General features: G+C 43.1%; 47 protein-coding genes and 1 pseudogene (1 of these 48 cut by a window edge). 36 read left to right on the top strand and 12 right to left on the bottom strand.

The features are described from left to right. Positions 1-349: 349 nt before the first annotated feature. From ubiE to ABIS04_RS02200, 11 genes are all read left to right on the top strand, one after another. Complete coding sequence (ubiE, locus tag ABIS04_RS02250; RefSeq protein WP_137223329.1) at positions 350-1,105, top strand: bifunctional demethylmenaquinone methyltransferase/2-methoxy-6-polyprenyl-1,4-benzoquinol methylase UbiE; 756 nt, start codon at positions 350-352, stop codon at positions 1,103-1,105. Beyond that, entirely contained in the window at positions 1,105-1,725 is a 621-nt protein-coding gene (locus tag ABIS04_RS02245) for an SCP2 sterol-binding domain-containing protein (protein WP_350432461.1), read from the top strand. The genes ubiE and ABIS04_RS02245 overlap by 1 nt, the downstream gene beginning before the upstream one ends. Next, on the top strand, positions 1,722-3,371 hold the full coding sequence (ubiB, locus tag ABIS04_RS02240; protein ID WP_350432460.1) for a ubiquinone biosynthesis regulatory protein kinase UbiB: 1,650 nt from the start codon (positions 1,722-1,724) through the stop codon (positions 3,369-3,371). Before ABIS04_RS02245 ends, ubiB begins: the two co-directional genes overlap by 4 nt. Before the next feature lie 109 nt (positions 3,372-3,480). Beyond that, positions 3,481-3,732 (top strand): Sec-independent protein translocase subunit TatA, encoded by a 252-nt coding sequence (gene tatA, locus ABIS04_RS02235; RefSeq protein ID WP_137223335.1) that lies wholly within the window; start codon positions 3,481-3,483, stop codon positions 3,730-3,732. A gap of 6 nt (positions 3,733-3,738) precedes the next feature. Continuing rightward, a complete protein-coding gene (tatB, locus tag ABIS04_RS02230) occupies positions 3,739-4,152 on the top strand; it encodes a Sec-independent protein translocase protein TatB (protein WP_137223337.1) in 414 nt (137 codons plus the stop codon). A 3-nt stretch (positions 4,153-4,155) separates the two neighbouring features. After that, positions 4,156-4,914, top strand: coding sequence for a twin-arginine translocase subunit TatC (gene tatC, locus ABIS04_RS02225; protein WP_140233190.1), 759 nt, complete (start codon positions 4,156-4,158; stop codon positions 4,912-4,914). A gap of 60 nt (positions 4,915-4,974) precedes the next feature. Next, complete coding sequence (locus ABIS04_RS02220) at positions 4,975-5,481, top strand: hypothetical protein (protein ID WP_350432459.1); 507 nt, start codon at positions 4,975-4,977, stop codon at positions 5,479-5,481. 19 nt (positions 5,482-5,500) lie between these two features. Beyond that, entirely contained in the window at positions 5,501-6,319 is an 819-nt protein-coding gene (locus ABIS04_RS02215; protein ID WP_350432458.1) for a TatD family hydrolase, read from the top strand. Then, the gene (locus ABIS04_RS02210) at positions 6,316-8,241 is read left to right on the top strand and encodes a diguanylate cyclase (protein ID WP_350432457.1); all 1,926 of its coding nucleotides are present in this window, start codon (positions 6,316-6,318) and stop codon (positions 8,239-8,241) included. The genes ABIS04_RS02215 and ABIS04_RS02210 overlap by 4 nt, the downstream gene beginning before the upstream one ends. A gap of 14 nt (positions 8,242-8,255) precedes the next feature. Further along, positions 8,256-9,266 (top strand): porphobilinogen synthase, encoded by a 1,011-nt coding sequence (gene hemB / locus ABIS04_RS02205; protein ID WP_350432456.1) that lies wholly within the window; start codon positions 8,256-8,258, stop codon positions 9,264-9,266. 461 nt (positions 9,267-9,727) lie between these two features. Continuing rightward, the gene (locus ABIS04_RS02200) at positions 9,728-10,279 is read left to right on the top strand and encodes a thioredoxin family protein (protein ID WP_350432455.1); all 552 of its coding nucleotides are present in this window, start codon (positions 9,728-9,730) and stop codon (positions 10,277-10,279) included. A 93-nt stretch (positions 10,280-10,372) separates the two neighbouring features. On the opposite strand, the gene ABIS04_RS02195 is transcribed toward ABIS04_RS02200, so the two are convergent. Both ABIS04_RS02195 and rhlB read right to left on the bottom strand, forming a co-directional pair. Next, positions 10,373-11,317, bottom strand: a complete 945-nt coding sequence (locus ABIS04_RS02195; RefSeq protein ID WP_350432454.1) for an exopolyphosphatase — start codon at positions 11,315-11,317, stop codon at positions 10,373-10,375. A gap of 3 nt (positions 11,318-11,320) precedes the next feature. Next, positions 11,321-12,625, bottom strand: a complete 1,305-nt coding sequence (rhlB, locus tag ABIS04_RS02190; protein ID WP_140233183.1) for an ATP-dependent RNA helicase RhlB — start codon at positions 12,623-12,625, stop codon at positions 11,321-11,323. Between the two features lie 153 nt (positions 12,626-12,778). Here rhlB and trxA point away from each other — a divergent pair, with 153 nt between their 5' ends. After that, positions 12,779-13,105, top strand: coding sequence for a thioredoxin TrxA (gene trxA, locus ABIS04_RS02185; protein ID WP_137223355.1), 327 nt, complete (start codon positions 12,779-12,781; stop codon positions 13,103-13,105). A 241-nt stretch (positions 13,106-13,346) separates the two neighbouring features. Next, positions 13,347-14,609 (top strand): transcription termination factor Rho, encoded by a 1,263-nt coding sequence (gene rho / locus ABIS04_RS02180; protein WP_137223357.1) that lies wholly within the window; start codon positions 13,347-13,349, stop codon positions 14,607-14,609. Positions 14,610-14,933: 324 nt separating this feature from the next. On the opposite strand, the gene ABIS04_RS02175 is transcribed toward rho, so the two are convergent. From ABIS04_RS02175 to ABIS04_RS02165, 3 genes are read right to left on the bottom strand one after another with little or no spacing between them, the layout of a single operon-like run. Further along, entirely contained in the window at positions 14,934-15,659 is a 726-nt protein-coding gene (locus ABIS04_RS02175; RefSeq protein ID WP_140233182.1) for a fumarate reductase iron-sulfur subunit, read from the bottom strand. Between the two features lies 1 nt (position 15,660). Next, entirely contained in the window at positions 15,661-17,661 is a 2,001-nt protein-coding gene (locus tag ABIS04_RS02170; protein ID WP_350432453.1) for a fumarate reductase flavoprotein subunit, read from the bottom strand. A gap of 9 nt (positions 17,662-17,670) precedes the next feature. Then, positions 17,671-18,399 carry a fumarate reductase cytochrome b subunit gene (locus ABIS04_RS02165; RefSeq protein WP_167496068.1) on the bottom strand — a complete coding sequence of 243 codons (729 nt, stop codon included), beginning with the start codon at positions 18,397-18,399 and terminating at the stop codon, positions 17,671-17,673. 340 nt (positions 18,400-18,739) lie between these two features. Between ABIS04_RS02165 and prmA the strand changes: the two genes are divergently transcribed. From prmA to ABIS04_RS02135, 6 genes and pseudogenes are all read left to right on the top strand, one after another. Next, a complete protein-coding gene (gene prmA / locus ABIS04_RS02160) occupies positions 18,740-19,621 on the top strand; it encodes a 50S ribosomal protein L11 methyltransferase (protein ID WP_137223365.1) in 882 nt (293 codons plus the stop codon). A 284-nt stretch (positions 19,622-19,905) separates the two neighbouring features. Then, positions 19,906-20,868: a tRNA dihydrouridine synthase DusB gene (gene dusB, locus ABIS04_RS02155; RefSeq protein ID WP_137223367.1), complete on the top strand. Its 963-nt coding sequence runs from the start codon at positions 19,906-19,908 to the stop codon at positions 20,866-20,868. 23 nt (positions 20,869-20,891) lie between these two features. Beyond that, positions 20,892-21,197, top strand: coding sequence for a DNA-binding transcriptional regulator Fis (gene fis / locus ABIS04_RS02150; protein ID WP_011494902.1), 306 nt, complete (start codon positions 20,892-20,894; stop codon positions 21,195-21,197). A 351-nt stretch (positions 21,198-21,548) separates the two neighbouring features. Then, positions 21,549-22,886 carry a kelch repeat-containing protein gene (locus tag ABIS04_RS02145; protein WP_350432452.1) on the top strand — a complete coding sequence of 446 codons (1,338 nt, stop codon included), beginning with the start codon at positions 21,549-21,551 and terminating at the stop codon, positions 22,884-22,886. Positions 22,887-23,022: 136 nt separating this feature from the next. Beyond that, a pseudogene (locus tag ABIS04_RS02140) lies at positions 23,023-23,514 on the top strand (hemerythrin domain-containing protein); the annotation flags it as partial. Positions 23,515-23,635: 121 nt separating this feature from the next. Next, positions 23,636-24,151, top strand: a complete 516-nt coding sequence (locus ABIS04_RS02135; RefSeq protein WP_350432451.1) for an ATP-binding protein — start codon at positions 23,636-23,638, stop codon at positions 24,149-24,151. On the opposite strand, the gene ABIS04_RS02130 is transcribed toward ABIS04_RS02135, so the two are convergent. From ABIS04_RS02130 to ABIS04_RS02105, 6 genes are all read right to left on the bottom strand, one after another. Continuing rightward, entirely contained in the window at positions 24,131-24,865 is a 735-nt protein-coding gene (locus ABIS04_RS02130) for an HAD-IA family hydrolase (RefSeq protein ID WP_350432450.1), read from the bottom strand. The two genes, ABIS04_RS02135 and ABIS04_RS02130, sit on opposite strands and share 21 nt — an antisense overlap. Beyond that, positions 24,865-25,764 (bottom strand): tyrosine recombinase XerC, encoded by a 900-nt coding sequence (xerC, locus tag ABIS04_RS02125; protein WP_350432449.1) that lies wholly within the window; start codon positions 25,762-25,764, stop codon positions 24,865-24,867. The genes ABIS04_RS02130 and xerC overlap by 1 nt, the downstream gene beginning before the upstream one ends. A 227-nt stretch (positions 25,765-25,991) precedes the next feature. Continuing rightward, positions 25,992-26,618, bottom strand: coding sequence for a DUF484 family protein (locus ABIS04_RS02120; protein WP_350433370.1), 627 nt, complete (start codon positions 26,616-26,618; stop codon positions 25,992-25,994). Between the two features lie 122 nt (positions 26,619-26,740). After that, on the bottom strand, positions 26,741-27,568 hold the full coding sequence (dapF, locus tag ABIS04_RS02115; RefSeq protein ID WP_350432448.1) for a diaminopimelate epimerase: 828 nt from the start codon (positions 27,566-27,568) through the stop codon (positions 26,741-26,743). 40 nt (positions 27,569-27,608) lie between these two features. Continuing rightward, a complete protein-coding gene (lysA, locus tag ABIS04_RS02110) occupies positions 27,609-28,853 on the bottom strand; it encodes a diaminopimelate decarboxylase (RefSeq protein WP_350432447.1) in 1,245 nt (414 codons plus the stop codon). A 20-nt stretch (positions 28,854-28,873) separates the two neighbouring features. Beyond that, positions 28,874-29,056 carry a lipoprotein gene (locus ABIS04_RS02105; RefSeq protein WP_371833613.1) on the bottom strand — a complete coding sequence of 61 codons (183 nt, stop codon included), beginning with the start codon at positions 29,054-29,056 and terminating at the stop codon, positions 28,874-28,876. A gap of 79 nt (positions 29,057-29,135) precedes the next feature. On the opposite strand from ABIS04_RS02105, the gene cyaY reads away from it, so the two are divergent. Next, positions 29,136-29,471, top strand: a complete 336-nt coding sequence (cyaY, locus tag ABIS04_RS02100; RefSeq protein WP_350432445.1) for an iron donor protein CyaY — start codon at positions 29,136-29,138, stop codon at positions 29,469-29,471. 120 nt (positions 29,472-29,591) lie between these two features. On the opposite strand, the gene ABIS04_RS02095 is transcribed toward cyaY, so the two are convergent. After that, positions 29,592-32,069, bottom strand: coding sequence for a class I adenylate cyclase (locus ABIS04_RS02095; protein ID WP_350432444.1), 2,478 nt, complete (start codon positions 32,067-32,069; stop codon positions 29,592-29,594). Positions 32,070-32,345: 276 nt separating this feature from the next. On the opposite strand from ABIS04_RS02095, the gene hemC reads away from it, so the two are divergent. From hemC to ABIS04_RS02015, 16 genes are all read left to right on the top strand, one after another. Next, the gene (gene hemC, locus ABIS04_RS02090; protein ID WP_350432443.1) at positions 32,346-33,275 is read left to right on the top strand and encodes a hydroxymethylbilane synthase; all 930 of its coding nucleotides are present in this window, start codon (positions 32,346-32,348) and stop codon (positions 33,273-33,275) included. 25 nt (positions 33,276-33,300) lie between these two features. Beyond that, positions 33,301-34,020, top strand: a complete 720-nt coding sequence (locus ABIS04_RS02085) for a uroporphyrinogen-III synthase (RefSeq protein WP_350432442.1) — start codon at positions 33,301-33,303, stop codon at positions 34,018-34,020. 85 nt (positions 34,021-34,105) lie between these two features. Next, a complete protein-coding gene (locus ABIS04_RS02080; protein ID WP_350432441.1) occupies positions 34,106-35,350 on the top strand; it encodes a uroporphyrinogen-III C-methyltransferase in 1,245 nt (414 codons plus the stop codon). After that, positions 35,347-36,516, top strand: coding sequence for a heme biosynthesis HemY N-terminal domain-containing protein (locus tag ABIS04_RS02075; protein WP_350432440.1), 1,170 nt, complete (start codon positions 35,347-35,349; stop codon positions 36,514-36,516). The genes ABIS04_RS02080 and ABIS04_RS02075 overlap by 4 nt, the downstream gene beginning before the upstream one ends. Before the next feature lie 364 nt (positions 36,517-36,880). Then, a complete protein-coding gene (locus tag ABIS04_RS02070; RefSeq protein WP_350432439.1) occupies positions 36,881-39,226 on the top strand; it encodes a tandem-95 repeat protein in 2,346 nt (781 codons plus the stop codon). Next, complete coding sequence (locus ABIS04_RS02065; RefSeq protein ID WP_350432438.1) at positions 39,223-41,244, top strand: tandem-95 repeat protein; 2,022 nt, start codon at positions 39,223-39,225, stop codon at positions 41,242-41,244. The genes ABIS04_RS02070 and ABIS04_RS02065 overlap by 4 nt, the downstream gene beginning before the upstream one ends. Beyond that, entirely contained in the window at positions 41,210-42,751 is a 1,542-nt protein-coding gene (locus ABIS04_RS02060; protein WP_350432437.1) for a tandem-95 repeat protein, read from the top strand. The genes ABIS04_RS02065 and ABIS04_RS02060 overlap by 35 nt, the downstream gene beginning before the upstream one ends. Further along, positions 42,748-43,227: a cadherin-like domain-containing protein gene (locus ABIS04_RS02055; protein ID WP_350432436.1), complete on the top strand. Its 480-nt coding sequence runs from the start codon at positions 42,748-42,750 to the stop codon at positions 43,225-43,227. The genes ABIS04_RS02060 and ABIS04_RS02055 overlap by 4 nt, the downstream gene beginning before the upstream one ends. A 25-nt stretch (positions 43,228-43,252) precedes the next feature. Further along, positions 43,253-43,774 (top strand): cadherin-like domain-containing protein, encoded by a 522-nt coding sequence (locus ABIS04_RS02050; RefSeq protein ID WP_350433369.1) that lies wholly within the window; start codon positions 43,253-43,255, stop codon positions 43,772-43,774. Beyond that, entirely contained in the window at positions 43,734-44,753 is a 1,020-nt protein-coding gene (locus ABIS04_RS02045; RefSeq protein WP_350432435.1) for a tandem-95 repeat protein, read from the top strand. Before ABIS04_RS02050 ends, ABIS04_RS02045 begins: the two co-directional genes overlap by 41 nt. A 10-nt stretch (positions 44,754-44,763) precedes the next feature. Beyond that, a complete protein-coding gene (locus ABIS04_RS02040) occupies positions 44,764-45,282 on the top strand; it encodes a cadherin-like domain-containing protein (protein WP_350432434.1) in 519 nt (172 codons plus the stop codon). Then, a complete protein-coding gene (locus ABIS04_RS02035; RefSeq protein WP_350432433.1) occupies positions 45,252-46,244 on the top strand; it encodes a tandem-95 repeat protein in 993 nt (330 codons plus the stop codon). The genes ABIS04_RS02040 and ABIS04_RS02035 overlap by 31 nt, the downstream gene beginning before the upstream one ends. Beyond that, complete coding sequence (locus ABIS04_RS02030; RefSeq protein ID WP_350432432.1) at positions 46,237-46,737, top strand: cadherin-like domain-containing protein; 501 nt, start codon at positions 46,237-46,239, stop codon at positions 46,735-46,737. The genes ABIS04_RS02035 and ABIS04_RS02030 overlap by 8 nt, the downstream gene beginning before the upstream one ends. A gap of 11 nt (positions 46,738-46,748) precedes the next feature. After that, entirely contained in the window at positions 46,749-47,732 is a 984-nt protein-coding gene (locus ABIS04_RS02025; RefSeq protein WP_350432431.1) for a tandem-95 repeat protein, read from the top strand. Next, positions 47,729-56,329, top strand: a complete 8,601-nt coding sequence (locus ABIS04_RS02020) for a tandem-95 repeat protein (RefSeq protein ID WP_350432430.1) — start codon at positions 47,729-47,731, stop codon at positions 56,327-56,329. The genes ABIS04_RS02025 and ABIS04_RS02020 overlap by 4 nt, the downstream gene beginning before the upstream one ends. Before the next feature lie 89 nt (positions 56,330-56,418). Beyond that, positions 56,419-57,671: the 5' portion of a type I secretion system permease/ATPase gene (locus tag ABIS04_RS02015; RefSeq protein ID WP_350432429.1), read on the top strand. Its footprint extends 925 nt past the window's final position; only the first 1,253 of its 2,178 coding nucleotides appear in the window; the start codon lies at positions 56,419-56,421; the stop codon falls past the right edge of the window.

The following is a 57,671-nucleotide window of genomic DNA, read 5'->3' as shown; positions in this document are numbered from 1 at the left end:
CGTATATGAACAAGCGGGTTATAGTGATGTAGGCCAATGGCTTAGTGAGTTGATGCATGCTTATATTCAATGGCCATTAACTTGCCTAAAGTAGAATCGATAGCAGCTATTCATTAAAGACTCATTTTGTGCTCTAATGCAGGGAAAATTTTAGCCTTAATAGCTTATGCTTATTGGGGTTAGTCGACGTGAAGAGCATTGCCGTGTTCAAGTTGATGTGAAATCTGTGTCCAGCGTAAGGTAAGACAACTAATTGATTGTTGTCACACTCTAGCACCACGGCATTTCAGCAATCATTCGCAATGGCATACACTTGCTATTAATTATCGCACATTATAGGAATATACCGATGTCTGAAGGCGAACCAAAAAACACTCATTTTGGATATAAAACTGTCGAAGCTGATAAGAAGGCAGACTTAGTCGCTGATGTGTTTCATTCCGTTGCAGCAAAATACGACATAATGAATGACGTAATGTCTTTTGGAGTTCACCGCTTTTGGAAGCGTCACACCATTGAAGTAGCCGCTGCTCGACCGGGCATGAAAGTGCTTGATTTAGCAGGTGGAACGGGCGACTTAACCGCTAAATTTTCAAACTTAGTCGGCGACCGTGGTCAAGTTGTTCTTGCTGATATTAATGATTCGATGCTCAAAGTCGGCCGAACAAAATTACGTGACAAAGGCATTGTCAATAACGTCAGTTATGTTCAAGCTAATGCTGAAGCACTGCCGTTTCCTGATAACCATTTTGACATTATCACCATCGCATTCGGTTTACGTAATGTAACCGATAAAGATGCAGCACTGCGTTCAATGCACCGCGTTTTAAAACCTGGCGGAAAACTATTAGTACTTGAATTTTCAACACCTAAGCATGAATTAATGCGTAAAGTATACGACATGTATAGCTTTAAGGTATTGCCAAAGATGGGCGCATTAATCACTAAAGATGCCGACAGTTACGAATACCTTGCCGAATCTATTCGGATGCATCCTGATCAAGAGACTCTTAAGCAGATGATGATAGATGCAGGGTTTGAACAAGTTGACTACACCAATATGACCGATGGCGTTGTCGCATTGCATAGAGGTTATAAGTTCTAATGCTACCCAATCACTTTGCTTTATTAACCTGTGCTGCGATTGAAACCGCTTTTAACCAATTGCCCAAACAGGCTAAAGATGACTATGCTCGGCAGAAATCATTACACGGCAAAGTATTTTGTATCCAGTTGAGCCAGCTAAGCTGGCCAATCTATTTGGTATTTGCCAAGCAAATTCAAGTGCTCAGCTTTTATGATGCTAACGTTGCCGTAACGGTTAAGGCTGATTTATCGACCTTATATCAGCTCACTGAAGGTGCAAACTTAACGGAACTCATCAAACAAGATAAGCTCAGTCTTCAAGGTGATATTCAATTACTGCAAACCTTGAGTCATTATTTACAGCATATTCATTTTGATTTTGCTGAACCATTATCACACTATATCGGTGATGCTCCGACACATAAATTGGTGACTACGGCGAGACAATTGAGTGATGATGTTAAACAAGTGATACAAAAAACACGCTCGCACATCAGCCAACTGACAACTGAAGAATATCGTTTGGCACCACATAAAATTGAATGGCTGCATTTTCGTGATAATCTAGATGAACTCGTCAGCCAAACCGACGCAGTTGAAACCAAGATAGCCCAATTAAGAGATCAAATAACTCCATGACATTTGCAAGTATCAGGCGTGGTTACCATGTCATTAAAACCATTCTCCATTTTGGCTTAGATGACTTAATTCCTCGACATAAAAAGCCCTGGTATTTTTCAATCCTACGTAACAGCTTATTTTGGATCCGCAATAAACATAAGCAGAAGTCCCATGCCGAACGTTTAAAGTTAGCCATGGAAGATTTAGGTCCTGTGTACATAAAGCTGGGGCAAATGTTATCAACTCGTCGCGATCTACTTGATGACGAGTGGGCTTACCAATTAGCCATGTTACAAGACCAAGTGCCACCATTTGACTCAGCCTTGGCACGCCAAGCAATTGAAGCAGAACTAAAGGCACCGATAGAAACTTATTTTGATGACTTTAATGACACGCCATTAGCCTCCGCCTCTATCTCTCAAGTGCATACCGCCACATTAAAGTCGAACGGTAAAGACGTAGTACTGAAAGTATTGCGCCCAAATGTCGAACAGCAAATATTAGCTGACTTACAGTTAATGACTCAAACTGCCAACATACTAGAAGCTTTATTGGGTGAAGGTAATCGTTTACGTCCCGCCGAAGTGATTGAAGATTACCAAACTACTATTTTAGGTGAACTGAACCTCAAACTCGAAGCACTCAATGCCATAAAACTGCGTAATAACTTTATTGATTCCAATTCATTGTATGTGCCTTTTGTTTACGAGGAACACAGCTATAAACGCCTAATGGTAATGGAACGTATTTACGGTATCCCAGTGTCTGATACAGCAGCGCTGCGGGCCCAAGGCACCAACTTTAAACTGCTTGCGGAACGCGGTGTTGAATTATTTTTCACTCAAGTGTTTCGAGATAACTTTTTCCACGCAGATATGCACCCAGGTAATATCTTTATCAGTCGTGAACATCCCAATGATCCATTTTATATCGGTCTAGACTGCGGGATTATGGGCACCTTAACCGATGTTGATAAGCGTTATCTTGCCGAAAACTTTCTGGCTTTTTTTAATCGTGATTATCGCCGCATTGCACAGTTGTATATTGAATCGGGTTGGGTTTCAGAACACACTGACGTTATTGCTTTCGAGCAAGCGGTTAAAGTGGTATGCGAACCAATGTTTAATAAACCACTCGATGAAATTTCATTTGGACATGTACTACTGGAACTTTTTAAAACAGCACGTCAGTTTGATATTGTGGTGCAACCACAACTGGTATTACTGGAAAAAACCCTATTGTACATAGAAGGGTTAGGTCGCCAGTTATATCCACAACTAGACTTGTGGCAAACAGCGAAACCTTTTTTAGAAGATTGGATGTCAGAACAAGTTGGCCCTAAGGCCATGTATAACAAAGTAAAATCAAATGCACCTTTTTGGGCAGACAAACTCCCTGAGTTTCCTGAATTAATTTACGATAATTTAAAGCTAGGGCGTAAATTACTCGGCACTCAACAGCAAATGTTAGATAAGTATTTGCGTTATCAACAAAAATCACACAAGAGCAATTATCTACTGATCACTTCTGCTGTATTGTTGATCTGCGGCACAATTTTATTTACTCAAATAGCTACACTATGGCTAACGTATAGCTGTATTGGTGCTGGAATATTGATTTGGGCGATAGGATGGAGATCTAGGCCAAAGAATCGCAAATTTTAGCTAGCACTAATTTATTAGACGTTCATAATACTTAAAGAATTGGGTGGTATTATGGATTTTGAAATAATTATTTTACAAAACCATTTTTTATTTAAAGAGGATAATCTTCATGGGCGGCATCAGTATTTGGCAGCTTCTAATCGTAGCGTTAATTGTCATTCTATTATTTGGAACAAAAAAATTGCGTTCTTTAGGCGGTGATTTAGGTGGAGCAGTAAAAGGCTTTAAAAATGCCATGACTCCAGAAGATGAAACCAAACCTGTAGAAGAAAGTAAGTCTATAGAAGACCAAGAAAAAACAGCTGCGACTTCGCAACAGGCTGCAGAAAAGCAACCTGAATCTAAAGATAAACAGGCGTAATTTATTATGTTTGACGGTATCGGCTTTATGGAGCTGCTGCTGATCGGTATTTTGGGGCTAGTGGTACTTGGCCCCGAAAGACTTCCGGTTGCAGTACGTTCAATTACAGGTTGGATCCGCGCGCTTAAGCGCATGGCAAACTCTGTCAAAGATGAACTTGAACAAGAGCTTAAAATTGATCAGCTACATGCCGATTTAAAAAAAGCTGAAAGTAAAGGTTTAGCCAATTTGTCACCAGAGCTACAAGAGTCAATTGATCAGTTGAAGCAAGCTGCTGCGTCAGTAAATCGACCATATAAGGTTGAAGACACGCCACCAGTTACGCCAACAAAGTCACCTGACACCTCGGCCCCTGTCGCTGAAGTTAAGTCACCTGAAGTGGCCAGCGAAAGCAGCTCAACCCCTAAATCTAACGGATAATTCATGTCGCAACAGCTACCGCTTATTAGCCATTTGCTTGAATTACGTAATAAATTGCTTAAAGCCATTGGCAGTGTATTACTGGTATTCATCGCTATTGTGTATTGGGCTAATGATATTTATCACTACATAGCCTTGCCTTTAATGCGTTCGCTTCCAGAAACCGGCAGCATGATTGCAACCGACGTTGCTGCGCCCTTTTTTGCACCGTTTAAATTAACACTGGTGTTAGCATTCTTTATTGCCATTCCCTATGTTCTTTATCAGGTTTGGTCTTTTGTTGCGCCAGGTTTATACAAGCATGAAAAGCGCTTAGTTGTTCCTCTATTAACTAGTAGTACCCTGCTATTTTATCTTGGAATAGCTTTTGCCTACTATATTGTTTTCCCCGTTGTATTTGGTTTTTTTACCAGCGTGGTCCCTGATGGTGTTCAAGTTGCGACCGATATCAGCAGTTATTTGAGTTTTATTCTTAAACTGTTTTTTGCCTTTGGTTTAGCCTTTGAAATCCCTGTCGCCGTGGTTTTACTATGTTGGGCGGGTGTCACTACACCTGATGAATTACGCAAAAAACGTCCTTATATTGTGGTTGGCGCATTTGTTATCGGTATGTTTTTAACTCCTCCAGATATTATTTCTCAGACTATGCTAGCGGTTCCAATGCTGTTATTGTTTGAGGGTGGTCTAATCGCCGCACGCTTTTACAGTAAAAAAGACGATGAATCAGAGAGCGAGCCAGAGAGCGAGCACACTGATAACTAAACTTCAATGGTCTTACTCGGACCATTTAGTTTAGCCAGACAATATAATAAGGAAGAATCAATGCGTTTAAGTTTAATTGCAGTAGGCATCATATTGATGTCGACTAATGTCTATGCCAATTCGAATCTTGGTCAGCAGTTGTCTATATGTGCAGCCAAAACTGATAAGCTCGAGCGTTTAATCTGTTATGACGAATTAGCCGCTAACGCTAAACCTAGCGCACATATAATGGCTCCAGCATCACCTAAAGTTGTTACAGCTAAACCATCAGTAGCAGCCCCTGTTGTTCGAGCTCCTGTAGAGAGTGTAGATACTTTTGGCTTAAAAAAGAAAGTCGTAGAGAAGCAAATCGACAAAATTTATTTTGAAGTATCTGCTGTCAAAAAAGGACCATACGACGAATTAATTATTACTCTCACCAATGGTCAAGTTTGGAAGCAAACCAATCCTGAACGTTACAAAGTCATCAAAGGCCAACGTATCTTTATAAAATCAGGCGCACTAAGCTCATTTTTACTAGGTAACGATGAACGTAAAGCGACGACTCGAGTTAGACGCTTAAAGTAACATTAGTTACTATTATTACATGACTCAATACATCGACATTGCCGTCAATTTGCTTAGCAACAGGCTCAAGCACGATATTGACAATATAATCAATGATGCGGCGACACAATATGTTTCGCCGTTAATTGTTATTGGCAGCGATCTGGATGAAAGTGCTGAAGCAATAACCCTCTGCCAACAATACCCACATAAACTCTACTGCACGACAGGTGTTCATCCACATAATGCCTCTTCTTGGGATCAACACAGCAAAATACGTTTAGCACTACTTGCTCAGCAACAAACTGTCGTTGCTATTGGTGAATGTGGACTTGATTACAATCGTGATTTTTCACCGCGCTCAGCACAACGAAAAACATTTGCTGCACAATTAGAGTTGGCTTGTGAACTAAACATGCCGGTATTAATGCATTGTCGTGAAGCACATAATGATTTTATAGCCATTGTAAATGAGTATCGGGCTCAACTTCCTAATGCTCTATTACATTGTTTTACGGGTAATAAAAACGAACTTATTGAATGCTTAGCAGCGGATTTATATATTGGTATTACTGGTTGGATTTGCGATGAGCGCCGAGGACAAGACCTAGCTCAATTAGTGCCATTAATTCCTAATAATCGCATTATGGCAGAAACCGATAGTCCTTACTTATTACCACGCAATATGCGACCGAAACCTAAGTCGAGCAAAAACTTACCTCAGTATTTACCTTATATCGTTGAACAGATGGCAAATCTCCGTCAACAATTACCACAAACATTAGCACAGGCATGCTACAAAAATAGTTGTGATTTTTTCCAATTACCTGCATCTGAAAACATAAGTTGTCATTCATGAAAAACAATGCAACTTATCGTTCATCCTGCTGTTATCTTTATCATGTAAGCGTGATAATTGGGTTATGTTTGCTGTTCATTGGTCAACACAGTTGGGCGAGTACCTTCTCCCCTATGCCACTTAGACTGACATCAGATTCCATCACCAAAATTGAATTACAAGAATGGGTATATGCCAACCAGAGCAATGATATTGGAACCTTAACCCAGCTACTACAACAACCAGAAAATACTTGGGGGAAAGTCAATGCCACCCAACCATATCGAATAGGCATTAAAAACTATTGGGTAAGTTTTAGTATATTTACCCCCAACGACAACTTGTCACGCATCATTGCGTTAGATAATCCATTGCTAGATAGCGTTAAAATATATCACCTAATTAATGGTAGGCTAATTGGAACTGAAGTCATGGGTGATGGCCTGCCATTTAAACAACGCCCATTACAAAGTAATATATTTTTATACCCTGTCAACTTCGAGCCTGGTGACACCCATACTTTTTATTTTAAAATAGACACTAAAGGCAGTGTTAGCCTGCCATTGGTATTATGGTCTTCAAACGATCTCACCCAACTCACTGAAACTAAGAATTTATTTAATGGTATGCAAATTGGTTTATTGCTTGCCATCTGTTTATTCAGTTTATTCATCGCGCTCGCTTCTGGATCATTTAGCTACAGTTATTACAGTGGTTATGTATTAGGGCTAACATTATTGACCGCTACGATATATGGCGTCTCATTTCGTTATTTATGGCCTCAATGGCCAATTATTCAACAATATATTTTCCTCATTCTTATCCCATTGACATTAGCATTCTCATTATTGTTTACTGAAAAAGTATTACAGCTCAAATACCATAATTTAAAAATGTTACGAATTTGCAGAGTAATGGCAGGACTGTGTTTTGGTTTGACCTTTATTATGCCGTTTATTAACTACAGTACGGCGCTTTATACCCTAGTGTTTGTAGTATTGACCATCAGTATAATATTAATGGCTTTCTCGTTGATCCAAGCCTTTGGTGGTCAACGCAATGCACCTTTGTATGCCATCGGTCGATTTGGATTTATGCTTGGTTGTATCGTTACTGGGTTAATTTATATTGGTATAATTAGCCCCGGTTTTTCTCCACTAATACCCGTTATGATAGGGCTAACTTTTGAAGTGATTACCATGGCTGCGGTACTGGCATCACGCTACAACGACGAACGAAAAGCAAAGTTAAAGATCCAACAACAAGCATTAGAACAAGCCCAGCGGTTACGCGAAACTCGTGAAGAAGCGCTGCGCAGTGAAGCAGAAAATAGCGAAAAACTTGAGAGAATGGTACAAGAGCGTACTTTAGAGTTAGAAGTTACTTTGCGTGAGCTTAATGATGTTAACCAACAACTGACAGAACAAAATACCATTGATAGTCTTACCGGGGTTAAAAACCGCAGTGCATTCGATCGCCGCTTAATTGCTGAGGGGCGGATCAGCCGTCGTCAACAAACACCTATGTCATTATTAATGATTGATATTGATAAATTTAAAAGTATCAATGACCAATTTGGCCACCTCAGCGGTGACTACACCATACAAACGATTGCAAATACGTTAAGCGAATATTTAAAGCGCCCAACAGATCTCGTATCACGTTTTGGTGGCGAAGAGTTTGCTATTATTTTACCTTGCACTGATAAAGACGGTGCTTTACTCGTTGCTGAACAAATTCGTCAGGCAATCAGTGAACTCAACATTGTCCATAACGGCCACACGATGCCTATAACAATAAGTATCGGTGTAAGCACCGCGATTATCGACAGTGATGAGCATCCAATACTATTACTTGAACAAGCAGATAAATCCCTGTATCAAGCTAAACGCAGCGGCCGAAACAAAGTTTGCTACTATCAGCTAGAAACAGACCAGACCTAAACCAGGAGTCGAAATTGAATATTATTACCAGTGCTTTTCCACAGCGCAGAATGCGCCGCATGCGTAAACATGAATTTAGCCGTCGTTTGATGTCTGAAAATACGTTAACGGTTAATGATCTCATTTATCCTATGTTTGTATTAGAAGGTTTTCAACGCTCTGAGAAAATTGCTTCAATGCCTGGAATTGAACGTTTTTCAATTGATCTATTATTAAAAGAAGCCGCTGAACTTGTTGAACTCGGCATTCCGCTTATCGCGTTATTCCCCGTCACACCAGCCGATAAAAAGAGCTTACTTGCCGAAGAGTCTTACAATCCAGATGGGTTAGTACAACGTGCCGTACGCGAGTTAAAGCAAGCATTCCCACAACTCGGCATTATGACTGATGTAGCTTTAGATCCATACACGACTCACGGCCAAGACGGTATCATTGATGACACTGGCTATATTATCAATGACATCACTTCAGAGATATTAGTCAAACAGGCTCTATCGCATGCAGAAGCGGGTGCAGATATTGTCGCACCATCAGATATGATGGACGGTCGCATTGGCGCCATTCGTCAAACCCTTGAAAATGAGGGCTTTGTTAATACCCAAATAATGGCTTATTCAGCGAAATATTCATCAAGCTATTATGGCCCGTTTCGTGACGCAGTCGGATCAGCCAGTAATTTAAAAGGTGGCAATAAGCATAGCTACCAGATGGATCCAGCGAATAGCGATGAAGCTTTGCATGAAGTGGCATTAGACATTCAAGAAGGTGCCGACATGGTCATGGTTAAGCCAGGTATGCCTTATTTAGACATAGTCTATCGTGTTAAAACAGAATTAGCAGTACCGACTTTTGCTTATCAGGTGAGTGGCGAATACGCCATGCACATGGCTGCTATTCAAAACGGTTGGTTAGCAGAAAAAGCCATTGTAATGGAGTCACTACTTTGCTTTAAGCGCGCTGGGGCTGATGGTATTTTAACTTACTTTGCTAAACGTGCTGCTCAGTGGTTAAAAGAGCAAAATTAATTAACATCACTCATTAAGTCATTATTAAGCCAATCAATTTCTGATTGGCTTTTTATTTTATAATGTAATATCACTTCCATTAATTATATAAGTAACCTCAGTGGCTCCCAAGGGCGGATTTCTGTTCCTTTATGCTGCTTAATATGATTTTGACATAAACTGCATGGTCTATTTTATTCCATAAAAAATAACAAGTTTCCGCCATCCATGACGATCAGATGCAAAAAATAGAGCATCGCAGGATCTGTTACCGAGAACGACTAAACCTACATTACTTACCTAGATGGCAAAGAACTCCCGTTGAATGACAAAATAATTATTGAATTGTTATAACTTAGTTGAATTATACCTAACTAAAATAGTGATCAATCCAACATAGTAGACTTTCACCACTTAACAGTATGGATTAAGCGTGTTTGAATGTTTTATTGCAGTATTCACTACTTAAGCGAGACATAATAATGCACAATAACGTTAGAATTTTATTAGCCACTACCGCACTCTTTTTTACGGCTCAAATGTTACCCATGACGGTATCGGCAAACTCAGGTTGCGCCTTTGAAAAAGATCAAGAAGGCTTTATTGCAACATGTGGCAAAGAGGAACAAGAAGTGATTTTAACCGGCGTAATCCAACCGCAAACTCTGACTACCGAATTACCTGGCTATGCCGAAGGCTTTGCTGATTATAAAGTAGATACAAAAGCAATAGATGCACTAAAAGCCATTAACGTACCAACGAATATTGTTGTTATTATTGGTACTTGGTGCCCTGATTGCCATCGTGAAACACCACGTTTTATGCGTATTATCGAAGCCGCAGCTAACCCAAATATTCAAATTGAGTATATTGGTGTAGATCGTAACAAACAAGATCCTGATGGACTTGCTGCAAAATATGCATTTAGTCGAATTCCGACCTTTATTGTTAAACAACAAGGTAATGAACTTGGCCGTATAGTTGAGCGCCCTACAACAACATTAGAAAATGATTTAGTTGAAATCTTAAAATAATGATTATCTAAATTTAGTTTAATGCTATTAATACGAACATAAAAAAATAGGTCGCCAGAGCGACCTATTTTTATGTTATTTCGGCCGCTGCCATTATATTGATATTTTTCCTGCAGCAACACGGTCAGCTAATAGTTGTAATACACCTTCACGAAGTGCGCCACCAGCAAGATGTAAATGACTAATGGACAAGCTTTCAAACAATGCCATTAATATCACTACGCCGGCAGCAAAAGTCGGTGCTTGTTCTGCATTTAGACCTTTAATACTCGTAAGTTGACCATCCACTTGCGATAAAATCTCATCGCGAAATGCATACAAAATATCAAGAGTAATCACTTCCGGACAATGTCTATGCTGTAATACTGAGACTACTGATTGAACAACTCCAGAAGCCCCAACAACACTTTGCCAACCTAAATCCAATAATTGGGTACGATGTTCGGCTAAAACAGTATTTACATAACCAACAGCCTGTTCAAAATCGACTAACTGCAGTGGAATTTGATTAAAGAAGCGTTGATTAAACAACACACAGCCCATTGGCAAACTGGCTTTAAACAATACTTGATTACCATCACCAACAATAAACTCGGTACTCGCGCCACCAATATCAATCACTAAACGGCGTCCCTCACCTTGTGTTGTCGCAACCATACCTTGATAAATAAGTTCAGCTTCACGTAACCCCGAAATGACCTCAATTTGATGCCGTAAAATAGGCATAGCACGTTGATGAAATTCATCTGCATTACGAATAAGCCGTAACGTCGCAGTAGCAAATACAGCGACATTATCAGTATCAATATGATGTTGAGTTAGCATGTCAGCAAACATAGCTAAACAGTCTAAACCACGCTGCATGACATGTTCAGACAAGATACCATCGTCGCCTATACCTTCGGCAAGGCGAACTTTACGCTTATATTTAGCGATAACGGTAGGCTTATTGCCTACCGTGTTAGCCACTAACATATTAAAACTGTTAGATCCTAATGTTATCGCCACATAGGGTTGAGAGACAGTTAACAATGGCATTGACTATGGTCTACGAGTCCTATGACGTGGAGGGCGTGAATTGCTACCACCACTACGATGTGCGCCTTTGCTTCCACCGTCTCGGCTACGAGATGTTGGAGGCTTACGATGAATACGCACTGGAGGCGGAATATCATCTAAAAGAGCATCACGATCATAATTAGACACAGGAATTGAATGGTTAATATAAGTTTCAATTTCAGGCAAATTCAGTGCGTATTCTTCACAAGCAAAACTCACTGAAACGCCTTTCTGTCCCACACGACCTGTTCGGCCAATACGGTGGACATAATCTTCACAATCATCTGGTAAATCATAGTTATATACGTGTGACACATCAGAAATATGTAACCCACGAGCAGCGACATCTGTTGCCACTAAAATATCTATTTCACCTGATGTAAATTGCTCAAGAATGCGAATACGTTTCTTCTGAGGTACATCACCAGTTAATAAGCCAACTCGATGACCGTCACCTTCCAAATAAGACCACAGTTTTTCGCAGCTGTGTTTTGTGTTCGAAAACACAATCGCTTTTTCTGGCCAATCTTCTTCAATTAGGCTCAGCAATAAACGCATCTTGTCTTCCATCGATGGATAAAAAATCTCTTCTTTAATATTTTTAGAGGTTTTTTCCAATGGTTCGATTTCAACTTTTTCAGGGTCGTTCATATGGTCATAAGCTAATTCCTGCACTTTCATTGAAAGCGTGGCAGAAAAAAGCATATTTAATCGAGACTTAGCATCAGGCATTCTGCGGAATAAAAAGCGAATGTCTTTAATAAATCCGAGGTCGAACATACGGTCTGCTTCATCAAGCACGACGGCTTGAATGTGGCTTAAACTGATCACACCCTGACGTACGTAATCGATAATACGTCCGGTAGTACCAATCAGAATATCAACACCTTTATCTAAAACAGCACGTTGAGTTTCATAGCTTTCGCCGCCGTAAACAATACCGACTTTTAATCCAGTGTGTGCTGCTAATAGTTTGGCATCTTTAGCAATTTGTATTGCTAACTCGCGTGTTGGCGCCATAATAATAGCGCGAGGTTCAGTTGCTTTACGCCCCTCAGGTGCAGCAACATTAAGTAAGTGGTTAAACGTGGCTACTAAAAAGGCCATGGTTTTACCTGTACCGGTTTGGGCTTGTCCGGCAATATCTTTTGCATTAAGTAAAATGGGTAACGATAACGCCTGAATTGGCGTGCAAAACTCAAACCCATTTTCGTTTAATGCCGCGAGTATTTCGGGCTTTAAAGGAAAATCGGCGAATTTCTGGGTCGACAAATGTGTTTGGCTCATAGCAAAAGCATACCTATAAGGGTTGCAAAAAAAGATTCGATCGTTTGAAATAGCTACATTACTAAAACGGTCTCTTGAAAAGCTATTTAACTGACCCAATATACATGGTAAGCCATTAATAAACTAGCAATGGAACCAAATCTGGAGAACAACATGAGCGATAAAATTGTATACCTAAGCGATGACAGCTTTGAAAACGACGTATTAAAGTCTGAAACACCTGTATTAGTCGACTTTTGGGCTGAATGGTGTGGTCCTTGTAAAATGATTGCCCCAATCCTAAACGACGTTGCTGACGAGTATGCAGATAAATTAATCGTTGCAAAACTCAACGTTGACCAAAATAATGTTTCACCAGCAAAATATGGCGTACGTGGTATTCCAACATTGCTAATGTTCAAAGGTGGCGAGCTAGTGGCAACTAAAGTGGGTGCACTATCTAAAACCCAACTTAAAGAATTCATTGACGCTCAAATCTAAATACACACTTAAATCTAGACATAAATAGTCTAGAAATGTTAAATGGCACAAGTTTTAAACAATTTGTGCCATTTTTAAATTTTATTTCACCTAAATTTCTGGACGCCTCCGCCATAAAGTGCTAATTTATTCATCAGATTTTTTCATTTAACTCCTTCTCGCTTATCAATCATAAAATTTCTTTCTACCTCGCTGATTGATTGCGGTAAGCTTCGTCGCGCAATACAAGACTCCCATACACATGAATTTAACAGAATTAAAAGACACGCCAATTTCGGATCTAGTTTCGCTTGCTGAAAGTATGAACCTGGAAAATATGGCTCGTGCCCGTAAACAAGATATCATCTTCTCTATTTTGAAAGCTCACGCTAAAAGCGGAGAAGACATCTTCGGTGGCGGTGTATTAGAAATCCTCCAAGACGGTTTTGGATTTTTAAGAAGTTCAGATGGCTCATATCTTGCGGGTCCTGACGATATATATGTTTCACCAAGCCAAATCCGCCGCTTTAATATGCGAACGGGTGACAGCATTTTTGGGAAAATCAGGCCACCTAAAGAAGGCGAAAGATACTTTGCACTACTGAAAGTCAGTGAAGTTAACTTTGATAAACCAGAAAGCTCTCGCAACAAAATCCTGTTTGAAAACTTAACCCCACTACACGCTGAAGAACGTCTTCGTATGGAACGTGGTAACGGTTCAACAGAAGACATTACCGCTCGTATTCTTGATTTATGCTCACCTATCGGTAAAGGTCAGCGTGGTTTGATTGTAGCGCCGCCAAAAGCGGGTAAAACACTATTACTGCAAAACATTGCTCAAAGTATTTCCCATAACAACCCAGATGTGGTGTTAATGGTATTGCTTATCGATGAACGTCCTGAAGAAGTAACTGAAATGCAACGCCTTGTAAAAGGTGAAGTGATTGCGTCTACATTCGATGAACCAGCCAGCCGTCATGTTCAAGTGGCCGAAATGGTTATCGAAAAAGCAAAACGTTTAGTTGAGCACAAAAAAGATGTTGTCATTTTACTCGATTCAATTACTCGTTTAGCCCGTGCCTACAACACCGTAATCCCTTCATCGGGTAAAGTGTTAACTGGTGGTGTTGATGCCAACGCATTACATCGTCCTAAGCGCTTTTTCGGTGCTGCACGTAACATTGAACATGGTGGCAGCTTAACTATTATTGCTACAGCCTTGGTAGATACTGGCTCAAAAATGGACGAAGTTATTTACGAAGAATTTAAAGGTACTGGTAACCAAGAGTTACACCTTTCTCGTAAAGCGGCAGAAAAACGTGTATTCCCTGCGATTGATTTCAACCGCTCTGGTACTCGTCGTGAAGAAAAACTAACGACAACAGATGAGCTTCAGAAGATGTGGATTTTACGCAAAATCCTACATCCAATGGATGAGGTTTCTGCAATGGAATTCTTAATCGATAAATTGGCAATGACCAAAACTAACGAAGAATTCTTCACGGCAATGAAACGCGCTAAGTAATTTTTAACTTAACCGCAAAAACATTACAAAAATGCCGCTAATTTAGCGGCATTCTTATATGTATATCACGGTTACTAACCAAAGCCATGCCTAGAATCTAGAGCGGACTTCGTCCTGATAGTAGGCTTCGCTGCTATAAAAGCTTTAGCTTGTATCGTCTGTAGCTGCGTAGCGCTCTAGCATCTAGCAGTCTCGAGCCTTTCCGCTTATCATCGCTTGTATCACTCTACCGCTAGTGGCCAAACTTCCCGCTTTTAAAGCTTTAGCTTGTATAGCATCTAGCAGCGAAGCTGCTCTAGCATCTCGTAGTCTCGAGCTTTTCCGCTATACTGCAGCCATTTTCCGGCGTAGATACGCTATCTGTTTCATATGCGGTAAATCTTTCGGACAAGTATCTTGGCAACCAAGTAACGTCATACAACCAAACACACCATCTTGATTACCTATCACATGGTAAAAATCATCAGCGGTTCGAGTATCACGACTGTCTAGTTCAAAGCGGGCAATTTTCATCAAGCCAACTGCACCGACAAACGTGTCACGCATTTGCTTAGTTGCACAGGCAGAGACACATACCCCACACTCCACGCATCGTTCTAACTCATAAAGCTTGGTTGCTTCTTCTGGTGACATAGGTGTTTCAATGCTATGAATGTCATTGTCGGCACTATTAGGATGTAACCACAGCGCTAAACGCTCAGATAATTCCCGCATAAATTTACCGGTATTTACCGACAGATCGCCAATCAACTCAAAGCCAGGTAATGGCATCAATTTAATATGTCCATCTGGATAATTAGCGGTTAAGGTTCGACAAGCTAACGTAGGAAAACCATTGATCACCATCGCACAACTGCCGCAAATACCCGCGCGACAAACAAAATCAAATTGTAGCGATGGGTCTTGTGTTTCACGTAGTTGATTCAACGCGATAAACACCGTCATACCGGGTGCTTCTGTTAAGCTGTAAGTCACCATTTTAGGTTTGTCGCCAGGCTCTTGCGGGTCATAACGAAAAATTGAAAAAGTTAACGTGCGTGCTTGGCTCATATTACTTTTCTCCAGACTCAGCGTCGGTTTTAGCTAAAGTATCAGTGAATCGTTGATTACGTGGTTGATATTCTTCAGGTAGCTCAAAAGGCATTAATGCAGCTTGCTTGGCATACCTATCAGCATCGTCACCTAATTCAGCTAAAATAGCTTCAACCTGTTGCTGACGTTTTTGGGTATCAGGATGAGCAATCGCATTATCAACACCATAGCCTCGATAACCAGGCGGTAATTCCATTCGCATCACATCAAGGGCTTCATAGCTCATTTCAGGTCGTAAACTATTAGCATCTGGCCAACTTGTTAAGGTACGGTTCAACCAGTCTTGGTCATTACGCTGTGGAAAATCTTCACGAGAATGCGCGCCCCTACTTTCGGTACGAGCAAGCGCCCCGCATGCAACGGTCACAGCTACTTTCAACATCCGTTTGACGCGTAACGCTTCAACTAATTCAGGATTTGCATGGCGTTTTTTACACTTTAATCCGAGGTTTTTCGAACGATCAAGCAGTTCAGTTAATTGGTTAACAGCCAGTTCAAGTTCAGGACCATTACGGAAAATTCCAACGTAATCCATCATAATTTTTTGCATTGCAGCTTTAAGTTTAAATGGATCTTCTGTTCCTTCACCCTCAATAAGCTGATCAACTTCTGTTTGTAACTGCTTACCAAACTGGGCGATTAAATCGGTATCAACGACCAAATTATTTTGCTCACCAAAGTCAGCAACATACTTACCGATAATCATTCCGCCAACAACCGTCTCAGCTAGGGAGTTGCCACCGAGTCGATTAAAGCCGTGCATATCCCAACAAGCAGCCTCTCCAACACTAAACAGCCCTGATAATTGCGGGCTTTCGCCATTGGCTTTAGTACGAATACCGCCCATAGAATAATGTTGTGTCGGTCGAACAGGAATCCAATTTTTAACCGGATCAATACCAAGAAAGTTCTCACAAATCTCTTTAACTTCACGCAAATTGGTATCAATATGCTTTTGACCTAATAAGGTAATATCCAGCCATAAATGTGGCCCATAAGGGCTATTTACGCCTTTTCCTTTACGCATATGTTCGGTCATTCTACGTGATACAACATCTCGCGAAGCCAGTTCTTTTTTCTCTGGTTCATAGTCGGGCATAAAGCGGTAACCGTCTTTATCACGCAGCACACCCCCATCTCCACGGCAACCTTCCGTCGTTAAAATACCAACCGGAACAATAGCCGTAGGGTGAAACTGTACCGCTTCCATATTACCCAATGTCGCGATGCCGGTATCTAATGCCAACGCTTGACCAATACCCTCACAAATAACGGCATTGGTTGAAACAGAATAGATACGTCCGTATCCGCCTGTTGCAATAGTGGTAGATTTGGCGATGTAAGCGCGCAATTCACCCGTGATTAGGCAGCGAGCAATGACACCATGGCAACGCTCACCATCATGAATAAGTGATAATGCTTCCATACGTTCATGTACCGGAATACCTAACGAAATAGCTTTATTATCGACTGCATACAATAATGAATGACCGGCACCGTCTGCTGTATAGCAAGTACGCCACTTTTTGGTACCACCAAAATCACGCGCATTGATGAGTCCATGAGCAGCTTCAGCTTCAGTGATAGTTACTTTTTCTGCATTAACAATAACTTGTCGATCGCCTTTGGTTACTCGTGTCCAAGGAACGCCCCATTGAGCTAACTCTCTTACCGCTTTGGGTGCACAGTGAGCAAACATTCGAGCTACATCTTGATCGCAGCCCCAATCGGAACCTTTTACCGTATCTTGAAAATGGATATCTTCATCATCACCAGCACCTTTTATGGTATTGGCTAAACTGGCTTGCATTCCGCCTTGGGCTGCTACTGAATGAGATCGTTTCGCAGGGATAAGCGATAATACCAAGGTATCAAGGCCACGCTCTTTTGACGCTATCGCGACACGTAATCCTGCTAATCCAGCGCCGACAACCAAGGTATCTGTATAAATAATTTTCATTTCAATTCCTTATAACGTCGACACGTATGGCACTACAGGTAATGATAAAGAATGGCCAATAGCAATATAAGTCAGTAAGCTCCCCACCCCCAATACCATTAAATATGCCAACAACACTTTAGCAAATTTGAGTAAGGCAAAACGTTGTTCCACTAAGCCCCATTTCACCACGACCCGATATAAACCAAATACGGCATGTAACGCAACTACAGGTAATAGCAACACATATAAAATCCATGCATTAAAGTGATATACCCGCTCAGCGGAAAGATGTGGACCAATTTCAGGATTAGTTATCATGGTGAATAAATGCGGTGGCACCAAAAAGAACAACAAAAAACCAGTGATCATTTGCCAAAACCAAATTTTGGTGTCTTCATGAGGTAAAAAACGCATTTGCTTGCGTAATGCACGCCATTGGCCTATTTGAGTAGGGAAACGACGTAATGCAAATACCGCGTGAATAATCACGACTAATAATATTATGCTGGAAAAAATTTGTGTAATTAGCGGATAACCATGTCCCGTCTCACTAAATATTCCACCTTCAAGAATCTGACCCACCTGATAAAAGGCCTCTTTACCAATTAAAATACTCGACTCAAAATGCAAATGCATCAGCAAAAAGAGACCCAGTATTACACCCGACAGACTTTGTAACTTATCCGCTCGAGAAGCCCAAATAGGATTAGAAAACCCTTTATCTGTATTGACAATGCTGTCGGCTTTTTCTTGCATTGAATTCGTAGCCATAAATAATCATATCCTGTAGGCACAATAGTAAGGTGTAACCATAACAAGAGTTTTTAAACAGCGGCATTGAACAATAATCAAACCGTGATAGTCCTCACCCACTATTAAGCTGTTGTTAGAAGCTGATCACACAAAGAACAACATAAAAATTCAAACAAGATTAGTACTTAAGGAAATACAACGATGGCAAATCGGTAGATAATTCAATTTGAGGATAAAGACCATATTAAAACCAATAAACACTCACCGAGACGAGCATCTTAAAATAACTTGGGTATAATAAGCGTCAATTTGATATTACTTTTACCACAGTTAGGAAAATTCCATGGCTTGGATCCAATTACGAATTCACACTCATCGCGATAATGCAGATATGCTTGGCGACTTATTAATGGATCAAGGTTCTCTTTCCATCACTTACGAAGATGGCCAAGATGAACCGATTTTCGAACCAAAGCTAGGTGAAACCCCTCTGTGGCAAGACACCGTAATGATCGCATTATTCGATGCTGGTACAGACTTAGCACCAACAATCGAATTTTTAGAATCTATGCCATTCTTAGGTAAAGATTTTAGCCATAAAATCGAGCAAGTCGAAGATAAAGACTGGATACGCGAATGGATGGACAGCTTCCATCCAATCAAGTTTGGGCAACGTTTATGGATATGCCCTAGCTGGCGCGAGATTCCAGATCCGACCGCAGTTAACGTTATCCTCGATCCAGGATTAGCGTTTGGTACTGGCACCCATCCTACCACTGCCTTATGTTTAGAATGGTTAGACAGCCTTGAACTATCAAACCAAGAAGTTATCGATTTTGGTTGTGGTTCAGGCATCTTGGCCGTCGCAGCTATCAAGCTAGGTGCTAAGAAAGTCACTGGTGTTGATATTGACTATCAAGCCATTGATGCTTCAAAAGCCAATGCAGAACGTAATGATGTGGTCGATAAACTGTCATTGTATTTACCAGAAGATCAACCCGCTAATCTACAAGCAGATGTCTTAGTCGCCAATATTCTTGCCGGTCCATTAAAAGAGTTGGCACCATTGATTGCTGAAAAAGTGAAAATAGGCGGCAAACTAGCACTATCGGGTTTATTACGTGAACAAGCTCAAGAAGTATCCGATTTTTACAGCCAGTGGTTCATTATGGATCCCGTATGTAACAAAGAAGATTGGAGTCGCTTAACAGGAATACGTAAATAGCCTGCTCGCCCTCAAACGCACTCAATTCAACCTCCAATTGAGTGCGTAATTTCGCATTTACAAGCCATTAACATAGGGTGTTAGAACAGGTATATATAAAAAAGTCTCCCTACAACTCGCACCAGTACTCAAAAATAGCCAAAAAAATGTTATTTATTAGTCAAAGATGTGACGGCTAATAAAAGTCAAGCAAAAAAGTTGCATTTAGGTCATTTATTGACCTTTTCACAGCGGCAAAAAAGGGCTACTATAGCGCCCCTTTGAAGAGCAAGGTGAAGTTCGCAATGCAAATTGGCCCGTATCAACTGTCTAATCAGCTGATTGTCGCACCAATGGCAGGTGTCACCGATCAGGCCTTCCGGAATCTCTGTTTACGCTATGGCGCAGCTTTAGCCGTATCAGAAATGCTTTCATCGAATCCCGATGTTTGGGATAGCGACAAAAGCCGCCAGCGCATGACGCATTCTGGTGAGGAAGGTATACGCTCTGTACAAATAGCAGGTGCTGATCCTGATTTAATGGCTAACGCTGCCAAGTTCAACGTTGAACAAGGCGCACACATCATTGATATCAATATGGGTTGCCCAGCAAAGAAAGTGAACAAAAAGTTTGCTGGTTCAGCGTTAATGCAAAGCCCCGACTTAGTAAAAGAGATTTTACAAGCTGTGGTAACCGCAGTCGATGTGCCTGTAACGTTAAAGATCCGTACAGGTTGGGAGCCTGAACATCGTAATGGTGTTGAAATAGCCCAAATTGCTGAAGATTGTGGCATTGCCTCGCTCGCCGTTCATGGCCGAACCAGACAATGCATGTACAAAGGCTTTGCCGAGTACGACACCATTAAAGCGATTAAACAGACTGTCTCAATTCCTGTTGTCGCCAACGGGGACATCGACACACCGGAGAAGGCCAAGTTTGTACTTGACTACACCGGCGCAGATGCCCTGATGATAGGAAGAGGTGCACAAGGAAGGCCATGGATTTTTAAAGAAATCCTACATTACCTGGAAACAGGTAAAAAGTTAGCGCCAATTAAGGCAGAAGAGCAATGCACAGTGATGCTTGAACACCTTAAGAAACTTTACAACTTATATGGCGAGTACAAAGGTGTCCGATTTGCTAGAAAGCATGTCGGGTGGTACCTAAACCTTGAGGAACAGCGCCAATTTCGTGCTGACTTCAATCGGCTTGAAACCGCTGCCCAGCAACATTCCCTCGTAGAATGTTATTTTGATGAATTAGTTTAGAATTTAATAAAGAGCAGAATAGAATGTTTGATCAGACAACTAACACAGAAGTTCACCAGCTTACCGTAGGCAAAATTGAAACAGCAAACGGCACTATCAAGCCGCAGTTATTACGAGACGCAGTAAAACGTGCAGTAACTAACTTCTTCTCTCAGTTAGACGGTCAGGAAGCTTCTGAAGTATATGAAATGGTATTGAGCGAAGTTGAAGCGCCTTTACTAGACATCATCATGCAACACACTCGTGGCAACCAAACGCGCGCTGCTAATATGTTAGGTATCAACCGTGGTACTTTACGTAAAAAATTGAAAAAATATGGCATGAACTAGACCTAGCGTCTAAGTGATTGTTATAAAACGGGCTTACCAGCAACGGTAAGCCCGTTTTACTTTCAAACCCAGTGATGATCCGACTCAATAATCCACTCAAGATCCTACGGTAAGCATTTTACTTACATTAGAAAATATCACCCCTCTACATATCTTTCACACACAAACCTAAGTATTGTTTGTCATCATCTTGGCTTTTAATGTTTGCATCTGTAACACTAAAAACGAATTAACCTAATTAAAAAAATAAAGTAACCTATATTCATTTTACTTTTATGCAATAAAGCATCATTCGCTCATTTAGCCGTTATTTACAATATTCACCCTCGACATTAAACCAAGGAAATATGCATGCTTCGTCCACTATCATTCGATTTCATGGCGTCAACATTGGGTCAAACTCAATGTCAGTCAGCCAACTCATTACTGAATCGATTATGTTTAGGACCTTTATTATTCGTGGGTGCAGTATTAAGCAGTTCTGCAATGGCCAATCCAATTAATGTTAACGCTGTAACTACTGTCCCTGTTATCACTAACGCTGCCCTTACCAATTCAGTTAATCAAGAGACTATTGCTTCTTTACCTCAAGCTGTCAGTAATAATGCTGTCGCACTAGTTCACAGCAATGGTCAAAGCTATTTACTCAGTTTTATGGGAATAGGCCAAGGAAAAACCAATAAAGAGGTTCACAACCTTGCCTGGGCTTTATCACTAAGCGCAGAAAGTGCCCAGTGGAAATCGATTGCTGCAGTACCCCATGTTGCTCCGTTAGCAGGCCGACTGGCATCCATTGCGATTGGTATTAATGATAAAGCCTACATTTTCGGAGGCTACACTGTCGCCGAAAATAATGATGAAATAAGCACGGTAGACAATTATCAATATTCGATTAGCACGAATCAATACACTCGGATTGCCGACATGCCTGTTGCTGTTGATGACACAACCGCAGCCAAATACCAACAGCGCTACATTTATTTGTTTGGTGGTTGGCACAATGATGGCAATGTTAATCTAGTCCAAGTATACGACACTAAAACAAACTCTTGGGCGCAAGCTAGCCCTATCCCAGCGCCGGCGGTATTTGGTCAAGCGGTTGGTATTGTGGGTAATCAATTGGTGTTGTGCGATGGCGTAAAAGTACAAGCCAATATCAATGCACGCCGCAGTTACCAAGCATCACCAGTTTGTTTGTATGGTGAGATCAATCCAGATAATCATTTACGTATTGATTGGCAATTGCTACCGCATTATTCAGTCTCCACTCATATAAAGACAAGCAAACCTCAGACAACTGAATCAAGTAACAACCAATTAAGCACAAACACAACCGAATCAAATTCGTTAATAACTGCCACGGCACATTACCGCATGGCAGCAACTGGGATTAACACAACAGCTGGCGGCGAAATTGTATTCTTAGGCGGTAGCGATAATCCTTACAACTATTCTGGTATGGGTTATAACGGTCGCCCGAGCGAACCTAATTCGTACGGTTATCGTTTCGACCTAGCCACTAAGCAATGGTTAACGCCATTTGAACTATCGCAACCAAGTATGGATCACCGTGGCGCTGTGTGTTGGCAGCATAATTTTCTACGTGTTGGCGGCATGCTTGAGCATCAACACGTTAGCCAACAAGTGCTCACAACCCCACTCAATACAGACCAGTCATGTACCCAATAAGATATAAATTCACGAGAAATATGTGAGCCAGATAACAGAACATCTACGAGTAAATTGAGCTGAGATAAAGATGTACATAATATACATGTACATTATGTGCATCTTTGGAATAACCATGCAAATCCCCCAAGCAACTGAACAGTTATCACAAATATCACTGGTTGAATTAATCGATCATATTGAAGCAACCCACCATGCATATATCCGTGAAACAGCGCCATTATTGATTGAATACACTGAAAAAATGGTTCGTGCTCATGGTGAAGAACATGACGAAATCAAACCACTGGCGTTATGTGTACGCGAGTTAATTGATGAGTTAATACCGCATTTGATGAAAGAGGAGCAGATCCTGTTTCCAGCAATTAAATCGCTCAGCTTAGGTCAACCGGTAAACGGCTGTTTTGGTCATATTGGCAACCCTATTAACATGATGCTGCATGAGCATGATAATGCCGACCTTATGCTTAACACTATTCGTAGCTTAACTAATGACTACACTATTCCGGCAGGCGTTTGCCACACATGGCAAGCTTGCTATCGTACATTAGCTGAATTTGATGCCGATTTACAAACTCATATAGATGTTGAAAATACCTTATTGTTCCCAAAAGCTTTAGCGCTATAACCCCCACCTGTTTATCCCCATTTTAGAAGCATCTTCGATTGAATCTCAACGGATTTGCTTCCTTTTTTTAGCAAAATTTCATACAGTAACATTGATGCCTATAAGACAATATGGAGCTTAAATGTCAGCTGATTACTATCCAACATTCGCCCTAGACGACATAGCTAATTTGCATGAATCTGCCCAAGTTGAATTTAAATTAGCAGGTGGACGAGACGGTAATGGAACCTTACCCGAAGGCATGTGGGAAAGTTATAGCGCATTTGCTAACACCTTAGGTGGTGAAATAATTCTAGGGATAAAAGAACAACAAGGGGAGTTTACAATTGAAGGGATTGTGAATCCCATGCCAATGCTCAGTGAAATTTGGCAAATATTACAAAATCCACAAAAAATTAGTCACAATATTTTAGCGCCAACAGATGTACAAATTATTGAAATAATGGCTAAAAAACTGATCCGCATCCATGTGCCCTGCGTCGACGTAAAACTCCGACCTATTTATGTCGGTACCGATCCTTATAGCGGCACTTACTTTCGTGTAGGTGATGCCGATATGCATGCTAGTCGCGAGCAAGTAGAGCAAATGAGCTTAAAAGCCGGTATCGATCTCAAGCTAAAGCAACTGAAGCAGTAAATCCAATTGGTTAATCTCGATATGCGGTAATACCGATTGCGCCTTTTTATGCCGTTGCTGCATACATGGGTTTAACCACACACTTTGACACCCCGCCATTTTAGCGCCAGCAATATCAGACAATGGATGATCGCCCACATGTAATAAGGCCGACGGCCGAATATCTAACTGTCGACAAGCAAGAGTAAACATATCGGTTGAGGGTTTCATTTTAACCCCATGACCAGGATGTAACACAAATTGCATCACGTCATCTAAGCCAATACGCTGAGTGTCGACATTGCCATTTGTGATGCCAATAAGCGGATACTTTTGCCCTAAACGTCGCAGCAGTGCCATGACATTTTGGTCAATGGTGAAATTACTACGATGGTGATGAAAACACCTCATCCCCTCTTGCGCCCCTTTGCTGGCTTCAATCTCACTATAGCCAAATTGTAAAAGAGCTTGATACAACATAGCATAACGTGCCGCAGTGGTGTCATGCGCTAACTCTGGGTGTTGCGCAAATAATGCATGTTTGAATTGCTGCCATTGTGTTGCATCCCATAAAGCCGTAGCTGGGTAAGTTTGATTGATTAACCTAAAAAGTTGCTCACTGGCATGCATTACATAAGGAAAGTTATTGTAAAGAGTGTCATCTAAATCAAAACTAATCGCGCTAAACGGTTGTAAGCGTTGATACTGGATCATCGAAGCTTTAGGCAATGTCATTATTTCCCCCTGTTTTTTTTCGCTCTTGGATGCGCGTTATCGTACACTTTGGCAAGGTGTTGAAAGTCTAAACTGGTGTATATTTGTGTGGTTGATAAGTTCGCATGACCAAGCAATTCTTGCACTGCTCGTAAATCTTGGCTTGATTCAAGCATATGAGTTGCAAACGAATGACGCAACTTATGCGGATGAACTTTTACCGCCATGGCTTGTTCTTGCCCCCACTTAGCCATACGCGCTTGAATACTACGATGGGACAATCGTTTGCCTTGGCTGCTGACAAATAATGCATCACCCGCTTGAGTACACGATAATTGATTACGGCAATTTAACCAGCTTGCTAAAGCATTTAACGCAAGCTTACCAATTGGCACAACCCGCTGTTTACTGCCCTTACCCATCACCTTAACTTCGCTTTGATCAAACTTGATGTCAACGCAATCTAAACTAGCTAATTCAGCTAAACGTAAGCCACTTGAATAAAATAACTCCATAATGGCTTTATCGCGCAAACTCAAAGGATCATCCCCCTCTATAGACAATAAATGGCTAATCGCATCCACATCCATGTTTTTCGGTAGGGGTTTATTTTGTTTTGGCGCACTTAACGTATGTGCAGGATTGACCGTTACGGCACCTTCGCGCAGTAAAAAATCGAAAAACTGTTTTAGGGCAGACAAACACAAAGATAATGATCGAGGACTCAACCCTTTACGGTGTAAAGTGGCCAGCACAGATTGTAGTTGATCACGACTGACATCGATGAGATTGGTTGATTCAGCCAATATGGCTTCAACTCGACGCAACTCAAACATGTAGTTACGCACAGTATAAGCTGAGAGTTGTCTTTCTGAGGTCAAATGTTGGCTAAAGATCGTTTGCCAGTCTCTAGGCTTCATCAAGGTACTCCAAGATTGTAACGAATCAGGCTGTCACCATTTAAGTCTATTTAATTGGTAAAAATACTAATATCAAACAAGACACTATGATGTTTCGTCTCGGGCTAAGCAAAATGATTTAACCTTGAACTTTTACATTACATTTTGATATCAACATCTCAAACTAGAATGGCTACAAATGAGTAAACTAAGCCATGTTTCCTTAGATAATAAATTGGCTTTAACGATTACAGTTGCGGCAACATATGGTCTAACAAACGACGTAATTGACTAAATAATAACGAATCCATATCAGGATGGAAATGGGTTGGATCTTTACTGGCAATAGCAAATATCACTTGGCCATTTTCATCAGATAATTTAGTTAATGCCACAGAACCGACTTCACTACCAAACAAACGTTTGGATTCTGATTGGGTTAACCGACCAAAGTAATAACCACTCTGAACTCGATGACGCCAAATATTAGCTAATTCACTATCGATATCGTGCACCGTAATCAACCTGACATGACTAAAGCCAAACTCAGTTTTTAACCCTTCTGACAACACTAAGCGCAGTTCACCTAAATCTTGACTAGCAAGCATTTTAAACGATAACTCAGTATTAAATTTGAATATTCTCTCATTATGAGTCGCAATATTCATTAGCGAGGTAATTTCTTCTTCGAGCTGGCTAACGCGTTGACGCAACAGTTCTTGTCGGCGTTCAACTAATGATACAGCGCCACGTTCCGCATGGGGTACTCGCATAGCCACTAATAGCTCGGGATAACGATTAAAAAAATCGGGATTATCCAATAAGTATTCACGGATCAACATTTCATCAAATGGCGCTTGCTGCAAATTAGCCATCATGTCGACAGCCAGATCTTGGCCAATAGAATTAATGTCTTTTGCTTGTGCACTACTCACCGTATCGTCAGCGGTTTCATCTGCCACTTTATTTGTCAAACTGACTCCTGAGGTAATCTCACTCATAGTTGTATTTGCCCGTCATATACGTGTTCTGCCGGTCCGGTCATCCACAAAGGTTTCCCCTCTCCTTCCCAGTTGATCAATAAACTGCCGCCAGGTAAATCAACTCTAACCTGCTTATTAAGCTTATCTTGTAACTGTCCAACTGCTGCAGCAGCACAAGCTCCTGTGCCACAAGCTAAGGTTTCTGCCGCACCACGCTCATATACCCGCAATTTAATATGCCCTGGTGTGATAACTTGCATAAAACCGACATTTACGCCTTTAGGGAAGCGCTCGTGACGAGTCAACATACTGCCAATGTCATCAACAGCAACGGTTTGCACATCTTCAACCTCAATGACACAGTGTGGATTGCCCATAGAAATGGCACCACATAAATAAGTTTGCATTGGGGTTTGTAGTAAATATGTTTTTTCGCTTTTTTTAGCTTTAAACGGAATTTGGCTTGGTTCGATAATGGGTATACCCATATTGACGGTCACATTGCCATCACGCTCTATCCGTAAGGTAATTTTGCCTGAGTTTGTACTCACGCGAATTTTATTCTTTTGAGTTAAGCCTTTATTTCGAACAAAACGAGCAAAACAGCGGGCGCCATTACCACACTGTTCAACTTCACTGCCATCGGCATTAAAAATACGATAATGGAAATCTAAATCTGGATCGTAAGGTGGCTCAACCAACAATAATTGGTCAAAACCAATGCCAAAATTACGATCGGCAAGACGGCGGATTTGCTCAGGCGAAAAAAACACATTTTGTGTTACGCCATCAACGACCATAAAATCATTACCCAGTCCGTGCATCTTAGTGAAATGGATCACAAAAGTTTCCTTATAAAACATTATGCCGATAGCTTATTGCCTATGGCAATAACTGTTCGCCTTGCCAAAGTTGTTCTAGCGTTTCACGTTGACGCACAACCAGGTCTTTATTTCCATCAACCATCACTTCAGCCACACGAGGTCGTGAATTATAATTAGATGACATAGCAAAACCATAAGCGCCACTTGAACGAACCGCTAATAAGTCGCCTGTTTTTACGGCTAACTGTCTGTCTTTACCCAAAAAGTCACCGGTTTCGCATACAGGTCCTACAATATCATAAGCAAAGGTTGGTGCATCATTTTGTTGTACAGGAATAATATTTTGCCATGCGCTATAAAGCGACGGACGAATAAGATCATTCATTGCACCATCAACAATCGCAAAGCGTTTATCACTGTTTTCTTTTAGGTAAAGCACTTGAGTGACAAAAATACCTGCATTAGCAGCAATGGCACGACCCGGTTCAAAAATTAACTTCAACTTACGCCCATTTAATCGATCGAGTAATGCTGCGGCATATGCGTCTGGATGTGGCGGGGTTTCATTGTTGTACGTCACACCTAATCCGCCACCCACATCAAAATGTTCAATCTCAATACCCTGCTCGCCTAAACGGTCTATCAATGCAAGCATACGGTCCATCGCATCTAAAAATGGCTTTATTTCGGTAAGCTGAGAACCAATATGGCAATCTACACCTTTTACATGTAAATGAGCGAGTTCAGCCGCACGAGCAAAAACCACTTCGGCCTCGTCCATGGCAATACCAAATTTATTTTCTTTAAGACCTGTCGAAATATAAGGATGAGTACCAGCATCTACATCGGGATTAATGCGTAATGAAACAGGCGCAACTTTACCTAAACGGCCAGCAACATCATTAAGCTGTTCAAGTTCAGCGCTCGACTCAACATTAAAACAATAAATGCCAATATTCAGAGCTTGCTCCATTTCAGCAACTGTTTTACCTACACCTGAAAAAACGACTTTTTTAGGATCGCCGCCTGCTTTTAATACTCGTGACAGTTCACCGCCAGAGACAATATCAAAACCACTGCCTAAACGGGCTAACACATTTAATACTGCAAGGTTTGAATTCGCCTTCACTGCATAACAAATAAGGTGCGGATGCTCGGCCACTGCATTATTAAATGCATGCCAATGGCGCTCTAACGTGGCACGAGAATAAATGTACAGCGGTGTACCGTGAGTTTCGGCCAGTTTTGCTACATCGCAGTCTTCTGCGAATAGTGAATTATTTTGATATGAAAAGTAATCCAAAATGCGGTCCCTTATAAATGCTATTCTTGTTGTGAAATTGAGGGTTTAGAGTCGATAACCTCAGTTTGCCTCGGCACATCAATGCTGGCAGGTTTGGGGGCGACTTTATTGACCACAGGCTCAGGGGATTTATATAAAACCCCTTTTTGACCACATGCGGTTACGACTAGGCTAGCAAGCATAATAAATAAAAGCAGTCTCATTTTTCTCAACATCTGTGCATCTAATGAATAATGGTCTTATAATCGCATTCATAACGCAGAAAGCAAAGGATAGAAATACATGGCTATGACAGATACTGAGTTTCATCAATTAGCAGATGAAATGTTTGGCAAGATAGAAAACGCGGTAGAAAAAGCAATTGATGAGCAAGATGCCGATGTTGATATCAATGCAAGCGGCAATGTTTTGCAATTATCTTTTGAAGATGGTTCGCAAATTGTTATTAATAAACAAGAACCACTTCATGAAATTTGGCTTGCCACTAAATCCGGTGGTTACCACTTTAATTACGCTGACAAGAAATGGCTAGATACTCGTAACAGTATAGAGTTTATGCCTTTTGTAATTGATGCAATCAATAAGCAAAGTGGAATCATGCTCGAGATTAATGCATAAATTATAATAACTTAGTCTGTAATAACTTAGGGTTTCATAATGATTTAGTTTATGGCAGTGGTTTAATTTGTCACCGTGGTTTATACGACCATTAGATGAGTTAATGAGTTGGGCTTGTGCTTAAAATGCTGAGCCCATTTCATCTACTGACAAACCAAACGGTATTACAGTCAGTTTGTCCTCAATAAGCACAAGTTGAAAAAACTGCGGCATATTAAAAACAGGCTTATTTTGTTTTTTTGCATCAAAAACGTATAAATGACTTTCTTTAGCCACGACGTCCTCAATATTTGTGTCTAAATATTGCAAATGCTCAAGCTGGTTATGCTCATTTGCGATAAATACATCAAGAATTTCATTCTGTTCATGTAAAAAATACTGTTTGGCTCCCTTAACAATAAATTGTTGGATTACCGACGGGGCACTCGAATAAGGATCATCAGTTAAATTAGGTTGCGGCAACATGTAAGCTTCATGGCTCTTATTCAGGGTGGTAGAGTCATTTTTACGGTACATCATCCCCAAAGAATTAAAATACATATTATATTGCTGATTACCTATTCTTATGGGGTGCATCAATGTATTTGTCTGATTGACCTTCTTCATTAATCCATAGCAACGTAACAATAGGGTTTTAAGTTGATTGAATATCTGCTGCTTGAACTTTTCCGAGCAACTAATAATGGATAAATCAACTTGTTCGTTTGAACGTTTTAACCCCAAAATAATAAATGAAATGGCTTCTAATAATGCTGTCCGACCATCAAACCGATGGCTTTGCCATTCACCCCAACTGTTTAAACTCACGATTGCAACCGATGACAACATACTTCGCTTAGTTTGACCTAGCGATAAAATATTAGTATTGACATAATCCACCATCACTTCTTGTCCCTGCCATTTTACCGTAGGATCACCATCCATATTGGTAATTAACACTATTTTTTGATAGCACCATGGTTCGCATAAATCACGCTTAGAAACAGTAGGGACATGATGCATGATAGGGATTAATTTACGTGTAAGGTAACCAAGCTTGCCTGAGCGTTTACTACTGCTACCGACTTGAGACCAATGAGTTTCTGCCGTAGCTATTCCATTCATCACCGCCCACGCAACTAGGCTACATATACTTTCAGCATCATGTATTGCGTGATTGTCAAAAGCATTTTGTTGATGACGGCTATCAGCGTAAAACTGCTCCATTTTGTCGTACGGTTGGCGATACAAATAAAACCGCAATGTTTTTGTGCAATAGCGGATCGTTAATGATTTTTCAGCAGTTGATAAACTCCATAACCGATTAAGAGGCTGTAATAAATGGTCATCATCACTAAAATAAGTGTGTAATTTACGAGCCAATAAACCTAACTCTTCAACCCGCATACGATCACTTAACGTTTGTTTAGAGGCAAATTTTAATAAATTTTTGTAGCTAACCAGCAATAATTCACTAAGTTGTTGGTTGAACCATTTTAATTGGCCGGCATGCCAATTAGCATTATTGTCCAATATTGTAATGAGCTCGTGGCTCCATTGCCATTGTTGAACCAGGCTTTTAATTTTTTCAACTCGCCAGTCTGTTGAGCTTTGGGTTGATAAACTCGACAACTTGATTCCAGACTTTAAGTAAAAACAACGTCTGATAATTTCTAAACGATTGTTATCTTCCTGAGCAATCAAGTAAGTTTCAATACGTTTAAAAAGTAATAAATAAGCATCGTTATCAACACTAAAATCTTGTTGTTGACAATATTGCCAAATTTGTTGGGTTATTAACGTGGTGTTGGGATATTCAGAGGCATAAACTTCTAGCAATAAGACTTTTAACAAAGCTTTATGCGGTTTATTCAATCCCTTATACAATTGCCATAATGAAGCACCAAAATATTCAGTTGCAGGCAGCGAGTTAACATCACCAAGATACAGTAAGTTGGCATTAGTCTCAGTAATTTGGCTATTAGCGTCTGGCCACCAGGCAACGACTTTGCCGGCCAATCTAATATGAGTGCGGTAAAACTCTTCTAACAACAACCAATGTTGGCTACTACCACTATTTTCTAATCCTACAGATTGGCAATTATCATATGCGCTGCATTCTCTAAATTGCATCGGATGAACAAGATAAATATTCACCTCAAAGTCATAACCTGCAAACCAGTCACTGATCAGTTTATTTTTATATTCAATTAACTTTAGTTGCGCTTGAGTCAGGTTACTGTTGTAAACCAGCCAGATATCAATATCACTTTGCGAATTTTGTCCAAAACTGGCGGTACTTCCCATGGCATAAACGCCTTCGAAAGCAGCAGTATTCGATTGAATAGTTTTTGGTTCTATGGCTATTTCTGGAATAGGTAAACCCAAAGCATTACAGGCTGCATCTACGGTATTTGACAAGGTAAAATCGTGGATACCGCAAGGCGTGACAGGATCAATAATACCAGGCACATCTATCTGATTATGGTGAATTAAAAGAGGAATAATATGAAATAGATTCTGCTGCAAATCAGGCAGAACATCAAGTGTTCTAGCCAATCGAATGCTATTTAATTTTTCAGTTAACTCCTGATGATTATTTACCATTTTATCGGTCAAAACTACGTTTCCTTGTATCCTTTGGCTAAAGCAAATTCTTAGTAACAAATTATGTTAAATCACTAGCGATTTACGAGTTTTTCCCGTTCTAGATCACATATTTATTAAAATAGTGATCATCGTAGCATTTATTTTTAATTTCGCCAGCCATAAATTAACAATATAAATCTAAAATAAGCCCTACAGACTTCAAACAATTAACATCGGCTTATTACATCCAAGCTTAAGCGGTGATAGCATTAAGCTAATAAGCTATCTGACTTGGATCTACTACTTATGTCTGAAAATGTAATTCGTATTGCAACACGTAAAAGCCCACTTGCAATGTGGCAAGCTGAATTTGTTAAAGCAGAGCTTGAACAAATTCATCCAGGACTAACCGTTGAGTTATTACCAATGAGCACTAAAGGTGATGTCATTTTAGATACTCCTTTGGCAAAAGTGGGTGGTAAAGGTTTGTTTGTCAAAGAACTCGAAGTGGCGATGCTTGAAAACCGTGCCGATATTGCGGTGCATTCAATGAAAGACGTACCAGTCGATTTTCCTGACGGATTAGGTTTACAGGTTATTTGTGAACGCGAAGATCCACGTGATGCTTTTGTATCAAACAGCTACAAATCTATCAGCGAATTACCTCAAGGCGCAGTCGTTGGCACATCAAGCTTACGTCGTCAGTGCCAAATTAGAGCTGCTCGCCCAGATTTAGTCATTAAAGACTTACGCGGCAATGTCGGCACCCGTTTAGCTAAATTAGACGGTGGTGACTATGATGCGATTATATTAGCGGCCGCAGGGTTAATTCGTTTAAAACTCAGCGATCGTATTGCCAGCTTTATTTCTGCTGAAGAATCGTTGCCTGCCAATGGTCAAGGTGCTGTTGGTATTGAATGCCGTACAGATGACGAACGTGTCAAAGCATTATTAGCACCGCTTGAACATTTAGAAACCCGTTATAGAGTCCTTGCAGAAAGAGCAATGAATACCCGTCTTGAAGGTGGTTGCCAAGTGCCTATTGGTGCTTTTGCTGAAATTAACGGTGACAACTTAACCTTACGTGGGTTAGTGGGTAATCCAGATGGCAGCCAAATTATCAGTGGTACTGTCTCGGGTTTGAAAACCGACGCAGTTGCACTTGGCGAGTCTCTCGCAGAAGATTTACTCAGTCGCGGCGCTAAAACTATTTTAGATGCTGTGTATGCCAGTTAATCTTTTGTCATTAAGATAACAAGCCATGAAAGTCTTGCTAACGCGCCCACAAGGGCGCAATCAAGCAATGGAAGAGCAACTCTCATTTCGAGACGTTGCTTATCTTGTTACTCCGCTATTAACCGTTGTTGCAACCACTGAACAACTCGACCCAATCAGTTTAAACAACACCGACAACTTACTGTTTATTAGTACCAATGCGGTGGATTTTGCTGCGCAAAAACTTCAGCAACAATTTCCTACTCATTGCCGTTATTTTGCGGTAGGTCAGGCAACAGCCGACAACTTAGCTCAATATCAAATTAACGCTTTTACCTCACCCGAAATAAGCCAAGACAGTGAAGGCTTATTGTCACTTCCCCAATTACAAGACGTCGATAAACAAACTTTTATTATTATCCGTGGAGTCGGTGGTCGGGAAACCTTAGCGGAACAATTAACAGAGCGAGGCGCATGCGTTAAGTACTGGCAAGTATATCAACGAACCGTGCCAACATTAGATAGACACGATATTTGTCAGCAATGGCAAACCTTCGGTATTGATACCATTGTCGTGACCAGCGGCGAAATATTATCCAATTTAGTTGACCTTGTACCAAAAGAATCATTTGCATGGTTACGCGCATGTCATATCATAGTCCCCAGTAATCGCGTCGAATTACAAGCAAAAGCAATAGGGTTGAGCCATATTACCAATGCAAATGGAGCAAATACTCAGGCGATACTAACGAGTCTTGCGCTATAATTTGTTATTGTATTGTTATATTGCATCGACACGCATTTATTAATATTGCTTTTATTGGTTGTATTTTTGCTTTCAAGGACTGTTCATGGAAAACAATAAAAAAGATTCAAATTCGCCAGCACATCAGGACGAGAAAGTCATTTCTCCTGCGCCAAGCCCAGTTGAAAAACCAACTCAGGCTAAAAAAGGCAATGTGACCAACCAACTATCTTCTGGCAACAAAACGAATAATGATCAGTCAAATTCTTCCGAAAATGCTTCTAATCGCCAACAGAAAGCCAAACTTAGCTCATGGTGGATCCGTCTTGGAGTATTATTCAGTTTAATAGTGGCAATTATTGCTATTGGCGCTTGTTATTGGCTCTATTTACAGCTTGATCAACAAAGCAATGGCCAAACTCAGTTGGGACAAAATATCTCTGAGCAGGTAAAACAAAATAAATCGCTAAAATATGAATTACAGCAAACTGCTATAGCAACCAGTAAACGTATTACGACATTAGAGCAACAACAGCTAAACGATACTAAAGCTTATGCAAAATTAGCCGAGTTACAACAATCAAATAAACTATTACAAGAACGTGTTGCAGTTATCGCCCAACGTAGCCCCAATCATTGGATGGCATCAGAAGCTGAATACCTAGTGCGCATGGCTGGCCGGAAACTATGGTTAGAGAACGACCCTCAAACCGCAATCGGCTTATTACAGTCTGCAGATGAGCGTATCAGTGCGATGAAAGATCCTGCATTGACCGGATTACGTAAAGCGTTAGCTGATGATATAACCAAAGTGAAGGCATTAAAAACCACCGATATAACTAATACTATTTTCGACTTAGATACCGTTATTGATAACTTAACTTCGTTACCGTTAAATCGTGCTGATGAAAATTTTGCTGAAAACCAAAATACTCAGGCAGTAACGGATTCAATTGACGACTGGCAACAAAACTTATCACGTACATGGCATGATCTAACCGATGGTTTCATCACTATCCGTAAACGAACAACTGATTTAGAACCATTATTATCACCAGAGCAACAATGGTATTTAGTTGAAAATATCCGCAATAAATTGCTACAGGCACAATTAGCCCTGTACCGATTTGATCAGGTCAATTACAAACAGTCTATTACCTTGGCAGACAAATGGTTAAAACAGTATTTCGATTTAACTAATGCTAAGACTAAACAAACGATTGAAGCTTTAGATAAGCTTGCCAAGGTTAAAATCGAAAAGATTACCCTCAATAAATTTCAAGCTTCACCTTTATTGCAGCAATTAGTCACCTATGGTGAAATCATGCCGACTGAGGAGCTTGCACAATGATTAAAACCTTAGTGTATGTGTTACTTGTCCTGGTAGCTTTATGCCTTAGCCCGCTCATTATTGGCCAAAGCGGTTATGTGTATATTGCTATTGGTGATTATCAAATAGAAACCAGTTTGGTAACTGGGGTTGTCGGGTTAATTGTGTTTTACTTTGCCCTGCAGTTGCTCGAATGGCTAATTATGTTGTTATTAAATATCATACTAAGTAGCCGATATCTCCCAGAACAGTGGCGCAGAAAAGCAGCTAAAAAACATACCTTAATCGGCGCTTTAGCATTAGCTGAAGAAGATTGGCCTGCTGCAGAAAAATCCATGGCAAAAGGTGCTGAAAAAGGTGAAATCCCATTATTAAATTTATTTGCGGCGGCAAGAGCTGCGCATTATCAAGATAATATTGCGGCTAGAGATCATTATTTAGCTCAAGCAGAGAAAGATCCTATAGCAAAAACTGCAGTCTATACTTCGCGTACTCGTTATTTATTAAAGCAAGGTGAACTGGCTAAGGCCCGTGAAGTACTCAATAAACTAAATCCAACAAGTAAAAGCAGTGCCCCAGTACTAAAGTTAGCTCAAGAGTTATACCAGCAACAACAAGATTGGCAGGCATTGAAATTATTGTTACCGACGTTGAAAAAGCGCCAATTATTAGCTGAAGCAGAGTACGAGCAATTAAGCACTAAAACCAACAGTATTTTAATGTTGAATGCAGCTAAGATTTCAGAAGCTGAGTTAAATAAGTGTTGGCATTGGTTAAGCAAATCGGAACGTAAAAAAGATGAATTATTAATAGCTTATGCTCATGGACTCGTTTTATATAATCATAAAGAGCAAGCAATAAAACTCATTAGTAAACAGCTTATCGCTTCGCCATCGGCGGCTTTATTTTCGGCAATACCGGATTTAATTAACGCACAAGATCAAGACGTGCGTAAATTGCTAATCAAATTAGAAACCACACATGAAAATGATGCCGACTATCAAATCTGTCTAGCCAAACTGGCTATGCAGCAACGTGACGCCAAGCAAGCTAAAATTCATTGGCAAAACGTATGTCGCATAGCACCAACGAATCAATCATGGCTAGCTTTAGCACAAGTTCAGGAACAACTAGGTGAAAACACTGCAGCCGCCCATAGTTATCGAAATGCGGCGAATACAATGTAATAATTCAATAATATTTCTGTATAAATTGAAAGCCTGCAACCTTGCAGGCTTTTTGTTGTTTTAGCTGTTCATCTTTTACTATCGATGCCGATATAACAATTACGTTACATGATGAACTTTCTATCATGTTACAACGTATATAAAACATATGTCCTTATCATTTACCCCATTAATTAACGTATTTTCAGATGTTTAGCTTATATCGGCTAACCGCCAATAAATTGACTGTTTAAGTGGGAAATGATAAAATTAATATAAGTGTTTAAATTTATTTTAATGTTAATACTAATGCTTTGTTAAATGAGTATTATAGAAATTAATGTAGTAGTTTTTTTATGTGTATTAAAGCTGTTGGGAGCTTCAAATGGAATCGATAACAACGTCAAAAAATGGGATACTTTCTGCTTCAGAAGGATCTGTTTCAGTAACAATTAATAATGAAATTCAGGAACTTCAAATTGGTGAGGTTGTACTCGCTGGTGCAATAGTCACCAGTGATCTTGGTTTCGTTATTACATTTGATGACGGCACTATTTTTAATAGTGATCTTTTGCCGAATGACGAATCACTTACTGATGTTATAGATACCGCTGACATGGCGACTATTGATCAAGTCGTAGACCAAGAAGCATTAGATGAAATTACAGCATTGCAAGACCTCATCGCTTCTGGAGAAGACCCAACAAAAGACTTACCTGAAACCGCCGCTGGTACCCCAACTGCTAGCCAAGGTGATTCTGGTTATGTTGCAGTTACAAGAGATGCTGACGAAACTCTTGCTGATGCAGGCTATGACACAACAGGACAAACTGCTACCCAAACAGCAGTAATACCAGAAGAAACTATTAGCGAAAATGATACGCCGTCAACATTAATTAACGATATAGTTACAGCGAATGAAGACAACGTTGCTACTGGAAATCTGTTAGATAATGACAGTGATGTAGATTCAGATTTAAGCGTAGTCAGCTTCGAGGTTGATGGCCAAATATACACTGCAGGTACCGAAATCACGCTTGATGGCGGCATCCTGATCATCAATGAAGACGGCACGTATACCTTCACTCCAAATGAAAATTGGAACGGTCAAGTTCCAGTCATTACCTACACCACGAATACCGGCCTTACTGCCACGTTAACCATTGAAATCATACCAGTTGATGATGCATCGGTAGTATTTAACGACAACAACACAGTTGCTGAAGGCAGTGAAGCTGCGGGTAACGTATTAGATAACGACAGTGATGTAGATTCAGATTTAAGCGTCGTCAGCTTCGAGGTTGATGGCCAAATATACACTGCAGGTACCGAAGTCACGCTTGATGGCGGCATCCTGATAATCAATGAAGACGGCACGTATACCTTCACTCCAAATGAAAATTGGAACGGTCAAGTTCCAGTCATTACCTACACCACGAACACCGGCCTTACTGCCACGTTAACCATTGAAGTAACGCCAGTCAACGATGCACCGACCATTGATGTGGTTGCCAATGACTTTACTGAAAACAGCGCCGTTGATGGTGATGTTGCCGCAACCTACACCACCTTTGATGAAGACGGTGATGCACTGACAGTGGACTTCACGCCAGGTACCAATGACGACGGTTACTACGCGTTAGTGAACGGCGAAGTGGTATTAACCCAAGCCGGTGCGGATTTAGTCAACAACGGCGGCACGCTGCCATCAATCGACTTAACCGTCTCTGATGGCAACTTAACGGGTCAAGACAATGACACGCCTGTGATCACGCCAACCAACGACGCGCCGACCGTTGATGTGGTCGCCAATGACTTTACTGAAAACAGCGCCGTCGATGGCGATGTGGCTGCAACCTACACCACCTCTGATGAAGACGGTGATGCACTGACCGTGGACTTCACGCCAGGCACCAATGACGACGGTTACTACGCGTTAGTGAATGGCGAAGTGGTATTAACCCAAGATGGTGCGGATCTTGTTAACAACGGCGGCACCCTACCGCCTGTGGATTTAACAGTTTCTGATGGCAGCTTAACCGGCCAAGACAGTGACACTCCGGTGATCACTGCAATGAATGATGATTTCACTGATAACAATGAAACGCGCACCATTGCAGAAGACAGCCCTGAAGTGACGGGTAATGTGATTGATGGCACCAGTGACGATGGCACTATTTCAGTCACCACCTTTACTGTCGCGGGCGATACCACGGTGCATAGCGCAGATGGAACCGATGTGGTGATTGCCGGTGTCGGTACCTTTAGCTTAACGGATGCGGGTGTATATACCTTTACCCCAGTCGCCAACTACAACGGCACGGTACCGGTGATCACTTACACCTTAACCGATGGCTCTGGCGCCAATGACACCTCAACATTGAGCTTAACGGTCACGCCGGTGAACGATGATTTCACTGATAACAATGAAACGCGCACCATTGCAGAAGACAGCCCTGAAGTGACGGGTAATGTGATTGACGGCACCAGTGACGATGGCACTATTTCAGTCACCACCTTTACTGTCGCGGGCGATACCACGGTGCATAGCGCAGATGGAACCGATGTGGTGATTGCCGGTGTCGGTACCTTTAGCTTAACGGATGCGGGTGTATATACCTTTACCCCTGTCGCCAACTACAACGGCACGGTACCGGTGATCACTTACACCTTAACCGATGGCTCTGGCGCCAATGACACCTCAACATTGAGCTTAACGGTCACGCCGTGAACGATGATTTCACTGATAACAATGAAACGCGCACCATTGCAGAAGACAGCCCTGAAGTGACGGGTAATGTGATTGACGGCACCAGTGACGATGGCACTATTTCAGTCACCACCTTTACTGTCGCGGGCGATACCACGGTGCATAGCGCAGATGGAACCGATGTGGTGATTGCCGGTGTCGGTACCTTTAGCTTAACGGATGCGGGTGTGTATACCTTTACCCCTGTCGCCAACTACAACGGCACGGTACCGGTGATCACTTACACCTTAACCGATGGCTCTGGCGCCAATGACACCTCAACATTGAGCTTAACGGTCACGCCGGTGAACGATGATTTCACTGATAACAATGAAACGCGCACCATTGCAGAAGACAGCCCTGAAGTGACGGGTAATGTGATTGACGGCACCAGTGACGATGGCACTATTTCAGTCACCACCTTTACTGTCGCGGGCGATACCACGGTGCATAGCGCAGATGGAACCGATGTGGTGATTGCCGGTGTCGGTACCTTTAGCTTAACGGATGCGGGTGTATATACCTTTACCCCAGTCGCCAACTACAACGGCACGGTACCGGTGATCACTTACACCTTAACCGATGGCTCTGGCGCCAATGACACCTCAACATTGAGCTTAACGGTCACGCCGGTGAACGATGATTTCACTGATAACAATGAAACGCGCACCATTGCAGAAGACAGCCCTGAAGTGACGGGTAATGTGATTGACGGCACCAGTGACGATGGCACTATTTCAGTCACCACCTTTACTGTCGCGGGCGATACCACGGTGCATAGCGCAGATGGAACCGATGTGGTGATTGCCGGTGTCGGTACCTTTAGCTTAACGGATGCGGGTGTATATACCTTTACCCCTGTCGCCAACTACAACGGCACGGTACCGGTGATCACTTACACCTTAACCGATGGCTCTGGCGCCAATGACACCTCAACATTGAGCTTAACGGTCACGCCGGTGAACGATGATTTCACTGATAACAATGAAACGCGCACCATTGCAGAAGACAGCCCTGAAGTGACGGGTAATGTGATTGACGGCACCAGTGACGATGGCACTATTTCAGTCACCACCTTTACTGTCGCGGGCGATACCACGGTGCATAGCGCAGATGGAACCGATGTGGTGATTGCCGGTGTCGGTACCTTTAGCTTAACGGATGCGGGTGTGTATACCTTTACCCCTGTCGCCAACTACAACGGCACGGTACCGGTGATCACTTACACCTTAACCGATGGCTCTGGCGCCAATGACACCTCAACATTGAGCTTAACGGTCACGCCGGTGAATGATGATTTCACTGATAACAATGAAACGCGCACCATTGCAGAAGACAGCCCTGAAGTGACGGGTAATGTGATTGACGGCACCAGTGACGATGGCACTATTTCAGTCACCACCTTTACTGTCGCGGGCGATACCACGGTGCATAGCGCAGATGGAACCGATGTGGTGATTGCCGGTGTCGGTACCTTTAGCTTAACGGATGCGGGTGTATATACCTTTACCCCAGTCGCCAACTACAACGGCACGGTACCGGTGATCACTTACACCTTAACCGATGGCTCTGGCGCCAATGACACCTCAACATTGAGCTTAACGGTCACGCCGGTGAACGATGATTTCACTGATAACAATGAAACGCGCACCATTGCAGAAGACAGCCCTGAAGTGACGGGTAATGTGATTGACGGCACCAGTGACGATGGCACTATTTCAGTCACCACCTTTACTGTCGCGGGCGATACCACGGTGCATAGCGCAGATGGAACCGATGTGGTGATTGCCGGTGTCGGTACCTTTAGCTTAACGGATGCGGGTGTGTATACCTTTACCCCAGTCGCCAACTACAACGGCACGGTACCGGTGATCACTTACACCTTAACCGATGGCTCTGGCGCCAATGACACCTCAACATTGAGCTTAACGGTCACGCCGGTGAACGATGATTTCACTGATAACAATGAAACGCGCACCATTTGCAGAAGACAGCCCTGAAGTGACGGGTAATGTGATTGACGGCACCAGTGACGATGGCACTATTTCAGTCACCACCTTTACTGTCGCGGGCGATACCACGGTGCATAGCGCAGATGGAACCGATGTGGTGATTGCCGGTGTCGGTACCTTTAGCTTAACGGATGCGGGTGTATATACCTTTACCCCTGTCGCCAACTACAACGGCACGGTACCGGTGATCACTTACACCTTAACCGATGGCTCTGGCGCCAATGACACCTCAACATTGAGCTTAACGGTCACGCCGGTGAACGATGATTTCACTGATAACAATGAAACGCGCACCATTGCAGAAGACAGCCCTGAAGTGACGGGTAATGTGATTGACGGCACCAGTGACGATGGCACTATTTCAGTCACCACCTTTACTGTCGCGGGCGATACCACGGTGCATAGCGCAGATGGAACCGATGTGGTGATTGCCGGTGTCGGTACCTTTAGCTTAACGGATGCGGGTGTATATACCTTTACCCCTGTCGCCAACTACAACGGCACGGTACCGGTGATCACTTACACCTTAACCGATGGCTCTGGCGCCAATGACACCTCAACATTGAGCTTAACGGTCACGCCGGTGAATGATGATTTCACTGATAACAATGAAACGCGCACCATTGCAGAAGACAGCCCTGAAGTGACGGGTAATGTGATTGACGGCACCAGTGACGATGGCACTATTTCAGTCACCACCTTTACTGTCGCGGGCGATACCACGGTGCATAGCGCAGATGGAACCGATGTGGTGATTGCCGGTGTCGGTACCTTTAGCTTAACGGATGCGGGTGTGTATACCTTTACCCCAGTCGCCAACTACAACGGCACGGTACCGGTGATCACTTACACCTTAACCGATGGCTCTGGCGCCAATGACACCTCAACATTGAGCTTAACGGTCACGCCGGTGAACGATGATTTCACTGATAACAATGAAACGCGCACCATTGCAGAAGACAGCCCTGAAGTGACGGGTAATGTGATTGACGGCACCAGTGACGATGGCACTATTTCAGTCACCACCTTTACTGTCGCGGGCGATACCACGGTGCATAGCGCAGATGGAACCGATGTGGTGATTGCCGGTGTCGGTACCTTTAGCTTAACGGATGCGGGTGTATATACCTTTACCCCTGTCGCCAACTACAACGGCACGGTACCGGTGATCACTTACACCTTAACCGATGGCTCTGGCGCCAATGACACCTCAACATTGAGCTTAACGGTCACGCCGGTGAACGATGATTTCACTGATAACAATGAAACGCGCACCATTGCAGAAGATAGCCCTGAAGTGACGGGTAATGTGATTGACGGCACCAGTGACGATGGCACTATTTCAGTCACCACCTTTACTGTCGCGGGCGATACCACGGTGCATAGCGCAGATGGAACCGATGTGGTGATTGCCGGTGTCGGTACCTTTAGCTTAACGGATGCGGGTGTATATACCTTTACCCCTGTCGCCACTACAACGGCACGGTACCGGTGATCACTTACACCTTAACCGATGGCTCTGGCGCCAATGACACCTCAACATTGAGCTTAACGGTCACGCCGGTGAACGATGATTTCACTGATAACAATGAAACGCGCACCATTGCAGAAGACAGCCCTGAAGTGACGGGTAATGTGATTGACGGCACCAGTGACGATGGCACTATTTCAGTCACCACCTTTACTGTCGCGGGCGATACCACGGTGCATAGCGCAGATGGAACCGATGTGGTGATTGCCGGTGTCGGTACCTTTAGCTTAACGGATGCGGGTGTATATACCTTTACCCCTGTCGCCAACTACAACGGCACGGTACCGGTGATCACTTACACCTTAACCGATGGCTCTGGCGCCAATGACACCTCAACATTGAGCTTAACGGTCACGCCGGTGAACGATGATTTCACTGATAACAATGAAACGCGCACCATTGCAGAAGACAGCCCTGAAGTGACGGGTAATGTGATGTGATTGACGCACCAGTGACGATGGCACTATTTCAGTCACCACCTTTACTGTCGCGGGCGATACCACGGTGCATAGCGCAGATGGAACCGATGTGGTGATTGCCGGTGTCGGTACCTTTAGCTTAACGGATGCGGGTGTGTATACCTTTACCCCTGTCGCCAACTACAACGGCACGGTACCGGTGATCACTTACACCTTAACCGATGGCTCTGGCGCCAATGACACCTCAACATTGAGCTTAACGGTCACGCCGGTGAATGATGATTTCACTGATAACAATGAAACGCGCACCATTGCAGAAGACAGCCCTGAAGTGACGGGTAATGTGATTGACGGCACCAGTGACGATGGCACTATTTCAGTCACCACCTTTACTGTCGCGGGCGATACCACGGTGCATAGCGCAGATGGAACCGATGTGGTGATTGCCGGTGTCGGTACCTTTAGCTTAACGGATGCGGGTGTATATACCTTTACCCCTGTCGCCAACTACAACGGCACGGTACCGTGTGATCACTTACACCTTAACCGATGGCTCTGGCGCCAATGACACCTCAACATTGAGCTTAACGGTCACGCCGGTGAACGATGATTTCACTGATAACAATGAAACGCGCACCATTGCAGAAGACAGCCCTGAAGTGACGGGTAATGTGATTGACGGCACCAGTGACGATGGCACTATTTCAGTCACCACCTTTACTGTCGCGGGCGATACCACGGTGCATAGCGCAGATGGAACCGATGTGGTGATTGCCGGTGTCGGTACCTTTAGCTTAACGGATGCGGGTGTGTATACCTTTACCCCAGTCGCCAACTACAACGGCACGGTACCGGTGATCACTTACACCTTAACCGATGGCTCTGGCGCCAATGACACCTCAACATTGAGCTTAACGGTCACGCCGGTGAACGATGATTTCACTGATAACAATGAAACGCGCACCATTGCAGAAGACAGCCCTGAAGTGACGGGTAATGTGATTGACGGCACCAGTGACGATGGCACTATTTCAGTCACCACCTTTACTGTCGCGGGCGATACCACGGTGCATAGCGCAGATGGAACCGATGTGGTGATTGCCGGTGTCGGTACCTTTAGCTTAACGGATGCGGGTGTGTATACCTTTACCCCAGTCGCCAACTACAACGGCACGGTACCGGTGATCACTTACACCTTAACCGATGGCTCTGGCGCCAATGACACCTCAACATTGAGCTTAACGGTCACGCCGGTGAATGATGATTTCACTGATAACAATGAAACGCGCACCATTGCAGAAGACAGCCCTGAAGTGACGGGTAATGTGATTGACGGCACCAGTGACGATGGCACTATTTCAGTCACCACCTTTACTGTCGCGGGCGATACCACGGTGCATAGCGCAGATGGAACCGATGTGGTGATTGCCGGTGTCGGTACCTTTAGCTTAACGGATGCGGGTGTATATACCTTTACCCCTGTCGCCAACTACAACGGCACGGTACCGGTGATCACTTACACCTTACGATGGCTCTGGCGCCAATGACACCTCAACATTGAGCTTAACGGTCACGCCGGTGAACGATGATTTCACTGATAACAATGAAACGCGCACCATTGCAGAAGACAGCCCTGAAGTGACGGGTAATGTGATTGACGGCACCAGTGACGATGGCACTATTTCAGTCACCACCTTTACTGTCGCGGGCGATACCACGGTGCATAGCGCAGATGGAACCGATGTGGTGATTGCCGGTGTCGGTACCTTTAGCTTAACGGATGCGGGTGTATATACCTTTACCCCAGTCGCCAACTACAACGGCACGGTACCGGTGATCACTTACACCTTAACCGATGGCTCTGGCGCCAATGACACCTCAACATTGAGCTTAACGGTCACGCCGGTGAACGATGATTTCACTGATAACAATGAAACGCGCACCATTGCAGAAGACAGCCCTGAAGTGACGGGTAATGTGATTGACGGCACCAGTGACGATGGCACTATTTCAGTCACCACCTTTCTGTCGCGGGCGATACCACGGTGCATAGCGCAGATGGAACCGATGTGGTGATTGCCGGTGTCGGTACCTTTAGCTTAACGGATGCGGGTGTATATACCTTTACCCCTGTCGCCAACTACAACGGCACGGTACCGGTGATCACTTACACCTTAACCGATGGCTCTGGCGCCAATGACACCTCAACATTGAGCTTAACGGTCACGCCGGTGAACGATGATTTCACTGATAACAATGAAACGCGCACCATTGCAGAAGACAGCCCTGAAGTGACGGGTAATGTGATTGACGGCACCAGTGACGATGGCACTATTTCAGTCACCACCTTTACTGTCGCGGGCGATACCACGGTGCATAGCGCAGATGGAACCGATGTGGTGATTGCCGGTGTCGGTACCTTTAGCTTAACGGATGCGGGTGTATATACCTTTACCCCTGTCGCCAACTACAACGGCACGGTACCGGTGATCACTTACACCTTAACCGATGGCTCTGGCGCCAAACACACCTCAACATTGAGCTTAACGGTCACGCCGGTGAACGATGATTTCACTGATAACAATGAAACGCGCACCATTGCAGAAGACAGCCCTGAAGTGACGGGTAATGTGATTGACGGCACCAGTGACGATGGCACTATTTCAGTCACCACCTTTACTGTCGCGGGCGATACCACGGTGCATAGCGCAGATGGAACCGATGTGGTGATTGCCGGTGTCGGTACCTTTAGCTTAACGGATGCGGGTGTATATACCTTTACCCCTGTCGCCAACTACAACGGCACGGTACCGGTGATCACTTACACCTTAACCGATGGCTCTGGCGCCAATGACACCTCAACATTGAGCTTAACGGTCACGCCGGTGAACGATGATTTCACTGATAACAATGAAACGCGCACCATTGCAGAAGACAGCCCTGAAGTGACGGGTAATGTGATTGACGGCACCAGTGACGATGGCACTATTTCAGTCACCACCTTTACTGTCGCGGGCGATACCCCGGTGCATGCATAGCGCAGATGGAACCGATGTGGTGATTGCCGGTGTCGGTACCTTTAGCTTAACGGATGCGGGTGTATATACCTTTACCCCTGTCGCCAACTACAACGGCACGGTACCGGTGATCACTTACACCTTAACCGATGGCTCTGGCGCCAATGACACCTCAACATTGAGCTTAACGGTCACGCCGGTGAACGATGATTTCACTGATAACAATGAAACGCGCACCATTGCAGAAGACAGCCCTGAAGTGACGGGTAATGTGATTGACGGCACCAGTGACGATGGCACTATTTCAGTCACCACCTTTACTGTCGCGGGCGATACCACGGTGCATAGCGCAGATGGAACCGATGTGGTGATTGCCGGTGTCGGTACCTTTAGCTTAACGGATGCGGGTGTATATACCTTTACCCCAGTCGCCAACTACAACGGCACGGTACCGGTGATCACTTACACCTTAACCGATGGCTCTGGCGCCAATGACACCTCAACATTGAGCTAACGGTCACGCCGGTGAACGATGATTTCACTGATAACAATGAAACGCGCACCATTGCAGAAGACAGCCCTGAAGTGACGGGTAATGTGATTGACGGCACCAGTGACGATGGCACTATTTCAGTCACCACCTTTACTGTCGCGGGCGATACCACGGTGCATAGCGCAGATGGAACCGATGTGGTGATTGCCGGTGTCGGTACCTTTAGCTTAACGGATGCGGGTGTATATACCTTTACCCCTGTCGCCAACTACAACGGCACGGTACCGGTGATCACTTACACCTTAACCGATGGCTCTGGCGCCAATGACACCTCAACATTGAGCTTAACGGTCACGCCGGTGAACGATGATTTCACTGATAACAATGAAACGCGCACCATTGCAGAAGACAGCCCTGAAGTGACGGGTAATGTGATTGACGGCACCAGTGACGATGGCACTATTTCAGTCACCACCTTTACTGTCGCGGGCGATACCACGGTGCATAGCGCAGATGGAACCGATGTGGTGATTGCCGGTGTCGGTACCTTTAGCTTAACGGATGCGGGTGTATATACCTTTACCCCTGTCGCCAACTACAACGGCACGGTACCGGTGATCACTTACACCTTAACCGATGGCTCTGGCGCCAATGACACCTCAACATTGAGCTTAACGGTCACGCCGGTGAACGATGATTTCACTGATAACAATGAAACGCGCACCATTGCAGAAGACAGCCCTGAAGTGACGGGTAATGTGATTGACGGCACCAGTGACGATGGCACTATTTCAGTCACCACCTTTACTGTCGCGGGCGATACCACGGTGCATAGCGCAGATGGAACCGATGTGGTGATTGCCGGTGTCGGTACCTTTAGCTTAACGGATGCGGGTGTATATACCTTTACCCCTGTCGCCAACTACAACGGCACGGTACCGGTGATCACTTACACCTTAACCGATGGCTCTGGCGCCAATGACACCTCAACATTGAGCTTAACGGTCACGCCGTGAACGATGATTTCACTGATAACAATGAAACGCGCACCATTGCAGAAGACAGCCCTGAAGTGACGGGTAATGTGATTGACGGCACCAGTGACGATGGCACTATTTCAGTCACCACCTTTACTGTCGCGGGCGATACCACGGTGCATAGCGCAGATGGAACCGATGTGGTGATTGCCGGTGTCGGTACCTTTAGCTTAACGGATGCGGGTGTATATACCTTTACCCCTGTCGCCAACTACAACGGCACGGTACCGGTGATCACTTACACCTTAACCGATGGCTCTGGCGCCAATGACACCTCAACATTGAGCTTAACGGTCACGCCGGTGAATGATGATTTCACTGATAACAATGAAACGCGCACCATTGCAGAAGACAGCCCTGAAGTGACGGGTAATGTGATTGACGGCACCAGTGACGATGGCACTATTTCAGTCACCACCTTTACTGTCGCGGGCGATACCACGGTGCATAGCGCAGATGGAACCGATGTGGTGATTGCCGGTGTCGGTACCTTTAGCTTAACGGATGCGGGTGTATATACCTTTACCCCAGTCGCCAACTACAACGGCACGGTACCGGTGATCACTTACACCTTAACCGATGGCTCTGGCGCCAATGACACCTCAACATTGAGCTTAACGGTCACGCCGGTGAACGATGATTTCACTGATAACAATGAAACGCGCACCATTGCAGAAGACAGCCCTGAAGTGACGGGTAATGTGATTGACGGCACCAGTGACGATGGCACTATTTCAGTCACCACCTTTACTGTCGCGGGCGATACCACGGTGCATAGCGCAGATGGAACCGATGTGGTGATTGCCGGTGTCGGTACCTTTAGCTTAACGGATGCGGGTGTGTATACCTTTACCCCAGTCGCCAACTACAACGGCACGGTACCGGTGATCACTTACACCTTAACCGATGGCTCTGGCGCCAATGACACCTCAACATTGAGCTTAACGGTCACGCCGGTGAACGATGATTTCACTGATAACAATGAAACGCGCACCATTGCAGAAGACAGCCCTGAAGTGACGGGTAATGTGATTGACGGCACCAGTGACGATGGCACTATTTCAGTCACCACCTTTACTGTCGCGGGCGATACCACGGTGCATAGCGCAGATGGAACCGATGTGGTGATTGCCGGTGTCGGTACCTTTAGCTTAACGGATGCGGGTGTATATACCTTTACCCCTGTCGCCAACTACAACGGCACGGTACCGGTGATCACTTACACCTTAACCGATGGCTCTGGCGCCAATGACACCTCAACATTGAGCTTAACGGTCACGCCGGTGAACGATGATTTCACTGATAACAATGAAACGCGCACCATTGCAGAAGACAGCCCTGAAGTGACGGGTAATGTGATTGACGGCACCAGTGACGATGGCACTATTTCAGTCACCACCTTTACTGTCGCGGGCGATACCACGGTGCATAGCGCAGATGGAACCGATGTGGTGATTGCCGGTGTCGGTACCTTTAGCTTAACGGATGCGGGTGTATATACCTTTACCCCTGTCGCCAACTACAACGGCACGGTACCGGTGATCACTTACACCTTAACCGATGGCTCTGGCGCCAATGACACCTCAACATTGAGCTTAACGGTCACGCCGGTGAACGATGATTTCACTGATAACAATGAAACGCGCACCATTGCAGAAGATAGCCCTGAAGTGACGGGTAATGTGATTGACGGCACCAGTGACGATGGCACTATTTCAGTCACCACCTTTACTGTCGCGGGCGATACCACGGTGCATAGCGCAGATGGAACCGATGTGGTGATTGCCGGTGTCGGTACCTTTAGCTTAACGGATGCGGGTGTATATACCTTTACCCCTGTCGCCAACTACAACGGCACGGTACCGGTGATCACTTACACCTTAACCGATGGCTCTGGCGCCAATGACACCTCAACATTGAGCTTAACGGTCACGCCGGTGAATGATGATTTCACTGATAACAATGAAACGCGCACCATTGCAGAAGACAGCCCTGAAGTGACGGGTAATGTGATTGACGGCACCAGTGACGATGGCACTATTTCAGTCACCACCTTTACTGTCGCGGGCGATACCACGGTGCATAGCGCAGATGGAACCGATGTGGTGATTGCCGGTGTCGGTACCTTTAGCTTAACGGATGCGGGTGTATATACCTTTACCCCAGTCGCCAACTACAACGGCACGGTACCGGTGATCACTTACACCTTAACCGATGGCTCTGGCGCCAATGACACCTCAACATTGAGCTTAACGGTCACGCCGGTGAACGATGATTTCACTGATAACAATGAAACGCGCACCATTGCAGAAGACAGCCCTGAAGTGACGGGTAATGTGATTGACGGCACCAGTGACGATGGCACTATTTCAGTCACCACCTTTACTGTCGCGGGCGATACCACGGTGCATAGCGCAGATGGAACCGATGTGGTGATTGCCGGTGTCGGTACCTTTAGCTTAACGGATGCGGGTGTATATACCTTTACCCCTGTCGCCAACTACAACGGCACGGTACCGGTGATCACTTACACCTTAACCGATGGCTCTGGCGCCAATGACACCTCAACATTGAGCTTAACGGTCACGCCGGTGAATGATGATTTCACTGATAACAATGAAACGCGCACCATTGCAGAAGACAGCCCTGAAGTGACGGGTAATGTGATTGACGGCACCAGTGACGATGGCACTATTTCAGTCACCACCTTTACTGTCGCGGGCGATACCACGGTGCATAGCGCAGATGGAACCGATGTGGTGATTGCCGGTGTCGGTACCTTTAGCTTAACGGATGCGGGTGTGTATACCTTTACCCCAGTCGCCAACTACAACGGCACGGTACCGGTGATCACTTACACCTTAACCGATGGCTCTGGCGCCAATGACACCTCAACATTGAGCTTAACGGTCACGCCGGTGAACGATGATTTCACTGATAACAATGAAACGCGCACCATTGCAGAAGACAGCCCTGAAGTGACGGGTAATGTGATTGACGGCACCAGTGACGATGGCACTATTTCAGTCACCACCTTTACTGTCGCGGGCGATACCACGGTGCATAGCGCAGATGGAACCGATGTGGTGATTGCCGGTGTCGGTACCTTTAGCTTAACGGATGCGGGTGTATATACCTTTACCCCTGTCGCCAACTACAACGGCACGGTACCGGTGATCACTTACACCTTAACCGATGGCTCTGGCGCCAATGACACCTCGACCTTAAGCTTAACGGTCACGCCGGTGAACGATGCTCCAGTCATTGACGATTACACCTCCACTATCAATGACTCCATTGCAAATGGCACAAGTGTTTATGACGTAAACGAAGCGAATACCGGAAATGATACTGATGTCGACGGTGACACATTGTCTTATTCTTTTGTGCTTGCGAATGGATCAAATAGTTTAATAAGTGAAGATGGTGCATTTATCATTAATGCTCAAACTGGTGTAATTTCAGTTAATGACACAACTAAAATTGACTACGATAACGGTACCCAAATTAACTTAACGGTTGAAACAAGTGATGGCACTTTGACTGATACCGCAATTGTTACTTTCGACCTTAACAATGTTGATGCCAATGATGATATCCCTGGTTCTTCATATACTGTAACGACAGGTTCTAGCAGTAATTGGGCTATTCCACAGTCGAATGGTGAAGATCTAATGACCATTTCTGCACGTAATGCCGATGGTTCTGTAGGTCAGGTCAATTATGACTCTAATGGAAATCTTGGAGTGATAGGTTCTCCACGCGCAGCGAATCAAATCTCGGAACAGATTGAGTATGATTCAGCTACTGGCACATCGGAATCAGTTGTAATTGACTTTAATGGTTTAGTGAATCAAGCCACATTCAGCGTTTCACATTTATTTGCAAATGAAAGTGATGGTGAACAAGGTGTATGGATGGCTTATTACAATGGTCATTTAGTCTCCAGTGAAATATTTACCATAACTTCTGGAAGTAATGGAACTTTCACTATTAATACTGGAAACATTGTATTCGACCAACTGGTCTTTGAAGCAACTGAAACGGTTAGTGAAGCAAATGGAGGTCCAGCCCTAAATGATTCATCAGATTACTTCTTAACAAGTATTGAAGCATCAGGTCCAGCTATTGTCGGCAGCTATGTTGTGTCTGAAGATAGTATTTTATCAATAACAGACGCTAATTCAGGCTTATTGAATAACGATAATGACTTACAAGACCACACTTACTCTTTAACAGACGTAAATGGAGCAAGCATTACGGATGGACAAGTTGTAACCCTCCCAAGTGGAGCATTATTAACCATACACAGTGATGGTACTTATTCTTATGACACCAATAATGCTTTTGAAGCATTAACTGCAGGCCAGCTATCAACAGATACCTTTACCTATACAGTAACAGATGAATATGGTGCAACAGATACAGCAACAGTAACCATTAATATTGTAGGCGCTAACGATGCTGCTATTATCACTGTCGGTAGTGGCGATACCGATGCAGGTACAGTCACTGAAAATGGTGCTACCGATACCGACAACACCACCGTTGAGATGGTCACGGGCAGCTTAACCGTGACCGACGTTGATGCCGGTCAGGCAGTGTTCCAAACACAAACAGATGTCGCTGATGCCAACTACGGTAGCTTCAGTATTGATGCTGATGGTAACTGGACTTACACTTTAAATAATAACCACATTGATGTGCAGTCGCTTGCTGAAGGGGAAACCCTTACCCGAGATATCACGGTAACTTCAGCCGATGGCACTGCGACCCATACGGTCACTATTACCATTGTCGGTACAAACTCTACTCCAGAAGCCGCTCCTGATGCGTTAATCACAGTTGAAGGCGAGACGCTCGTATTCACTACCAATGACTTAGTTAGTAATGATAGTGATGCTGAAGGCAATAGCTTATCCGTATTCAAATTCGCACCAGGGAATTCAAATAACAATAGTATTGATGCCACTCAAGCAGGAGAAAGTTTCACAACAACTCTGGGCGGCACTATCACTATCAACGCAGACGGAACATACAGTTACCAAGCTCCTGCGAATCTTGATCACAGTAGTAGCGATACGCTAGTTGATAGTTTCTATTATCAAGCAACTGATGGAACAGGAAGTTCTGAGTGGACGCTAGTGTCAATTGATGTCAATGATACCGCTCCAGTTGCTGTTGATGACACTGATAACATTGGCTTTGGTGGTTTAGCGTATGGCAATGTGATAACGGCCGATGGTACCGATGGTTCTGGAGTTGACACGCTAGGGGCAGATGCAACAACGCTGATTAGTGTTACCTATGACAATGTTGTTTATGACAGCTTCGATAGTAGTGGCAACCTCACTATAAATACTGATAAGGGGCAATTAGTTATTAATCAAGATGGTAGCTATAGCTATCTATCAACACAAACTGATACCACTATCAATAGTTATACATATGATGACTTGAAGAATAATACTGACATAGATTTATATGGGTTCAGCGCAGCGACAGGCTTCAACTTAAGCAACTTAGGTACACCAGGCAACAATATTGGCTCTAACAATGGTAATAGCCGTATTGGAGTTGGTAATAATGCTCAAATAAGTACTGGAGAGGCGCTTGTTATTGATTTAGGTTCAGCAGCTACAATAAATAGTGCTACTTTGAATCTAAGTAACTTAGATGGTTCAGAAGACGTTATTTGGACTACTTATGATGCTAGTGGAATTCTTGTATCTACTGGAACATCAAACAGTAATTCATTAGTTATTGATTCTAATACTCCTTTTCAATATGTTGTATTAACTGCAGATGTAGGGGCTAGTTACTCCCTCAATTCGTTAACCGCTTCATCGATAGGAAACGGAACACCAATAACTGAAGAATTCACTTATCTGCTTGAAGACTCTGATGGAGATCAATCTACGGCTGTTCTAAGTATGTCTCAAGACTCTACACCTACCGCTGCAGATAATAGTTCAGAAGTATCAGAGTCCGGCTTAGCAGGCGGTACCCTAGAAGGTACAGGCTCGAATATCGCTACAGGCAATTTATTAGACAATGACTCTGGCATTAGCAGTACTACAGTAATAAGTAGCTTAGATGGCAAATCACCTGTTGATGGCATTATTACCATTACAACCGCTAACGGTATTCTAACCGTATATACCGATGATACTCATGGCTTCAGAGCGGGCGATTATCAATATGAACTCACAAATTCTAATACTACTAGCGCTGATGTGTTAGAAGAATATAGCTACACCATTGAGAATGACTCAGGGTCTAACAGTAGTGCGACATTAACGATATCCATTCATGACGATGTACCTGTAGTTCAAAATATTGAACAAAACCTGCAAACCAGTGCAGAGCCTATTACCACAAACCTAACTCTGGTATTAGATATATCAGGCAGTATGGATAATGATGCAGGTAACGGAAAATCCTATCTTGAAATTGCAATTGAATCACTCACGGCACTCATAAATGAAGTCGACTCAACGGGTAATGTCAATGTTCAAATTGTGGCGTACTCTAGTACAGTTACAAATTCGACTTGGTTAATTGACGATATTGACGCTGCAATAAACTACCTTAATGCACTTCAAGCTAGTGGTGGCACTTATTATGACTACGCCTTAAATAACGTCATGGCAAATACCGATTTACCTGATGCTGACCAAAGTTTTGTTTATTTTATTTCTGATGGTGCTCCAACTGGTGGCCATGCAGTTAATACAACGCTTCAAACTCAGTGGCAAACATACCTAGATACTTACTATGACATCTCATTTGGCATTGGTATTGGTAACGCCAGTTTAAATGCAATTTTACCTATTTCATATCCTGAAGTTAATGGCGTTGAAGAATATGCCATCATAGTTGATGATGCCGATGATTTAACCAACACCATTCTCGATTATTTTGAATCTAACGCAATTAGTGGTGGATTAGGTATTCTAGGTACCAGTACAACTGGCGTGCTAGTCGGTGCAGATGGCGGTAATGTGTACCAGTTAGTAATAACGGATGTTAATGGAATTGATGTCACTTATAGCTATGATGTAAATAATCCAATACAGATTATCACCACGGCCTTGGGCGCAACATTCACTGTTAACTTCGAAACCGGTGAATATATTTACTTTATCGATTCAGGTGAAAATGTTCTTAATAAACAAGATACATTTGAAGTCACTATTATTGATAATGACGGTGATACAGGTACATTTGATTTAGTGATTAATGTTGATTACCACGCGTCATTAGATGCCAACGTCAATAATGTGATTACCAATCAAACAGCAGGAAATAACCTCACTATTTCGACTGAATACCTTACTCATGGTGATGCAACGACTAGTGATGCTGAAATCACTAGTGTCACTGATGTCAGCGGCAATAATGCATCGCTAAATAATGGTAATGTTACGGTTACCGCTGCAAATGATGGCGATAGTTTCAATTATACTTTGACCGGTAATGGTACTGAAGACAGCGCTAATGTCACGATTGATTATCAAGACTCTACAACCTTGATTGGTACTCATGAAAACGACATTATCATTGCTAACTCAACAGCAAGTAACGCATCAATGGCAATAATAAGTGCCACGGTAAAAGCAGGGGATACTTATAAGACCCAAAATCAATTTGGTTTTGATGCTGCATTCTTAGCAGCCGGTTTGTCGATTACTCAAATACAAATTAATCTTAAGGCTGGAACTGATTCAGACGGTTACTTCGATATCAGTGATTCCAATCTTGTAAAAGGCACTAATTCACAAGGCATTGATAATGACGATGCCGATATTTTTGCTAATATGACGGCAGACAGTGGCACATTTACCGCTGTATTTTCCGAAGGAGATTTTACTAATAGCGACCAATTCTGGTTCACAATGGATACCGACAATCTAGGTTCAAATACTGGCAGTGATTTAGCTTCAGCAGGTGCAACTTTCACTATTACCTTAAGTGATGGTAGTACTCAAACAGGTGTATATATTTCAGACGGCGCTAGTGGCTCTACTGGTAGTATTTACTTTGCTGATGCGGTTCTTGATGGTGGTGCTGGTGATGACGTACTGATCGGGGGCGATGGTAATGATATTTTGATCGGGGGCTTAGGTGACGACTTACTCAGCGGCGGTTTGGGAAATGACATATTAAGTGGTGGAGAAGGTAACAATACCTTTGTATGGAATGCTAATGAAAGTGGTACTGATACCATTACAGACTTTGACACCAGCAAAGACAGCATTGATTTAAGTGACTTATTGGTTAATGAAAATCTTGCTAACTTAGATGATATGCTGAATTTCAGTGAAAATGATGGTACTACCACTATTGATATTGATGCTGATAACGATGGTGTGTTCGAACAGCACATTATATTAGACGGCGTAGATTTATCTGGTGTATACGGCAGTAGTGATGATGGTGTCATTATCAACGGATTGTTAAATGATGGCGCATTAATCGTCGACACAACAGATGCAACAGATGCATCTTCGGCACAAAGTACCACTTTAGCAGAGCTATTAAGCAACACTCACGATGGTAGTATTATTCCTTAAATACCACAATTTAATGACGCTTCGTAGTAATATGTAAGCGTCTATAAATTGTTTCTAACATAATGATAATTATAAAGGATAAGTAATACGTGCCAGCAACTGTGTCTAATCATCAAGAACAATGGGCCATTTCGGCATCGCAACGAGTAACAGTCGATCCGCTGCTAGATAGCCTGGTGTTATTAACAGAACACTTTGGCAGCCCATGCTCAATTGATTCATTGGCTGCAGGTCTTCCGTTATCAGGCGCGGTTATTACCCCTGAGCTACTGCCACAAGCAGCGGCTCGTGCAGGATTGTCAGCAAAACTATCCCGAAAAGATCTCAACCAAATATCAGATATTTTGCTGCCTTGTATCCTATTACTAAAGGATAAAAAAGCCTGTATTTTAAGAGAAATAAATCTAGAGCAAGATAAAGCCGTTATTCAATTACCTGAAACAGGTGGCGAAGAGACCCTGACCATTGAAGGCTTAGAAACCTTATATGTAGGCTATTTATTTTTAGTTAAACAAGATTACCGTGGCGATCAGAGTTTTGATGTCCACCTTCATGACAATAGCAGCCATTGGTTACTACAAAGCATTAAAGACTCTGCACCCATATATCGTGATGCGCTAATTGCATCAATATTGGTGAATTTATTCGCCCTTGTTTCACCGCTCTTCATCATGAATGTGTATGACAAAGTCGTGCCCAATTTAGCGTTTGAATCACTTTGGGTGTTGGCAATTGGCGCCGGCATTGCTTATATTTTCGATTTTATTATGCGTCAATTGAGAAGTTACTTAATTGATGTGGCAGGTAAAAAGGTTGATATTATTGTTTCTTCAAAGTTATTCGCTAAAGCCATTGGTATCCCATTATCAAAACGTTCACCCAGTGTAGGTGGTATGGCCCGTCAATTAGGTGAATTTGACAGTATCCGTGAGTTTTTAACATCAGCAACCATTACTGCACTGGTTGATCTGCCCTTTGCCTTGTTATTTGTCATTATTATCTACATTGTTGCTGGAGATTTAGCGCTAATTCCAGTAATTGGTAGCGTAATCATTATTGCAATAACCTTGTATTTACAACCAAAATTAAAACAGGCTATTGAAGAAAGTAATCGTTTTGCCAGTTTAAAACATGGTCATTTGATTGAAAGTCTATCAGCGTTAGAATCAATCAAAGCAAACGGCGCAGAAGGCTTAGTACAAAAAAGCTGGCAACAAATGATAGGTCACACTGCAAATTGGCAACTCAAAACAAAAAAACTGTCTAATTATATCAGTCATAGCGCAAGCTTTATCGTACAGCTGACGGTAGTATTCGTCGTTATTTTGGGTGTATATCGTCT

Origin of the sequence: Shewanella sp. H8 (assembly GCF_040285065.1) — a bacterium.
GTDB lineage: Bacteria > Pseudomonadota > Gammaproteobacteria > Enterobacterales > Shewanellaceae > Shewanella > Shewanella polaris.
The sequence above is the reverse complement of the archived record's forward strand: the minus strand, read 5'-3'. Positions and strand labels throughout refer to the sequence as shown.

Excerpts from the sequence above, each read along its gene's own strand:
- ubiE (WP_137223329.1), top strand. The coding sequence starts at position 350 with ATGTCTGAAGGCGAACCAAAAAACACTCATTTTGGATATAAAACTGTC.
- ABIS04_RS02245 (WP_350432461.1), top strand. The coding sequence starts at position 1,105 with ATGCTACCCAATCACTTTGCTTTATTAACCTGTGCTGCGATTGAAACC.
- ubiB (WP_350432460.1), top strand. The coding sequence starts at position 1,722 with ATGACATTTGCAAGTATCAGGCGTGGTTACCATGTCATTAAAACCATT.
- tatA (WP_137223335.1), top strand. The coding sequence starts at position 3,481 with ATGGGCGGCATCAGTATTTGGCAGCTTCTAATCGTAGCGTTAATTGTC.
- tatB (WP_137223337.1), top strand. The coding sequence starts at position 3,739 with ATGTTTGACGGTATCGGCTTTATGGAGCTGCTGCTGATCGGTATTTTG.
- tatC (WP_140233190.1), top strand. The coding sequence starts at position 4,156 with ATGTCGCAACAGCTACCGCTTATTAGCCATTTGCTTGAATTACGTAAT.
- ABIS04_RS02220 (WP_350432459.1), top strand. The coding sequence starts at position 4,975 with ATGCGTTTAAGTTTAATTGCAGTAGGCATCATATTGATGTCGACTAAT.
- ABIS04_RS02215 (WP_350432458.1), top strand. The coding sequence starts at position 5,501 with ATGACTCAATACATCGACATTGCCGTCAATTTGCTTAGCAACAGGCTC.
- ABIS04_RS02210 (WP_350432457.1), top strand. The coding sequence starts at position 6,316 with ATGAAAAACAATGCAACTTATCGTTCATCCTGCTGTTATCTTTATCAT.
- ABIS04_RS02200 (WP_350432455.1), top strand. The coding sequence starts at position 9,728 with ATGCACAATAACGTTAGAATTTTATTAGCCACTACCGCACTCTTTTTT.
- ABIS04_RS02195 (WP_350432454.1), bottom strand. The coding sequence starts at position 11,317 with ATGCCATTGTTAACTGTCTCTCAACCCTATGTGGCGATAACATTAGGA.
- rhlB (WP_140233183.1), bottom strand. The coding sequence starts at position 12,625 with ATGAGCCAAACACATTTGTCGACCCAGAAATTCGCCGATTTTCCTTTA.
- trxA (WP_137223355.1), top strand. The coding sequence starts at position 12,779 with ATGAGCGATAAAATTGTATACCTAAGCGATGACAGCTTTGAAAACGAC.
- rho (WP_137223357.1), top strand. The coding sequence starts at position 13,347 with ATGAATTTAACAGAATTAAAAGACACGCCAATTTCGGATCTAGTTTCG.
- ABIS04_RS02175 (WP_140233182.1), bottom strand. The coding sequence starts at position 15,659 with ATGAGCCAAGCACGCACGTTAACTTTTTCAATTTTTCGTTATGACCCG.
- ABIS04_RS02170 (WP_350432453.1), bottom strand. The coding sequence starts at position 17,661 with ATGAAAATTATTTATACAGATACCTTGGTTGTCGGCGCTGGATTAGCA.
- ABIS04_RS02165 (WP_167496068.1), bottom strand. The coding sequence starts at position 18,399 with ATGCAAGAAAAAGCCGACAGCATTGTCAATACAGATAAAGGGTTTTCT.
- prmA (WP_137223365.1), top strand. The coding sequence starts at position 18,740 with ATGGCTTGGATCCAATTACGAATTCACACTCATCGCGATAATGCAGAT.
- dusB (WP_137223367.1), top strand. The coding sequence starts at position 19,906 with ATGCAAATTGGCCCGTATCAACTGTCTAATCAGCTGATTGTCGCACCA.
- fis (WP_011494902.1), top strand. The coding sequence starts at position 20,892 with ATGTTTGATCAGACAACTAACACAGAAGTTCACCAGCTTACCGTAGGC.
- ABIS04_RS02145 (WP_350432452.1), top strand. The coding sequence starts at position 21,549 with ATGCTTCGTCCACTATCATTCGATTTCATGGCGTCAACATTGGGTCAA.
- ABIS04_RS02135 (WP_350432451.1), top strand. The coding sequence starts at position 23,636 with ATGTCAGCTGATTACTATCCAACATTCGCCCTAGACGACATAGCTAAT.
- ABIS04_RS02130 (WP_350432450.1), bottom strand. The coding sequence starts at position 24,865 with ATGACATTGCCTAAAGCTTCGATGATCCAGTATCAACGCTTACAACCG.
- xerC (WP_350432449.1), bottom strand. The coding sequence starts at position 25,764 with ATGAAGCCTAGAGACTGGCAAACGATCTTTAGCCAACATTTGACCTCA.
- ABIS04_RS02120 (WP_350433370.1), bottom strand. The coding sequence starts at position 26,618 with ATGGCTAATTTGCAGCAAGCGCCATTTGATGAAATGTTGATCCGTGAA.
- ABIS04_RS02105 (WP_371833613.1), bottom strand. The coding sequence starts at position 29,056 with ATGAGACTGCTTTTATTTATTATGCTTGCTAGCCTAGTCGTAACCGCA.
- cyaY (WP_350432445.1), top strand. The coding sequence starts at position 29,136 with ATGGCTATGACAGATACTGAGTTTCATCAATTAGCAGATGAAATGTTT.
- hemC (WP_350432443.1), top strand. The coding sequence starts at position 32,346 with ATGTCTGAAAATGTAATTCGTATTGCAACACGTAAAAGCCCACTTGCA.
- ABIS04_RS02085 (WP_350432442.1), top strand. The coding sequence starts at position 33,301 with ATGAAAGTCTTGCTAACGCGCCCACAAGGGCGCAATCAAGCAATGGAA.
- ABIS04_RS02080 (WP_350432441.1), top strand. The coding sequence starts at position 34,106 with ATGGAAAACAATAAAAAAGATTCAAATTCGCCAGCACATCAGGACGAG.
- ABIS04_RS02075 (WP_350432440.1), top strand. The coding sequence starts at position 35,347 with ATGATTAAAACCTTAGTGTATGTGTTACTTGTCCTGGTAGCTTTATGC.
- ABIS04_RS02070 (WP_350432439.1), top strand. The coding sequence starts at position 36,881 with ATGGAATCGATAACAACGTCAAAAAATGGGATACTTTCTGCTTCAGAA.
- ABIS04_RS02060 (WP_350432437.1), top strand. The coding sequence starts at position 41,210 with ATGAAACGCGCACCATTTGCAGAAGACAGCCCTGAAGTGACGGGTAAT.
- ABIS04_RS02030 (WP_350432432.1), top strand. The coding sequence starts at position 46,237 with ATGCATAGCGCAGATGGAACCGATGTGGTGATTGCCGGTGTCGGTACC.